The organism is Aeromonas sp. PrichA-15 (genome assembly GCF_017939245.1).
Taxonomy (GTDB): Bacteria; Pseudomonadota; Gammaproteobacteria; order Enterobacterales; family Aeromonadaceae; genus Aeromonas; species Aeromonas caviae.
Window position 1 is genome coordinate 1 of the sequence record NZ_JAGKRH010000031.1, and the last position, 55,342, is coordinate 55,342.

Here is a 55,342-nt window from a genome sequence, read left to right on the forward strand (position 1 = left end):
ACGGAGGTTGGCGGAGTTGCGGGGCTGCATAGGCGTCATGTTCATAGAAAAACGCCCCAGGCCATCGAGACCCAGGGCGGTGAAGATATCAAAGACCCGTTTTCCGGTAAATCGCAATGCGGCTCCGCTTAAGTGAACAGCATTGCAGCGAATGCTGGCCTCTTTATTTGGTCAAGATCTGTTATCAGGCCGCTTCTGCAGCCAGCTTGCCATTGCCACGCACCATGACACCGAGGCCACAGGCCAGCAGGGTCGGCAGCAACCAGGCCAGGCCCTTGTCAAACAGCGGCAGGAAGGCGAACGCATCCATCTTCATGCCGGCGGCGCCCAGGCCGTCCAGGCAGCCGAACAGGAAGGCGACCAGCAGCACGGAGCGGAACACCAGGCGGGGGCGACCGAAGTAACCCTTCAGGAAGGTGACCAGCACCAGCGCCACGGCAACCGGGTAGATGGCGACCAGCACCGGAATGGAGAGGCTGATGAGCTGGCTCAGGCCCACGTTGGCCACGACGCCGCAGATGACACCCAGCAGCACGACCAGCTTCTTGTAGCTCATGCCGGTCAGGTTGTGGAAGAAGTCGGAGCAGGCGGAGATGAGGCCGACGGCCGTGGTGAAGCAGGCCAAGGTGATGATGGCAGCCAGGATGAACTGACCCGGTTGGCCGAACAGGCTCAGCACGTAGGCGTTGACGATGGCACCGCCGTTGCTCACGTCGGTGGCGACGCCGGCAGCGGTGTTACCCAGCTGGAACAGGGAGACATAGACCACGGAGAGACCGATGGCGGAGATGATGCCCGCGATGGCCAGGTACTTGAACTGGCTCTGGTAGTCATGGATGCCTTTCTGGCGCAGCAGGTCGACGATCAGGGCGCCGAACATCAGGGACGCCAGGGTGTCCATGGTGTTGTAACCTTCCAGAATGCCCTTCACGAAGGGGGTGCTTTGGTAGTCACCGGATGCGGCAGGCATGCTTCCTTGCGGTGCGACGAAGACACCGATGGCCAGGGTCAGCAGCAGCAGCATCAGCAGCGGAGTCAGGTACTTGCCGATGGCATCCATCAGCTTGCCCTGGTTCAGGGAGACCAGGATGGCCACGCCGAAGAACAGTACTGTGTAGGCAGCCAGACCGGATGGTCCCATGTCGCCAAGGAAGGGCTTGAGGCCCATCTCGTAGGCCACTAGGCCGGTACGGGGGGCGGCGAAGGCCGGGCCGATGATGATGTAGATGGCGACGGCCAGTGCGGTGGCCACGCCGGTCGGCAGCAGCTTGGTCATGCCGGCCCAGCCGTTACCAGCCTTGGCGACGGCGATGATGGTGATGAGGGGCAGGCCCACGGCGGTGACCAGGAAGCCCAGCATGGCCAGGGAGAGGTGCTCACCCGCCATGAAGCCGGCCAGGGGCGGGAAGATGATGTTGCCTGCGCCCAGATAGAACGCAAAGGTCATGAAGCCCAATCCGAGTACATCGGACAATGTGAGTGATTTCGTCAAGTTCAACCTCGTCTGTCTTGTAAACTATTGCTTGTTATAGTTTTTTATTTGTCAGTGACCGGCACTTTCCGGGGGTAAAAAAAAGAGCCCCGCTGGTTTTTTCATCGCGACCAGTGGTTTGAACTGGTCTTGAGCGGGCGCTCATTTAGCAGTCAGCATAATGATGTGAAAAAATAGTTCAAGGCAAAATTTACATCTTCAAATAGAAGGGGTTGGTTAGTTGGATATATCTGTCGGAATAGCCTCCCGTGGCAGAATGGATCACAATTTCACCCCTCTCACACTTGTTTAATCCTCTGCCAAGCAGCAATAAAACACGATTTGCCTCTTTCCCCTCTCTGGTAGTAACAGCCAGATAACAACGCTCATACAGATCATAACTCGACGAAATGCATAAAATTTCATCCGCCATCGCCGTGGGCAGCACCAGGGCCAGTTGCCCGGTACGGCTCAGCAGGCGATCGCTGGCGGCCAGCAATCCCCTGGGGTCGAGCCCCCCGGTATGACGGGCCAGAGCCCTGGCCGGATCGCGGAGTGTCTGGCCTGCCGGGAAATAGGGCGGGTTGGAGACGATGAGATCGTAAGGGGGGGCGAGGTGATCCTGAATGGCGCTCTCTATGATGGTGACCCGCTCACGCCAGGGGGAGGCCGCCACATTCTCCTTGGCCTGCATGGCTGCATCCATATCCAGCTCTACCCCGTCTATGTGGCAGTCGTTCGTGCTGCGTTGGGCCAGCATCAGGGCGATGAGGCCGCTGCCGGTGCCGATGTCCAGCACCCGGCGGGCGCTGTCGACCGGCGCCCAGGCTCCTAGCAGAATGCCGTCCGTACCGACCTTCATGGCGCAGCGGTCGTGATCGATGTGAAATTGCTTGAACGTGAAACCGTTGTTGCGCCCCATTCGGCCCTCCTCCTGTGCCTGCCCGCGGAAAATGGCCGGCGATTATAGCGGCTAAGCCACAGTCACCATAGGAGCCGACGGCATAATCGCCTATAATCTGCCGCTTCCTTAATGACCGAGTATTGCCATGAGCCAGTCCTTTGATGATTTCGACCTGAATCCAGCCCTCAGTCGGGCCTTGGCCGAGATGGGATTCACCCGCCCCACCACCATCCAGCAGATGGTGCTGGAGCCAGCCCTGGACGGCCGCGATATTCTGGCTTCTGCGCCGACCGGAACCGGCAAGACCGCCGCCTTCCTGCTGCCCGCGATGCAGCACCTGCTGGACTTCCCGCGTCGCAAGCCGGGTCCGTGCCGCATGCTGATCCTGACTCCGACCCGCGAGCTCGCGCTGCAGGTGAGTGCTCACGCCAAGGCCCTGGCGGTGCACACCCATCTCAGCATCGAGACCATCATCGGTGGTGTCAGCCATGAAGAGCAGCTGCCTGCCCTGACCAAGACCACCGACATCGTGGTGGCCACCCCGGGCCGTCTGCTCGAGTACATCGAGAAAGAGGAGTTCGAGAGCCACGACATCGAGGTGCTGGTGCTGGATGAAGCGGACCGGATGCTGGACATGGGCTTCATCAAGGACGTGAACCGCATCGTGGAAGAGGCGCGCTACCGCAAGCACACCATGCTCTTCTCCGCCACCCTGGAAGGGGCCGGCCTCGAGAAGTTTGCGAGCGAGATCCTCAAAGACCCGGTTGAGCTGCACGCCGAGCCGCCCCGCAGCGAGCGCCGCCCCATCACCCAGTGGATCCACCTGGCCGATGATGCCGCCCACAAGCTGGCTCTGCTGGTGCACATCCTGAAAAACCCGGAAACCCAGAAGGCCATCATCTTCGTCAAGACCCGTGAGCGGCTGGCGGAGCTTTCCGGCCAGTTGCAGGCGGCAGGCGTGCCCTGCGCCTGGATCCGTGGCGAGATGGAGCAGGCCAAGCGCATCGAGTCTATCCGCAAGTTCCACGAAGGGGAGGTGCCCTTCCTCATCGCCACCGACGTGGCCGCCCGCGGCATCGACCTGCCGAACGTCAGCCATGTCATCAACTACGACATGCCCTACGGCGCGGATGTCTATGTGCACCGCATCGGTCGTACCGGTCGTGCCGGCAACCGTGGCTGCGCCATCAGCCTGGTGGAAGCTCACGACATGGCCATGGTCGCCAAGATCGAACGCTACACCGAGGAGCGCCTCAAGCGCCGGGTGATCGATGAGCTGCGCCCCAGACACAAGGAAGCGCGGGTGCCGGTGAAGAAGAAAAAGCCGAAGGATGCCAAGAAGTCGGCAAAGAAGAAAAAGAAGTAATGCCCCCGAGCACAGTTGAAACGGCCATCCCAGGATGGCCGTTTTGCTGTCTGCTGCCTGGGGAGTGGCCTGAGAGAGGCGCAGAAAAAAGCCGACGCAAGGACGTCGGCCAACAAAAAGTGCTTACAACAGAGGATTCACAGAGTCAGACCCGAGGATCTCCGACTTGGTTCCCTTGAATGTGTAATTAATTTTCAGCGCGCTTGAACATCAGGGTATTGGCGTCGGACTCTTCCGGTACAAAGTAGTAGCCGTCGGCATTGAAACCGGTCAGCTGTTCCACCCGGGTGAGCCGATGCTTGATGATATGGCGTGCCATCATGCCGCGGGCCTTCTTGGCGTAGAAGCTGATGATCTTGAACTGGCCGTTCTTCTCGTCCTTGAAGATCGGGGTGATGATGCGCCCCTGCAGGGCTTTCGGGCGCACCGACTTGAAATACTCGTCGGAGGCGAGGTTGATCAGTACGTCGTCCCCCTGGGCTGCCAGCGCCTTGTTCAGGTGCGCAGTGATGATGTCTCCCCAGAACTGGTAGAGGTCCTTGCCGCGCTGGTTGTCGAGGCGGATCCCCATCTCCAGGCGGTAGGGCATCATGAGGTCAAGCGGCCGCAGTACGCCATAAAGGCCGGAGAGCATGCGCAGGTGGGCCTGGGCGAAGTCGAGGTCGGCCTCGCTGAAATCTTCTACGGCCAGACCGGTGTAGACATCCCCCTTGAAGGCCAGCAGCGCCTGGCGGGCGTTGGCCGGCGTGAAGTCAGGCTGCCACTTGGCAAAGCGGGCGGCGTTGAGGCCAGCGAGCTTGTCGCTGATCTTCATCAGGCTGGCGATCTGGTCCGGGCTCAGTTGACGAGCCCGGGTGATCAGTGCTGCGGAGTGGTCCAGCAGTTCGGGTTGGGTGAAACGGGAGGTCACCAGGGGTGACTCGTAATCCAGCGTCTTGGCCGGGGAAACCACAATCAGCATAACTGTCCTTTACTAGCGGTGACGCACGCCCCTCATTCATCCAGGGTCACGTTGTCGAGAGTGCCTGCGCCCAGCTGCTCGCGACCCGACAGCTTGATGAGCAGTCGCAGGTCGTTGGCGGAGTCGGCATGGGCAAGGGCCTCACTGTAGCCAATTTGGCCGGCGCAGAACAGGGTGAACAGCGCCTGATCGAAGGTCTGCATGCCGAGCTCGCCGGATTTGGTCATCACCTCCTTGAGTCTGTGCATCTCTCCCTTGCGGATGATGTCGGTGACGAGCGGGGTGTTGAGCAGGATCTCGAAGGCGGCGACCCGGCGCTGCCCATGAGCGGAGGGGAGCAGCTGCTGGGCGACGATGGCGCGCAGGTTGAAGGAGAGATCGAACAGGAACTGGCGGTGCTTCTCCTGGGGGACCAGATGCAGGATGCGATCCAGCGCCTGGTTGGCATTGTTGGCGTGCAAGGTGGCGAGGCAGAGGTGCCCCGTCTCGGCGAACTGGATGGCGAACTCCATGGTCTCCTGGGAGCGGATTTCACCGATGAGGATGACATCCGGGGCCTGGCGCAGGGAATTTTTGAGGGCGACATCGAAGGATGCGGTGTCGATCCCCACCTCCCGCTGGGTCACCAGGCAGCGATCGTGCTGATGGACGAACTCCACCGGATCCTCCACCGTCAGGATGTGGCCGTCACCGTGCTGGTTGCGAAAGCCGATCATGGCCGCCTGGGTGGTGGACTTGCCGGCACCGGTGGCGCCGACGAAGAGCACCAGCCCGCGTTTGGCCATGGCGACCTCCTGCAGGATGGGAGGCAGCACCAGCTCGTCAAAGGTGGGGATGCGGGTCTCGATGCGGCGCAGCACCATGCCCGGCATATCCTGTTGCCAGAAGGCGCTGACCCGAAAGCGCCCCAGCGAGCCTCGCTGGATGGCGTAGTTGGCCTCGCGGGTGTGCAGGAAACGCTCGAAGTGGGTCTCGTCCAGGCTCTCCCTGATCAACGCCAGCGCCGTCGTATTGTCGAGGGGGGCTGGTCCGAGCGACACCAGACGCCCGTTGACCTTGAGGGTCGGGGGAGCATCGACCGTGATGAAGAGATCCGAGCCCTTTTGTTCAACCAGTGCGGCGAGCAGAACATCCATGTTCATGGCGACTCCTTGGGTGTGCGAGCTTAAATGGTATTGGGATCGACCGCCTTGGCCTTGGCATCGAGGGATGCGACGACCCCCCGGTTGACCAGCTGCTTGAGGCTCTGGTCCATGGTCTGCATGCCGTGGGTCATCCCGGTCTGGATGACGGAATAGAGCTGGGCCACCTTGTCTTCCCGGATGAGGTTTCGCACCGCCGGGATCCCCAGCATGATCTCGTGGGCAGCCACCCGGCCGCCACCGATACGCTTGAGCAGGGTCTGGGAGATGACCGCCCGCAGGGATTCGGAGAGCATGGATCGCACCATGTCCTTCTCCGAGCCGGGGAAGACGTCGATGATTCGGTCGATGGTCTTGGCAGCCGAGGAGGTGTGCAGGGTGCCAAACACCAGGTGACCGGTTTCGGCGGCGGTCATGGCGAGACGGATGGTTTCGAGGTCCCGCATTTCACCTACCAGGATGATATCCGGGTCTTCCCGCAGGGCCGAGCGCAGGGCGTTGCTAAAGCTCTTGGTGTCGCGGTGTACTTCCCGCTGGTTCACCAGGCAGCGTTTGTTCTCGTGCACGAATTCGATGGGGTCCTCGATGGTGAGGATGTGGTGGTGGAAGTTGTCATTGATGTAATCGACCATGGCGGCCAGGGTGGTGGATTTGCCCGAGCCGGTGGGCCCAGTCACCAGCACCAGGCCGCGAGGGTACTCCGCTATCTTGCGAAATATCTCTGGCGCCCCCAGATCGTCCAGGGTCAGAACGGTGCTCGGGATGGTACGAAACACCGCGCCCGAGCCGCGCGCCTGCTGGAAGGCGTTGACCCGAAAGCGTGCCATGCCGGGCACTTCGAAGGAGAAGTCCACTTCGAAGTTCTCCTCCAGCTCCTTGCGCTGGTGGTCATTCATGATGTCGTAAATGAGGGCATGGACTTCCCGGTGATCCAGGGCGGGCAAATTGATCTTGCGAACCTCCCCATCAACCCTGATCATCGGGGGGACCCCGGCCGAGAGGTGTAGATCCGAAGCCTTATGCTTTACACTGAATGCCAATAACTCTGTGATATCCATAGATTTGTTATTCTCCCATCACAAGATTACGAACGAAATATGAGCCAGATTGCCCAGCACCTGCTTCAGGTAAAGGAACGTATTGTAGAGGCTGCCCGGCGTGTTGGCCGCAGCCCAGATCACATCCAGTTGCTTGCTGTCAGTAAAACCAAGCCGCTGGGGGACATTCAGGCTGCCTATGCCGCCGGCCAGCGGCGCTTTGGCGAATCCTACGCCCAGGAGGCCGCGCTCAAGATTGATGCCTTGCGCGAGCAGAACGCCTGTACAGACATAGAGTGGCACTTTATCGGCCCGCTGCAATCGAACAAGTCCAAGCTGGTGGCGGAGCGGTTCGACTGGGTTCAAAGTGTCGATCGCGACAAGCTCATCGAACGCCTCAACAACCAGAGACCGGGAGGGCTCGCGCCGCTAAATATCTGTCTGCAAATCAATATTAGCGGAGAGAGCAGCAAATCCGGTACGTCGGAGCAAGAGATTTTCCGCCTGGCCTCCCTGGTGGCCCAAAGCGAGCGGCTGCGGTTGCGCGGCCTGATGGCCATCCCCGAGCATACCCGCGACGAGGGGGTGCTCGCGGCCCAGATGGCGCGCATGCAGGCTCTGTTCACCGAGCTTGCGCAACAATACCCGAGCGTCGACACCCTTTCGATGGGAATGACCGAGGATCTTGAGCCTGCCATTGCCCATGGCAGCACCATGGTGCGGGTCGGGACCGCCATCTTCGGGGCCCGTGACTATTCATGAGCAAGAGCCGGGGCGAGAAACACCCCGGTCGTGCTTTTTTTCAGGTAAACAGGCGCGTGTGATGCTGTCAGCCCGCACAGGCTGGGTCGGCATCCGCTGCGATGTCAGTAACAGGAGTGTTTGATGCAGCAGAGAACCCTCGCCTTCATCGGGGCAGGCAACATGAGCCGCAGTATCATTGCCGGCCTCATCCAGGCGGGTTACCCGGCAGAGCGTATCATCGCCGCCAATCCGAGCCGCCCCAAGCTGGACGAACTGGCCAGCCAGTTCGGCATCCGTATCACCCAGGACAACGCCGAGGCGGCCCGTGAGGCCGAGGTGATCGTGCTGGCGGTCAAGCCCCAGCTGATGGCGGGCATGCTGACGGCGCTGGTGGCCGAGCTTGGCTCGCTGGATGGCAAGTTGCTCATCTCCATCGCTGCCGGCATTCGCGTCGCGCGCTTGCAGGAGATGGCGGGTGGTCACGATCGCATCATTCGCACCATGCCCAACACCCCCTCCTTGCTGGGGCTGGGGATGACCGGGCTCTATGCACCGCCCGCCATCGGGCAGGCCGATCGGGCGGTGGCCGAACAGATGATGCAATCCGTGGGCAAGACCCTCTGGGTGGATCAGGAGGCCGGCATCAACGGCGTCATTGCGGCGGCGGGCAGTGCCCCGGCCTACTTCTTCCTGTTCATGCAGGCGATTGCCGAGGAGGCCGAGGCCATGGGCTTTACGCCGGAGCAGGCTCGCCTGCTGGTGCAGCAAACCGCTCTGGGGGCGGCCGCCATGGTGGAGCAGAATCCCGAGCTGTCGCTGCAGACCCTGCGCGAGCAGGTGACCAGCAAGGGCGGGACCACGGCCGAGGCCGTCAAGACATTCCAGGAGCAGGGGCTGATGCCGCTGACCGCAAGAGCCATGCAGGCGGCCGTTACCCGGGCCGGCGAAATGGAAACCCTTTTCTGAATCCCTTTTAGCAAGGAGCCCGGATGAACACGGCTTACTTTTTGATTAACACTGTCTTTGATCTCTACCTCATGGTGGTGCTGATGCGGGTCTGGCTGCAGTGGGCGCGGGCCGACTTCTACAACCCCATGAGCCAGATGGTGGTCAAGCTGACCAACCCGCTGGTGGTGCCCCTGCGCCGCGTCATCCCGGGTTTTGGCGGGCTGGACATGGCCTCTGTGCTGCTGGCGCTGCTGATCGCCTTTGGCAAATTGGTCCTGCTCAAGAGCATGAATGTGCTGCAGGCGGACTGGCTCACTCTCTGTCTGTTTGCGACGCTCACCGTGCTGAAGAAAGCGGGTTCCATGATCTTCTGGATCCTGCTTATCCGCGCCATCCTGAGCTGGGTCAGCCAGGGTCGCAACCCCATTGAATACGTGATGCACCAGCTCACTGAACCCTTCCTGGCCCCCATTCGCCGCATCCTGCCTGCACTGGGCGGGCTGGATCTCTCCGTGCTGGTCGCCTTCATCGCGCTGCAGGCCATCAACTACCTGATGGGGGATCTGTTCGGCCAGTTGTGGTGGATGATCTGATGCCCGCTGTCCTGCTGGAAGGGGACGAGCTGGTGTTGCATCTGATGATCCAGCCCAAGGCGAGCCGGGATCAGATCATCGGATTGCACGGTGACGAGTTGAAAGTGGCCATCACGGCACCGCCGGTGGATGGTCAGGCCAACAGTCACCTGATCAAGTACCTGGCCAAGCAGTGCAAGGTGGCCAAGGGGCAGGTTCGCATCCTGCGGGGGGAGCTGGGTCGGCACAAGACGGTCGCCATCGACGCGCCAAAACAGATCCCCGCCGAGATTGCCGCTCTGCTCGATAATCAGGGTTGATACGAGAGGGATGACATCATGAAAACAGCCTGGATGAGTTGCCTGCTGGCACTCCTGATGACGCTGCCGCTGCGGGCTGAGCAGATGCAGGAGCTGGGCCCCTGGAAAGTGCACTACAGCGCGTTCAACTCCAGCTTCCTCACCCCCGAGGTAGCCAGGACCTATGGCCTGGAGCGCAGCCGCTATAACGGCATCGTCAATATCGCGGTGCAGAACAAGCAGGGGGTGGCACAGGCGGTGGGGATCAGCGGCGAAGCCCGCAATCTGACCGGCACCCTTCGCCCCCTGAATTTTCAGGAGGTGAAAGAGGGGAATGCCATCTATTACCTGGCAGTGCTGCCCTATCGCAATGAGGACACCTACCAGTTCACCCTGAAGATCATGGGAGAGGGGCAGCAGCAGACGCTGACCTTCCAGCAGACCTTCTACGTCGACTAGATTGCAGGGTGAATGCAGATGCCCTGCCCCCACGGGGGCGGGGCATTTTTTTGCCCGGTGAACCGGTACTCGACGTCAGTGGCTGGCCAGGGGATAGGTAAACAGGGCCAGGTGGGCGAAGTTGAACAGGAAGTGGAGCAGGATGGCGACACTGAGGCGCCCGCTCAGCTGGAACGCCAGGCCATAGCAGGCCCCCGCCAGCGCGGCGAACAACACCAGCAACGGGCCACCGGCAAGATGGGCTGCGCCGAACAGCAGGCTGGCGACCAAAGACCTGCCCAGGGCGTGCTTCGGCTTGCCACCCCTTGCTGGATGCATCCCCGGAACAGCGCTTCTTCCGCCACGCAGGTGAACAGCAGGTTGTTGAACGCGAACAGCCACCACCAGTGGGGCAGTCCCGCTTCGGGTTTGAGGGCGCCCAGTTGCCAAGCGGTGATGAGCAGGGCCGCGAGCGGCAGGATGAGCAGGGCCAGCGGCCGCCAGCGCATCGTTCCACCCGGGCCGAGCAGGCCGGGGATGGCCAGCAGCAGGGCGAAGAAAATGAGCGGCTTGTCCAGATTGAGGTAGAGGGTGAAGGGCACGCTGGCCGGGCCCGCCTGTACCTTGTCGAGCACCCTGAGATTGTCAAAGCCGGGCACCAGATGCAGCGTCAGGGCGAGGGACCACAGCAGTACCAGCGTCAGTGCGACGCCGCGCCAGGGTGGGGGCAGGGTGGGGGTACGCCAGGCCAGCAGCAGACCGGCGAGGCTGACAAGAGCGGCGAGGGGCGCGAGTCGCTCAAGCCAGAGGGCGGTAAGCAGGGCAAGTCCCAGCAGGAGCATGCCGGGCCTGGTCCGGCGGGCGAGGCAGCAGAGTACGGCCAGCCCCAGGACGAGCCAGATGAGGATATCGGGGAGTGGTAACATCGAGTCTCCTTGTATGAATGAAGGGCGCACCTTAACGATCCCCATGGTCTGGTTCAAGGAAAAGGGGGTGGCCGAGACTGGCCGGCAGAAGACGCGCAATGAAAAGCCGGAGCTGGGCTCCGGCTTGGACGGCGGCAAGATGCCACCGAGAGAGGCGATGGCCTTCCCGTATCAGCGACCGGACTCGGCGATGACCCGGGTGATGATGTCGGCGCGTTTGCTGGCTTCCAGCTCGCCCAGGGCGATGAGACCGGCCTTGAAGATGACGTTCTTCGGCAGACTGACGTCATCCAGGGTGGTGATGGCCTCGACGTGCATGCCGTTCAGGCGGCTGGCATCGCGCGGGCTCAGGTTGACCTGGGTGTTCAGCACCTGCTTGCCCTTCTTCTTGGGCTGGGCGGGTTTCTTCGGTTGATCCAGCTCGTCTTCCGGCAGTTCGTCATCAAAATCGTAAATGGACATAGTCAATCCTGTTGGGTTGCAAGGGGCATGCTCGCCCGAATGGGGGTAATCAGCCCATATCCTCGTTGCGGATAAAGGCGCGCCAGGAGCCGAGTACCTGGGCAAAATCTTCCAGCCCGCACATGGCCAGCTGTTCATCATCGTAGTAGGCGAGATCGTCGAGATCCTCGTCCTGCTCGATATTGAGGACATTGGCCTTCACCTCGGCTTCCTCGTGGGTCAGCAGCAGGGAGTAGTCGCCCCCCAGCAGCCGGTATTCGGTGCGGGCCCGGCTGGAGAGCTGGTCGATGATGGCGAACAGCTCGTCGAGCTTCTCCTCATCCTTGCCCACCTCGTCGATCAACCACTGGCCGATGGCTTCATGGCCCATGGAGAACCGGGCGCGATAGCCACCGAACGGGTCGCGGCGAAATTCATAATCCATAGCGGAGTCCATATCGGAGGGTGAAACCACCACGGCGCAAAGCGGCATGATGCCGGATCATTGATCCATGGTGGGGCACTGATAGCGTAAAGTGGCCTATTCTAGCGATCCCCCCCGCGCTTGTCTTGATGATGTGGGATCTTTAACGGGTGATCCCGGTGATGGCGCACGCCGGGGACCCTGTCAACGAATGGTATGGAGAGGCAATGCAGCTCAACGACGCGCTCGCGCATCAGATAGTCAGCCGGGCGATGAAGATCCTGTCGTTCTCGGTCAATGTCATGGATGAGCGGGGACTCATCATTGCGTCCGGCAATCCGGAGCGGCTGCACCAGCGCCACGAGGGGGCCGTGCTGGCCCTGACCGAGAACCGGGTGGTAGAGATAAGCGAGGCCACCGCCCGGGAGCTCAAGGGGGTGAGGCCCGGCATCAACCTGCCCATCGCCTATCAGGGGGAGCTGCTCGGCGTCATCGGCATCTCGGGGGATCCGGACATCGTGCGTGCTTACGCCGAGCTGGTGCGCATGACCGCCGAGCTCATCCTGGAACAGGCGGCACTCACCGAGCAGTTGCAGTGGGACAAGCGCCACAAGGAGGAGCTGGTGTTGCAGCTCATTCGCGGCGAAGGGCGGGCCGATCAACTGCAACAGGTGGCCCGCTTCCTCGAGCTGGATCTCGCCCAGCCCCGGGTGGTGGCCGTGCTGGCGCTGGAGGAGGCCGAGCCCGCCCAGGTGAGGGAGCTGGTTCACCTGCTGGAAAACCCGGAGCGGGACAACCTGGTGGCCATCAACGGCCTGGACGAGATAGTGGTGCTCAAACCCGCCCAGCTCAGCGACGGCGTCTGGCAGTCGGCGCAGGAGCGCAACCGGATCCGGCAGCTGCTCTCCCGTATTCCCCATTTCAAGGTTCGCATTGGGGTGGGTGATTACTTCGCCGGCATCCCCGGGCTGGCGCTCTCCTACCAGACGGCGCGAGACACCTTGCGCCGTGGCATGCGCCAGTCGCCCCGCAAGCAGGTCTATTTCTTCGAGGATTACCGGCTCTCAGTGCTGCTCGGCACCCTGGCGGACTCTTGGCAGGCGGATCAGCTGCGGGCTCCGCTGCAAAAGCTGGCGCAGGAGGACACAAAGGGAACGCTGCAAAAGACGCTGCGCCAATATTTCTTGCAGGATTGTGATCTGCATCCCTGTGCCGAAGCCCTGTTCATTCACCCCAACACCCTGCGTTATCGACTGACCCGGATAGAGCAGATAACCGGTTTGAATTTCAACAAGTTAGATGACAAGTTTCTGCTCTATCTCGGGCTCAGTCTCGATAGCTGATCTGTCTTTTCCAACAAAAATGCAAGGCTGGTAAATGCTTTTTTTGGTTTTATGGCCAAAGCATTCCAGGCGGGGATCCCCATAATGGCGCCACTCATTACAACAACAAGGTGCCCGTCATGATCCCAGTCTCCGCGCTCGGCGCGCTCGCCGCGCTTTCCATCGCCATCTTCCTCATCCTGAAGAAGGTGCCGCCTGCTTACGGCATGATTGTCGGTGCCCTGGCCGGTGGCCTGATCGGTGGCGCCGACCTGACCCAGACCGTCGCCCTGATGATCGGCGGCGCCCAGGGGATCACCACGGCAGTGATGCGGATCCTGGCGGCGGGTGTGCTGGCCGGGGTGCTCATCGAATCGGGCGCCGCCACCACCATCGCCGAGACCATCGTCAAGAAACTCGGCGAAACCCGCGCCCTGCTGGCCCTGGCGCTGGCCACCCTGATCCTGACCGCGGTCGGCGTCTTCGTGGACGTGGCCGTCATCACGGTCGCCCCCATTGCGCTGGCCATCGCCCGCCGCGCCGATCTCTCCAAGGCGGCCATCCTGCTGGCGATGATAGGCGGTGGCAAGGCGGGCAACGTCATGTCTCCCAACCCCAACGCCATCGCGGCAGCCGACGCCTTCCACCTGCCTCTCACCTCGGTGATGGCGGCGGGCATCATTCCCGGCCTGTTCGGTCTGGTGATGGCCTACTGGCTCGCCAAGCGCCTCAACAACCGGGGCAGCAAGGTGGCAGCCGACGAGGTAGTGAGCTTTGACGGTGCCAAGTTGCCCGGCTTTGCCGCCGCCATCAGTGCGCCCCTGGTCGCCATCCTGCTGCTGGCCCTGCGTCCCATCGCCGGCATCGTGGTGGACCCGCTCATTGCGCTGCCCCTCGGCGGCCTGGTGGGGGCCCTGATGATGGGCAAGTTCACCAAGGTGAACCAGTTTGCCGTCTCGGGCCTGGCCCGTATGGCGCCGGTGGCCATCATGCTGCTGGGGACGGGGACCCTGGCGGGTATCATCGCCAACTCCGGCCTGAAAGATGTGCTCATCAGCGGCCTGACCGCTTCCGGTCTGCCCTCCTATCTGCTGGCCCCCATCTCCGGTGCCCTGATGTCGCTGGCGACCGCCTCGACCACGGCCGGGACCGTGGTGGCCTCCAACGTGTTCAGCGCCACTCTGATTGAACTGGGGATCAGCAGCCTGGCAGGGGCCGCCATGATCCACTCCGGCGCCACCGTGTTTGACCACATGCCCCACGGCTCCTTCTTCCATGCCACCGGCGGCAGCGTCCACATGGGCGTCGGCGAGCGACTCAAGCTCATCCCCTACGAAACCGCGGTCGGTCTGACCGTCGCCGTTGTCTCCACCCTGATGTTTGGCGTGTTTGGCCTCGCCTAAGGAACTGATATGAAAATTGTGATCGCCCCCGATTCATTCAAGGAGAGCCTGAGCGCCATGGCGGTGGCCGATGCCATCGAGGCCGGTTTCAAGCAGGTGCTGCCGGATGCCACCTACGTCAAGCTGCCCATGGCCGATGGCGGCGAGGGGACGGTGCAGTCTCTGGTGGATGCCACCGGTGGTCGCATCCTGCCGGTCGAGGTGACCGCCCCCCTCGGCAACAGGGTACAGGGCTTCGTGGGCCTGCTGGGGGATGGCAAGCGCGCCGTCATCGAGATGGCGGCGGCCTCCGGCCTCCATCTGGTGGCGCCCGAGCTGCGCAATCCGCGGCTCACCTCCAGTGTCGGCACCGGGGAGCTGATCCTGGCCGCGCTGGAGATGGGGGTGAACCACCTCATCCTCGGCATCGGCGGCAGCGCCACGAATGATGGCGGTGCCGGCATGATCCAGGCACTCGGCGGCAAGCTCCTGAAAGCAGATGGTACCCCCATTGCGCCGGGCGGTGCCGGTCTGGCCGAGCTGGCCACCATCGACCTGAGCGGGCTGGATCCACGTCTGACCGGACTCACCATCGAGGTGGCCTGCGACGTGGACAATCCGCTGTGCGGCCCGAAAGGGGCGTCCGCCGTGTTCGGTCCGCAGAAGGGGGCAACTCCCGAGATGGTGGCCGAGCTGGATGCCAATCTGGCCCGTTACGCGGACTGTATCGAGCAGGCGCTCGGCAAGCAGGTGAAGGAGATCCCGGGAACGGGGGCCGCAGGCGGCATGGGGGCAGCCCTGGTGGGGCTGCTCGGCGCCGAGCTCAAACCCGGCATCCGGATCGTCATCGAGGCGCTGAATCTGGCTAAGGCGGTGGCCGATGCGGATCTGGTCATCACCGGCGAGGGCCGCATCGACAGCCAGACCATCCACGGCAAGACGCCCATCGGGGTGGCTCGCTGTGCCAAGCAGTTCGGTAAGCCGGTGATCGGCATCGCCGGATGCCTCACCGATGACTGCGGCGTGGTGCACGAGCACGGGCTGGATGCGGTGTTCGCCGTGGTCAATCGGGCCATGTCCCTGCCGGAGGCGCTGGCCACCGCCACCACCAACCTGCAGCTCACGGCCCGCAACGTGGCGGCTCTCTACCTGCTGCGCAAATGACCCTCTCTCCTGGCCGATGCGGTGCATCGGCCTGACCCTGCCCCGTGCAGCAGAGTGAGCGGCCCGGCGTGGCACCTCTGACGCACTTGCCGATCCTTGGGTCGGCTTTTTTTATTATCCTGCTGTCTTTCATATGGTTTTTGTATTCTGACAAGGGGCTTTGCGGCATAGTGATCTCCCGACAGTGAGGGAGCCACGAGAAACAAGGCCCGCCTGAGGGAGGGCTTCCCATTCCGGGGGGCAATGTGCGAGGTGCGAGCCATGATCCTGCTGACCCTGGGGGTGGTGTTGTTCACCCTGACTCATCTTTACCCCTGTTTTGCGGCACAGCACCGCGCCCGTCTGCGGGCTCGGCTGGGGGAGAACCGCTACAAGGGGCTCTTCTCGCTGCTGGTGTTCGTCGCCATCGGCTGCATCCTCGCAGGCTGGCGCAGTGCCAGCCCCATGCCTCTCTATTTTCTGCCTGTCTGGGGGCCCACCCTGGTGATGGGGATCATGCCGATCGCCCTTGTCCTGCTGTGCGCGGGGCAGGGGGCCAACCATTTCCGCCGTTGGCTGGTGCATCCCCAGCTGCTCGGGGTGCTGCTCTGGTCGGGGGCCCATCTGGCGGTGAACAGCGAGGCGCGCTCCCTGGTGCTGTTTGGCGGGCTCGGTCTCTGGACACTCATCAGCATCGTCTGGATTTCGATGCGGGAGTGGGGTCGTCACCCCCGTGCCGCCGCCACCTGGCAGGGGACGGGGATCAGTCTGGGGGCGGGGCTGGCCCTCACGGCTCTGCTTATCTTCTGGGGACACGGCTGGCTGACCGGGATCCCCCTGCACTGATCCCTGAACCAGATTCCAGGGTCTTGCGGATGATGGACAAAACAATGGGAGTCACGTCGATGAAATGGTTCACCCTGCTGCTGATGCTCGGCTCGGGCGCGGTCTCTGCCGCCTGCCCCGATTACTTCAACGTGGAGATGCGGGAGCTCAACAGCACCCAGCGCCACAACCTCTGCCAGTTGACCGAGGGCAAGGTGGTGCTGGTGGTCAACACCGCCTCCTACTGCGGTTACAGCGGTCAGTTCCGGGATCTGGAAGCCCTCTATCAGGGCTACAAGGAGAAGGGACTGATGGTGTTGGGCTTCCCCTCCAACGATTTCTGGCAGGAGGCGGGCAACGAGAACAAAACCGCCGAGGTGTGCCGCCGGGACTACGGGGTGACCTTCCCCATGTTCAACCGGGTGGCGGTGCGGGGTTCGGATGCGGTGCCGCTGTTCAAGGGGCTGGCCGCGGCTGCCGACGGTGATGCGCCCAACTGGAACTTCCACAAGTACCTGGTCGGGCGGGACGGCAAGCTGATTGCGAGCTATGGCGCCAACCAGAATCCGTCGGATGATCCTCTCAAACAGCAGATCATCGATGCCCTGGGGCACTGACCCTACCCCATGGCGGGCCGCTCTGGAATAATGCGGCCCCGCCATCCACTCCGGTGACTCCGTGCTGCAACGTCTTCCCCAAATGGTGATCTTCGATGCCCTGGTTCGTGAACAGGGTATCTCGGCGGCTGCGCGCCGCCTCGGGGTCTCCAAATCCCACATCAGCAAGCAGCTCGCCCTGCTGGAAACCGCGCTCGGCGCCCAGCTGGTACAGCGCACTACCCGCCGTTTCGGGCTCACCGAACTGGGTCAGGAGTATGCCCGCCACTGCCGCGCTCTGGTAGCGGTGGCACTGGAGGCGGAGTCCATGGTGGCGGAGCGCCGTGGCAAGGTGAGCGGCGTGCTCCATCTGGGGGTTGGTCAATCCTTCGGGCGGTTGCACGTGATCCCGCGCCTCAAGGCGTTTCAGGCACGTTATCCGGATCTGGAGCTGGAGGTGTCCCTGTTCGATCACCGCACCAATCTGGTGGATGAGGGGCTGGATCTCTGGATCACCACCTACGAGGACAAACCCGAGTCCCTGGTAGGGCAGCGACTGGCAGACATCGGTTTCGTACTGGTGGCCTCGCCGGATTATCTGCTGAGTCACGGCACGCCACTGCACCCCAGAGATCTGGCCCATCACAATTGCATCACCTACCAGAGCCGGGAGCGGCGCTACCACGAGTGGTCATTTCGCCAGGGCAAGGAGCGCCAGACGGTGCAGGTGGCGGGCAACTATCGGGTGGATCTGGCGGAAGCGGTGCGTGACGCCGCCCTGGCCGGGCTCGGCATCGCCTATGTGGCCAACTACCTGCTGGACAAGGAGCTGCAATCTGGTCAGCTCATCCCTCTGCTGCCCCAGTGGCAACCGAACCAGAAGATGGCGGTGCACGCCGTCTATGCCAGGCGAGAGCATCTGGATCCCAAAATCCGGTTGTTCATCGACTTCCTCAAGGAGAGCTTCGGACCCGGGCCCTACTGGGCGCAGCGACTCGCACCCTGGCTCGGGGGGAAATTGTCCGGCACCGAGGAATAATCGTTTCCATAAAAGAACACTGGCGTGAGTGCGGTTTCAAAGTTGTGTCAAATCAGTCAGTTGGCGCAACCGATATCGTGCAAACGTTTTTGCTAACAGGGTTGTAACCCGGCAGGGTTGCGGCGGTGAGGGGAGGGGAGCAGAATCCGCGCCCATCTTCAGCCTCACTGGATGGAATCCCCATGATTGCCCTGCTTGGTATCCTGAGCATCCTGGCCCTGGCCGCACTCTGCTCTGATAATCGTCGTCGTATCCCGTTGCGAACAGTGGGCTTTGCCCTCTGCCTGCAAGTGCTCTTCGCCGCCCTGGTGCTCTGGCTGCCCGCCGGTCAGCAGGTATTGAACGGTGTCAGCGAGAGCGTCAGCAGCGTCATCGGCTACGGCCAGGAGGGGATTGCCTTCCTGTTCGGGGATCTGGCCAAGTTCAAGCTGGGCTTCATCTTCGCCTTCAACGTGCTGCCGGTGATCATCTTCTTCTCCGCGCTGATCGCCATCCTCTATCACATCGGCCTGATGCCCAAAGTGATCGCCCTGCTCGGCGGCGGCCTGCAGAAATTGCTGGGCACCGGCCGCGCCGAGAGCCTCTCTGCCACCGCCAACATCTTCGTCGGCATGGTGGAAGCGCCGCTGGTGGTCAAACCCTATCTCTCCAGGATGTCCGATTCCCAGTTCTTTGCGGTGATGAGCTGCGGGCTGGCCTCGGTAGCCGGCGGCACCCTGGTGGGCTACGCCAGCATCGGGGTCGAGCTGAAATACCTGATTGCGGCGGCCTTCATGTCCGCCCCTGCCGGGCTTGCCATGGCCAAGATCCTGGTGCCGCCCGCCGCGCAAGAGGAAGATCACCACGAAGACGTGGAGATCCCCCGCGCCACCAACGTCATTGAAGCGGCCGCCGATGGCGCCATGGCGGGTCTCAACATCGCCGTCGCCGTGGGGGCGACCCTGCTGGCCTTCGTCGGCGTGATCGCCCTGCTCAACGGCCTGCTGGGCTGGGCCGGCGACCTGGTGGGGCTGGAGCTGAGCTTCCAGATCATCCTGGGCTGGCTGTTTGCCCCCGTCTCCTGGCTCATCGGCGTCCCCTGGGATCAGGCCCAGGCGGCCGGTGCCCTGATCGGCACCAAGATCGTCATCAACGAGTTCGTCGCCTTCATCGCCCTGGTGCAGGATCAGACCCTGAACGAGTCGAGCAAGGCCATCGTCACCTTCGCCCTGTGCGGTTTCGCCAACATCTCTTCCATGGCGATCCTCATCGGCGGCCTGGGGGCCATGGTGCCGGAGCGCAAGTCTTTCATCGCCCGTTACGGCATGCGCGCCATCCTGGCGGGGGTGCTGGCAAACCTGATGAGTGCCTCCCTGGCAGGCTTGTTCCTCGCCCTCTGATAGACCCTGGAAGTCAGCACCTTCCGGTCATTGCCCGCTTCGGCGGGCTTTTTTGCACCCGCTTGCAGGCAAAAAAAGCGCCTCTGGGGAGGCGCGGGGAAAAGACAGATTGGAAGCGTCACATGGGTGCCACCTGAATGAGGGATGAGCCGTCCCATTCAAGTGTGAAGCCATGATGCCTGATGCTCTCTGAAGCGCTTCTGAGGCGATTCTTCATACTGTGTTCATTTTCAAAGTGCTGCGATAATGTGATTTTTAAATGTTTGATGCTGAAATAGAATAAATAATCAGTGATTTATTTTGTTGTGCGACTCAAAGGAAAGATGAATCGGGACGGTGGGCACGCTCCTGCCATGGGGCGGATCTGGCGGCAGATTATCCCGGTGCCGGCTCAGCGCATCACGTAACCATGCTGCCAGATGGCAAACAACCAGCATGTGATGGGGGTGTTGCCCGTCATGGGCAGTGCAACGCCGCCTGCGGTCTGCTGTTGGGACCAGCAACTCACATGTGATGGAGATGCCGCTCGTCAGAGGATCCGCGCGAGTGGCCTGTGGTCTGTGGTGCCTGCACCCGCAACCCGCATTTGACAGGAGGCGCGCCCTTTCATGGGGTCAGCGCGAAGTGGTCTGCGGTCTCCTGCTCCAGTGCCAGCAACCAGCGCTTGATGGGGATGCCTCCCCCGTAGCCGGTCAGTTCACCGCTGCGCCCTATGACCCTGTGGCAGGGCACTATGATGCTGAGGGGATTGCGGCCGTTGGCGGCGCCCACCGCCCGCACGGCCCTGGGGTTGCCGATGGCCTCTGCAATCTGGAGGTAGCTGACGGTCTCGCCATAGGGAATGTCGCACAACGCCTGCCACACGGCCTGCTGGAATGGTGTGCCCGTGGCGGCCAGGGGGAGATCGAAGCGCCGCAGGCGGCCAGCAAAGTAGGCGGCAAACTGCTCGACGAAGGGGGCCAGGGCGGCATCATCCCGCTGCCACTCCGGTTGCGGCAGGACGGGGCGCTCCCCTTGCATGAATTCCACGTGGCGCAGCCCGGCCCCATCGATGGCGATGAGCAGGGGCCCCTTGGCACATTCACAAAAGCTGTACTGCATTCTCTTGTCCTCGGGCTTGTGGCAGGTCACTCCAGCACGGGCTTGCCGCGGGTGGATTTGATCTCTCCCTTGCGTTTCTTGGCATCGACCCGCTTGCGTTGGGAGCTGCGGGTCGGCTTGGTGGCGTGGCGGGCCTTGGGGCGCCACGCGGCTTTTTTCAGCAGCTCGGTCAGGCGGCTCATGGCCTCCTTGCGATTCATGTCCTGGCTGCGATGGGTCTCGACCCTGATCTGGATGAAGCCGTCGTGAACCCGGCTGTCGCTGAGCCGCTCCAGTCCCTCCTTGTAGAGCGGCGGCAGGCTGGGGGAGTCGCGATAATCGAAGCGCAGCCAGACGGCGGAGTCGGTCTTGTTGACGTGCTGGCCGCCATTGCCCTGGGCCCGCATGGTCTGGAATTGCAGTTCATGCCAGGGGATGATCACGCTGTTGGAGATGACTAACATGGGGTGATGCTCTCATTTGGTGCATCAAGGGAGTCTGGTGCAGCTTGGTGCCTCATTATGGGGCGAGATGCGCTTCCTTGGTGATCCTGAGCCTTTCTGGCTCAGAGTGTCATATCTATCTATATGAAAATAAACGATAAAAATACTTGGCACAAGAATTGATGACCCATTCGTGACATACCATGGATTGGGAGCAACCAGATGAAGCTGATTACTGCGATTATCAAACCTTTCAAGTTGGACGACGTGCGCGAGGCCATCGCCAACTTGGGGGTGGAAGGCCTGACCGTCTCCGAAGTGAAGGGTTTTGGTCGCCAGAAGGGGCACACCGAATTATACCGGGGGGCCGAGTACCAGGTCGACTTTCTGCCGAAGGTGAAGCTGGAGATCGCCACCGCAGACGAGAACGTCGAAGGGGTGATCGAGGCCATCTGCAAGGCGGCCTATACCGGCAAGATCGGTGACGGCAAGATTTTCGTCTATGACCTGCTGCAAGCGGTGCGTATTCGTACTGGTGAGAGCGACGACGAGGCGCTCTGAGTACGCTCCTTTGCCCGGCCGGGTCGGGCAAAGGTCCGGGCAGGTTCTGCCGACAGTGTGAATGGGTGGTCGTCGAAAGACCGGATGGGATTCCATCCGGTCTTTTTGTTTGGCCGCTGATTAAATAGATCGTTCCAACCCAGCAAACCGCCTTGATCCTCTCCTCCCGATTCATGCAGAATGCAAACGAAAATAGTTATCACTCTTTACGCAGACAAGGAACGGATGATGAAAATGAAGATGTTGGCACTGGCTTTCTCCACGCTTGTCGCCCAGTCGGCGTTCGCCGCCCAGGAGGTAAACGTCTATTCGAACCGTCAGGATGAGCTGATCAAGCCCATCATCCAGCAGTTCGAGAAGGAGACCGGGATCAAGGTCAATGTGGTGTTTGCCAAAGAGGGGCTGAACGAGCGTCTGGAACGGGAAGGCAAGCTCTCTCCGGCCGATCTGATGCTGACCGTGGACATCAGCCGTCTGACCGAGCTGGTGGACAAGGACCTGGTGCAGCCGGTGGACAGCAAGACGCTGCAGGAGAACATCCCCTCCATCTATCGCGATCCGGACAACCGCTGGTTCGCCCTGACCACCCGGGTGCGTGCCATCTACTCCAGCAAGGAGCGTCTTGGCAAGCTCGACACCATCCGCTACGAAGATCTGGTCAAGCCTGAATTCAAAGGAAAAATTTGTACCCGTAGCGGCAAGCACGAGTACAATGTGGCGCTGGTTTCGTCCATGATTGCCCATCACGGCATGGCGGATACCAAGACCTGGCTGGAAGGGGTCAAGGCCAACCTGGCGCGCAAGCCCCAGGGCAACGACCGTGATCAGGTCAAGGCGATCAAGGACGGCATCTGTGATGTCTCCCTGGGCAACAGCTATTACCTGGGTGCCATGTTGAAGGACCCGGCGCAGAAGTCCTGGGCCGACGCGGTGGAGATCAACTTCCCGAACCAGGGTGATCGCGGTGCCCACGTCAACGTGAGCGGCGTGGCCATGACCAAGTATGCCAAGAACAAGGACGCAGCACAGAAGCTGATGGAGTTCCTCTCCGGGGATACCGCCCAGCACATGTATGCGGATGTGAATGCCGAGTACCCGGTCAAGGCAGGGGTCGAGCCTTCTGCCATGGTCAAGTCCTGGGGCACGTTCAAGTCTGACCCCATGCCGGTCAGCGATTATGCCAAGCACCGCAAGGACGCCTTGCAACTGCTGGATGAAGTGAAATTCGACTTGTAATCAGATGGGGCCAACGGCCCCATCAACTTCTGTGGACTCATGAAACATTTTGGATGGATTGCCGGCAGCTGGGTCACCGCTCTGCTGCTGGGTTTGCCGGTACTCGCCCTGCTCTTCTCCGCCTTCTCGGCTGATGGGGAACTGTTTGCCCACCTCGCCGATACCGTACTGCCCGACTATCTGCGAAACACGTCCGGCCTGGTGCTGGGGGTGGTCTGCCTCAGCCTGCTGTTCGGAGTGCCCACCGCCTGGCTGGTGGCCATGTGCGAGGTGCCGGGGCGCCGCGCCCTGCAATGGGCGCTGATGCTGCCCATGGCGATGCCCTCCTATATCGTTGCCTACGTCTATACCGACCTGCTCGACTACTCGGGCCCGCTGCAGGCGGGGCTGCGTGCCCTGTTTGGCTGGCAGGGACCGACCGACTACTGGTTCCCGGCCATTCGCTCCCTCGGGGGCGCCGCCTGGGTGCTGGCGCTGGTGCTCTTCCCCTATGTCTATCTGCTGGCACGGGCCTCCTTCCTGGAGCAGTCGGTCAGCCTCATTCACTCCAGCCGTCTGCTCGGCTGCACCCCCTGGCAGAGCTTTCGCCGCCTGAGCCTCCCCCTGGCCCGCCCGGCCATCATGGTGGGGGCATCTCTGGTCGCGATGGAAACTCTGGCGGACTTTGCCACCGTCCACTTCTTTGCCATCAACACCCTGACCACCGCCATCTACGACACCTGGCTCGGCTACGGCAGCCTGGCGACCGCCGCCAAGCTCTCCTGTCTGATGCTGCTGGCGGTGGTGCTGCTCATCGCGCTGGAGCGCCGCTCCCGCCAGCGCCAGCAGGTGTTCCAGAAGTCCATGGGCTTCGAGCAGCCCCTGCGTTACCCCCTCGGGGGCCTGAGGGGCCTGAGGGGCGTGCTGGCCGGGCTCTGGTGCTGGGGCCTGGTGCTGGCGGGGTTTGCCCTGCCGTTCGTCATCCTGCTCGATTACGGGGTGCGTTACTTCGCGCTGTCGTGGACGCCCGAATTCGTGCGCTTTGCGGGCAACAGCCTCGCCATCTCGGCCCTGACCGCCCTGCTGGCCATGGCCATTGCCCTGCTGCTCGGCTTCTTCCGTCGCCTCGATGGGGGGACTCGCAGCCTGCTGCCCCTGCGCCTCGCCGCCATGGGCTATGCCATGCCGGGGACCGTGCTGGCCATCGGCGTGCTGGTGCCGCTCACGGCCCTTGATTTTGGCATCAACGATCTGGCCGAGTGGCTCGGGATGCCGGGCCCCGGTCTGCTCCTGACCGGCACCCTCACCGCCATCGTGTTCGGCTATCTGGTGCGCTTCGTCGCCATCGCCATCGGGTCGGTGGAGAGCAGCATGAGCAAGATCTCCCCCAGCCTCGACATGGCGGCCCGCTCTCTGGGGCAGGGGGCGGGCGGCATGCTGCGTCGCATTCACCTGCCGCTGGTACGCCGCGGCCTCTTTGCCGGCGCCATGCTGGTGTTCATCGAATCCATGAAGGAGCTGCCCGCCGCCCTGCTGCTGCGGCCGTTCAACTTCGAAACCCTGGCGACCCACGTCTATCAGTTCGTCTCGGACGAGATGCTGGAGCGGGGGGCGCTCGGTGCCATCGTCATCGTGCTGGTGGGGCTGATTCCCCTGCTGTGGATAAACCGTACCCTGGATGGTCCAGGCCATTGAGCGGCCCCGTCCGGCATCACTACGCGAGAGGAAAAGAACCTTGTCCTGCCTGAATGTCGAGAAGGTCAGCTGTCACTACAATGGCCGCCCCGTGCTGGAGCAGCTCTCCCTGCAGGTGGCCGACAACGAGATCGTCTGTCTGCTGGGGGCCAGCGGCTGTGGCAAGACCACGCTGCTCAAGGCGGTGGCCGGTCTGCTGCCCCTGGCCCAGGGGGAGATCCGGCTGGGAGAGACCCTGCTCGATGCCCCCGGCGTGAGTGTGCCGCCGGAGGCCCGCCATATCGGCATGATCTTCCAGGATTACGCTCTCTTTCCTCACCTGACGGTGGCCGAGAACGTCGGCTTCGGCCTGACCGGGCAGGATCGCGGCAGCCGCCTGCAGCAGGTGGAAGAGGCGCTGGCGCTGGTCAACCTGCAGGGATTGGGGGAGCGCTATCCCCATCAGCTCTCCGGCGGCCAGCAGCAGCGGGTGGCCATCGCCCGCGCCCTGGTGTGCAAGCCGCGCCTGATGCTGCTGGACGAGCCCTTCTCCAACATCGACACCCAGGTGCGGATGAAGCTGATCCTCGAGATCCGCACCCTGCTCAAACAGCAGGGCATTGGCGCCATCTTCGTCAGCCACAGCAAGGAAGAGGCCTTCGCCTTCGCCGATCGGCTGGCCCTGTTTCGCGCCGGTCGCATCGAGCAGGTGGGGGAGCCGGAGCAGCTCTATCGCCGCCCCGGGAACCGCTTCGTGGCGGAGTTTCTCGGCGGGGTCAACTATCTGGCGGCCGAGGTGGTGGACAGCCACTGCGTGCAGACCCTCCTTGGAACCATCTGCGGTCAGGAGCCCCATGGCCGCGCGGTGGGGGAGCGGCTGCAGCTCATGCTCAGACCCCAGCAGTTGGCGCTGACGGCGGCGGATGACGGTGAGCTCCGGGTGCGTGAGCAACAGTTCCTGGGCCATCACTGCCGGGTACTGGTGGAGTGTGGCGGCCAGCAACTGGAAGCCAGCATCGGTGAGCCTCTGGAAGGGGAGCGCGCGCGGGTGACCGTGGCGCCTCATGCCCTGGTGTTGTTTGACCCCTTGCCCTGAGTGCGTGGTATTGTCGTGAAATCAATGAACTGGAAGCGCGCTGGTTTATAATCGCGCCACGCCCATAGCCAACGCACTTGGAGAGAGACATGAAAGCCCAAGCCGGGATCTGCGCAGAGCCGAATCTGCACGCCCTCTATCTGATGTTCAATCGCACCGGTGACGCCGCTGCCCTGACCTCCCGCCTGGCCAGCCTGCCAGCACTCTGGGAGGCGGTGAGCGCCGACTTCCCCGATGCTGCCTTCAGCGGTCTGGTCGCCGTCGGGGCCGACGCCTGGGATGATCTCTATCCTGCCGCCCGGCCGCCCCAGTTCCGCGGTTTCATGGCGCAATCCGCCAACGGTCAGGAGGCCCCCAATACCCCGTTCGATCTGTTCGTGCAGTTGCGTGCTGATCGGGTGGACGTGCTGCATCATGCCGGTCATCGCGTCATGGCCCTTCTGGCCGGGCTTGTTGAATTGGCCGAGGAAGTCCGCGGTTTTCGCAACCAGGATTGCCGGGATCTGACCGGTTTCGTCGACGGCACCGAGAACCCGCAGGATGAGCACCGCGCCGTGGTGGCGTTGCTGGACGGCGGCGAGTTCGCCGGTGGCTCCTACATCCACGTGCAGCGCTGGGTCCACGCCATGAGCGACTGGGAGAAGCTGGCCCTGAAGGAGCAGGAAGACATCATAGGCCGCACCAAAGTCGACAACATCGAATACGAGTCCGCCGACAAGCCGCTCACTTCCCACATCAAGCGGGTCAACCTCAAGACCCCGAAGGGGGAGTCCATGGAGATCCTGCGCCAGAGCATGCCCTGGGGCACCATGAGCGAGCAGGGGCTCTACTTCATCTCCTGCTGCCGCACGCCGCTGCACTTCAACGCCATGCTGGCCAGCATGTACAAAGGGGAAGGCAGCCACTTCGATCACCTGCTGCGCTTCACCCGGGCGGTGACCGGCGCGGCCTTCTTCGCCCCTTCCGTCGATTTTCTGGTGGCCGAGGGCAAATAAGCCCGGCCTGCCGACCGCTCAAAACAAAAAATCCCGGCCAAGGCCGGGATTTTTGTGCGGATCGCCCAAGGCGACCGGATCAGGGCGTCTGCTCGAACAGCTCGAGGGCGGAGAGGTAGAGCTCCTCGATGTCGGTATCGCTGGTCGGGGTGATGAAGATGGTGTCATCACCGGCGATGGTGCCGAGGATCCCTTCGGCCTTGCCGAGGGAGTCAAGCAGGCGGGCGATCAGCTGGGCTGCGCCGGGGCTGGTGTGGATCACCACCAGAGCGCCGTTGTGGTCGACATCCAGCACCAGGTTCTTGAGGGGGCTGGAGGTGGTGGGCACGCCCAGCTCCACCGGCAGACAGTAGACCATCTCCATCTTGGCATTGCGGGTGCGAACGGCGCCGAAGCGGCTCAGCATGCGCGAGACCTTGGATTGGTTGATGTTCTCGAAGCCCATCTCTTGCAGGGCAGTCACTATCTCTGCCTGGGAGCCGAAACGCTCCTCTTTCAGCAAGGCTTTAAAGGCCTTGGCCAGTTTTTCTTGCTTGTCGTTATGTTTCATCTTGGACTCACGAATGAGGGGAGTGACCGCCTGTCACGCTCAGGCGGCAGATACGAACAGCGCTGCTATTTTGCATTCATATGCCTGTTTTGGCAAGGAAGCGGCGCTTGTTCTGCATATTGATTCAAATATAGCTTGCATCAACTTATGCTGGCGCTAGAATCAGGACGAAATTTTGAAAACTTATTCAATTGGGCTGTATGGGTATCGAATTAATCGGCATCGAAAAATCCTGGCACAAGGTGCCGGTACTGCAGCAGGTGAGCTTTCGGACTGCTCCCGGCGAGACCTTGGTATTGCTGGGCCCGAGCGGGGCAGGCAAGAGCTCTCTGCTGCGCATGATGAACTTGCTGGACACGCCGGATGCCGGTGTGTTGCGCATCGCAGACTGTGAATTTTCTTTCCCGTCCAGCCTCTCTACTGCCGAATTCAACCGTCAGGCACAGGCGCTGCGCCGCAAGGTGGGCATGGTGTTCCAGCAGTACAATCTGTGGCCGCACCTCACCGTGATGGAGAATCTGATTGAAGCGCCCGTCAAGGTGCTCGGCATGAGCCGCGACGCGGCCATCGAGAAAGGGGCCTATTTGCTGGCCCAGCTGCAACTGGCCGACAAACGGGACGCCTGGCCCGCACGGCTTTCCGGTGGCCAGCAGCAGCGGGTCGCCATTGCCCGGACCCTGATGATGGATCCCCAGGTGCTGCTGTTTGACGAACCGACGGCTGCCCTGGATCCCGAAATTACCAAAGAGGTGGCGGAGATCATCCGCACTCTGAGCCAGACCGGCATCACCCAGGTGGTGGTGACCCACGAGGTGGAGTTCGCCCGCAAGGTGGCCAGTCAGGTGATCTATCTGGAGAAGGGGCGGATCATCGAATCCGGCACCGCCGCCATCTTCCAGTCCCCGCAAACCAGCCGGTTTGCCGAATTCTTGATGCATTGATATTGAGTCGATAAGGAAGCTGTCATGAAAAAGAGTCTGTTGCTGATCGCCGCCATGGGTCTGCTGAGCACTTCTGTGCTGGCCAAAGAGATCAAGTTCGCCACCGAGGCAACCTATGCGCCGTTCGAATACCTGGATGACAAGAACGAGTTCCAGGGCTTTGACATCGATCTGGCCCGCGCTGTCTGCGAGCAGGCCAAGCTGGAGTGCAGCTTCCACAACCAGGCCTTCGACAGCCTGATCCCCAGCCTCAAGTTCCGTCGCTATGATGCCGTCATCGCCGCCATGGACGTGACGCCGGAGCGGGCCGCCCAGGTCGACTTCTCCGACATCTATTACGAGAACTCCGCGGTGTTCGTCGCCAAGAAAGAGACCTTCAAGGGGCCGGACGATCTGGTGGACAAGACAGTCGGCGTGCAGAACGGTACTTCTCACCAGTCCTATCTGGTGGACAACTGGGTGAGCAAGGGTCTGCTGACCGTGCCCTACGCCAGCTACCAGAGCGCCTTCCTGGACATGATGAATGGCCGTACTGACGGCGTGTTTGCCGATACGGCGGTGGCCGCCGACTGGCTCAAGCAGCACAAGGAATACGCCGTGGTCGGTACCCCGGTGACCGACGCCAAGTACTTCGGTACCGGTTTTGGCATCGCGGTGGCCAAGGGCAACCAGGAACTGCTGACCCAGCTGAACAAGGGGCTGGCCGAGATCAAGGCCAACGGCACCTATCAGAAGATCTATGACAAGTACTTCGCGCAGTAAGCCATGTTGAGCCTGTTGTTGGATGCAGCCTGGATGACCCTCGGGCTGGCCCTGGCATCCCTGGTCGGTGGCATGGTGCTGGCACTGGCATTCAGTGCGGCTGAGTTGAGCAAGCAGCGTTGGCTGGTGTGGCCCGTGGCCACCCTGACCACCTTGATTCGTGGTCTGCCCGAGTTGCTGGTGGTGCTCTTCATCTACTTCGGCTCGACCCAGGTGCTGTTCCTCATCACCGGGGAGTATGTGGAGTTCAGCCCGTTCGCCTGCGGTGTGCTGGCGCTCTCCCTGCTGTTTGCGAGCTACGCCACCCAGACCCTGCGTGCCGCCCTCAATGCGGTGCCCCCTGGGCAGCGGCTGGCGGCGCAGGCGCTCGGCCTGGGCAAGGGGCACACCTTCTTTCGCATCGTGCTGCCCCAGGCCTGGCGTCACGCCCTGCCCGGGCTCGGCAACCAGTGGCTGGTGCTGCTGAAAGACACCGCTCTGGTCTCCCTCATCGGGGTGAACGAGATGATGCGTCAGGCACAGATGGCTTCGGCCAGCACCTATCAACCCTTCACCTGGTACGCCGCTGCCGCCCTCATCTATCTGGCTATTAGTCTGGTGAGTGAATTCGGTTTGAAGCAGGCGTCCCGCTATACCCGCCGTTACGGAGGCTGACCATGCAGGATTACCTGATGACCCTGCTGGGAGGGCTGGCGATCACCCTGCAGCTCACCGCGTTCAGCTTGTTGCTGGGCGTGCTGATGGCGGCCGGCATGACCTGGGTGCTGGAGCGTCGCATTCCGGTGGCGACCCAGCTGGTGCAGCTCTGGGTACTGGTCTTTACCGGTACGCCGCTGCTTATCCAGATCTTCCTCATCTACTACGGGCCTGGCCAGTTTGAATGGCTCAAGGCGGGGCCGCTCTGGCCGCTGCTCAAGCAACCCTGGTTCTGCGCCGTGCTGGCGCTCGGTTTCAATACCGCAGCCTACTCCATCCGGCTGTTCAAAGGGGCGCTCGACGCCATCCCCGCCGGTGAAGTGGAGGCCTGCCGTGCGCTCGGCTTCTCGGCCGGACAGACCCTGTGGATGAAGACCCGCCATGCCGCCCGTCGGCTGGTCCCCGCCTATTCCAACGAGGTGATCCTGGTGCTCAAGGGGAGTTCGCTCGCCAGTACCATCACCATCATGGACATCATGGGGCTGGCCCAGCGTCTCAACGCCCAGACCTATGACACCCTGGCGGTGTTCACCGTGGCCGGAGCGCTCTATATGACCATGAATGGATTGTTAACAATTGGTTTCCGCTGGTGTGAGCGTCGGGCACTGGCTTTCCAGTCCTGAAGCAGTCACATTTACCTCTTAATGATGAGGGAAGCACAGGAAATCTGTGTCTTTCCTCCCATTTATCGCATATTCCTCTCCGCTTTCATCGCCGCTTGTTCCCTGGCTCACAGAACCCGTGATTACAACTGTTATCAGATTGTTTTTTAGGAGGGGATCCTTTAAGGTGAGGCGCACAATAAGAATCAGCGTTAACCCAACTAGAAACAACCTTAAACCTACGCTTAGACATGGAGTTGATCATGAAAGTTGCCGTTCTGGGTGCCGCCGGTGGCATCGGCCAAGCCCTCGCTCTGCTGTTGAAAAACCGCCTGCCTGCCGGTTCCGAACTGAGCCTGTATGACATTGCCCCGGTCACTCCGGGCGTGGCGGCGGACCTGAGCCACATCCCGACTGACGTGAAAGTAAAAGGTTTCTGCGGTGAAGATCCGAGCCCGGCTCTGGTCGGCGCCGATGTCGTGCTGATCTCTGCCGGCGTGGCGCGCAAGCCCGGCATGGACCGTTCCGACCTGTTCAACATCAACGCCGGTATCGTCAAGAACCTGGTGGAAAAGTGTGCTGCTTCCTGCCCGAAAGCACTGATCGGCATCATCACCAACCCGGTCAACACCACGGTCGCCATCGCCGCCGAAGTGCTGAAGAAAGCCGGTGTCTATGACAAGCGTCGCCTGTTCGGCGTGACCACCCTGGATGTGATCCGTGGCGAGACCTTCGTGGCCGAAGCCAAGGGCCTGAACGTTGACAAGGTACGTGTCAACGTCATCGGCGGTCACAGTGGCGTGACCATTCTGCCGCTGCTCTCCCAGGTTGAAGGCGCCAGCTTCACCGCTGAGGAAGTGGCTGCCATGACCAAGCGCATTCAGAATGCCGGTACCGAAGTGGTGGAAGCCAAGGCCGGTGGCGGTTCCGCCACTCTCTCCATGGGTCAGGCAGCCTGCCGTTTCGGTCTGTCGCTCATCAAGGGTCTGCAAGGGGAAGCCAATGTCATCGAGTGTGCCTATGTGGAAGGCAACGGTGAGCACGCCACCTTCTTCGCGCAGCCGGTGCTGCTCGGCAAGAACGGTGTCGAAACCGTGCTGGACTACGGCAAGCTGAGCGCCTTCGAGCAGGAAGCGATGGACAGCATGCTGGCCACCCTGAAGGCTGACATCCAGCTGGGCGTCGACTTCGTCAAGTAAGTCTATACGTCGACCGCAAGGGGAGCCCAGGCTCCCCTTTGTCATTTTCGGGGTTGGGTGTAGCGGGCTAAGGAGATGGCCCTGGCTGCCGATAACAGAAGGCAGCAGGAGATCCCTATGATAAAACCAAGAACCCTCATCGCCATTATCGGTGTGTGCAGCTTCCCTTTGCAGGGTGCGGAGCCCACCTCGGCCGCTGCGCAACCCCAGTCGGCGGCGGTCACGGCCGCTCCCGTCCCGACGCCCTCGGCGGCCTTGCCATCGACCGCCCCGGTCCCAACACCGGTTGCGGAGCCCTCGGCCAGTCCGGCCACAGCACCGACGCCCTCGGCGGCCTTGCCATCGACCGCCCCGGTCCCAGCACCGGTTGCGGAGTCCTCGGCCAGTGTGGCCACAGCTCCCATGCCGTCAACCGCGATGCCGGCCGCTGCCGCCCCCGTGGCATCTGCCCCGGCCCCGGCGCCGCTGCCCAGGGCGACGACGCAGGCATCCGCTGCTGCGGGAGAGTTGCAGGCCGTGCCGCTCTATCGCCAGGACGAACTGCTCAACTTGATAGAGCAGGGGCGCCATCTGGCCCGGGTGAAGCAGGACAGGTGCCAGCTCACCCAGGATATCGAGGCGAGGGCCTCGGTGATGAAGATCCCTGCCTATCAGTTCCTCTGGGGAGACATGCTGGCCTGGGGAGTTTGCACCAAGCCGGATGCCCAGATCGGGGTGCAGTACATGTGGGAGGCCGCCAACCAGGGGCTGGCGCCGGCGCTGGAACAGCTTGGCCGCTATTACTGGAAGGGGATCCTGGTCCAGAAGGATCTGGTGCGGGCCGAGACCCTGATGCGGGAAGCCGCGAGCCTCGGCTTCTTGCGGGCACAGATGGAGTGGGTGGAGATGTTGCTGCAGGGCATGGGGAGTCCCCTGGATTATGAGGAGGCGTATCACTGGCTGCACGGCGCCGTCATCGGCGACAAGGCCATGCACCAGAAGGCGGCGAGCCTGCTCAGCCGGCTCGGCAACCGGATGCCCGCCAATGCCATCGCCCGTGCCAAGGCGATGCACTGAGTTCTGGTAGCCCGCTTTGATATTACAAGGCCCACGAAGCTGTGCTTGTGGGCCTTGTGCATTTTCCCGGTCAGGGGAGGGATCAGAGGCCCTGATGGGGGCCGAAGACCTCGTAGTGCATCCGCTCGGCAGGCACGCCCACATTCTCCAACTGAGCTTTGACTGCCTTCATGAACGGGACAGGGCCGCAGAAATAGTAGTGGGCGTCGGCCGGAATGAGGTCGGTGACCTGCTCCAGTGCCAGAGTGCCGCTGAAGTCGTAATCCTCTCCTTTGACATCCTGCTCCCCCGGCTCCCGATACCAGATCCGGCTCTCCAGTTTCCCGTGTTGCCTGCTCTTTGCCCGGATCTCGTCCCTGAACGCGTGGTGGGCGCCGTGTTCGCAGGCGTGAAGCCAGCGAATATCCACATCCGGGCCCTCGGCCAGCAAGTGGTTGAGCATGCTCAGCATGGGGGTGAGGCCGACCCCGGCGGAGATCAGCACCACGGGCGTGTCTGTCTCCTCTTGCAGGAAGAAGTCGCCGGCCGGCGGCATGATGTCGACCGTGTCACCGATGTGAAGATGATCATGCAACAGGTTGGAGGCCTGACCCCTGGGTTCGCGCTTGACGCTGATGCGGTAGTCGCGGCCATTGGGGGCGTCCGAGAGGGAATACTGGCGGATCTCCTGATGCTCGAGGGCGGGATGAACCAGCTTGATACTGAGATATTGCCCCGGTTTGAAACGCAACACGGGGTTGCCATCGAGGGGGGCCAGGACGAAAGAGGTGATGAGTTCACTCTCCTGACGCTTCTCCTTGATGATGAAAGGACGGGTTCCCTGCCAACCACCGTCCTGGCTTGCCTTCTCCCGATAGAGCTCGCTCTCCCGGCCGATAAAGATGTCGGCCAGCACACCGTACGCCTTGCCCCAGGCGGTAAGTACCTCCTCCGTGACAGCGTTGCCACCCATTTCTTTGAGCGTGGCCAAGAGATGACTACCCACAATGTGATATTGTTCCGGCTGGATCAGGAAACCCGTGTGTTTGTGGGCGATGCGTTCAACGGCTCCGGCCAGGGCTCCCAGATTGTCGATGTTTCTGGCATAGGCCGCCACCGCACTGAACAGTGCCAAGGGCTGTCCCCCGCTACGCTGGTGAGCCAGGTTGAAGAGATCCTTCAACTCGGGATTGTGGCTGAACATGCGCTGATAAAAGTGCCGTGTGAGGTCAGGGCCCGCCGATTCGAGCAAAGGAATGGTGCTCTTGATGACGGCGATGGTGGCTTGGTCTAACATAGGAGGTCCTTTCTAATTGAACATCTGGAATGTCACTTATTAAGTTGCATCCTAAATGTTTAATTGATCTGGATCAATCATCAATTCTTCGCGCTAGGCGCTACAGGCACTATGAGACTAACGAGCTATACCGATTTTGGATTGAGAGCCCTGCTCTATCTGGCCACCCTGCCGGAGGGGGAACTGTCGAGCGTGGCCAAGGTATCCGCCTTGTACGACGTATCCCGCAACCACATGGTGAAGGTGGTGAACCAGTTGGTAAAACTGGGCTATCTGCAGTCCCAGCGTGGCAAGAATGGTGGCATCCGCATGGCGCGCTCCCCCGACGAGATCAATATCGGGCAAGTGATCCGGGCATTGGAAGGCAATCTGGACGGGATCGACTGCAGCTCCCCGGTCTGCCATATCGTCTCCGTCTGTCTGCTCAAGAGTGCCTTGAAGGAGGCGATGAACGCCTTCCTCGCGGTGATGGATGGCTATACGCTGCAGGATTTGCTGGCAAACCGTGACGAGTTGCAGCAGGTGTTCGGTGAGCTCATCCCCACTCTGGTGCTGGAGCCGGATGACGAGAGCGAGTGAAACAAAAAGGCTGCCATCGGCAGCCTTTTTTCAATCCTCGTACCCTGAATCGTCCCGGTACAGGTGCGGCATGATCCTCGCCATCTTCACCATGTTGTTCTCCACTTCGAGAATCTCGATAGGGTAGCCCGCCAGCCTGACACTGATGTTGGGTTGGGGGATCTCCTCAAGGTACTCCAGGATGGCGCCATTGAGGGTCCGTGGGCCGTCCATGGGCAGGTGCCAGTCCATCTCCTTGTTCAGCTCGCGGATGCTGGCGGAGCCTTCGACCAGGAAGGAGCCGTCCGGCTGGGGATGGATCTCGTCACTCGGGGTCGGTGTCATGGAGGTGGTGAAGTCACCGACAATCTCTTCCAGGATGTCGTCCAGGGTGATCAGCCCCTGAATATCGCCATATTCGTCGACGATAAGGCCAATTCGCTCCTTGTTGCGCTGGAACTTGGCCAACTGCACGTTGAGGGGGGTCCCCTGGGGGATGAAATAGATGGGGTCGACTTCCCGAAGCAGGCTGGACTTGCTGAACTGATCCCGGGCGACCAGTCTCAGGGCGTCCCGTGAGTGCAGGAAGCCGACGACGTCATCGATGTTGTCGCGATAGAGCAGGATCTTGGTGTGGGCGCAGTGGGCCAGCTGGCGCAGTATGATCTTCCAGTCGTCATTGATGTCGATGGCGGAGATCTCGCTGCGCGGGACCATGATGTTCTCCACCGTCATCTTGTCCAGATCCAGAATGCTTATCAGCATCTCCTGGTGGTGCTTGGGAAGGAGATTGCCCGCCTCATTGACGATGGTGCGCAGCTCTTCGGAATTGAGGGAGTCATCCTTGTTGTGCTCGAGACGCAAGAGTTTCAGCAGCAGGTTCGTGATGCTGTTGATGAGCCAGACAAGGGGGGCGAACGGCACCATCAGCCCCTTGAGGATCCAGGAGGCAGGGTAGGCTATCCGCTCGGGGAACATGGCCGCCAGTGTCTTGGGGGTGACTTCCCCGAATACCAGTACCACCAGGGTCAGCCCGAAGGTGGCAATGGCGACGCCGAGATCCCCGAACAGCCGGATGCAGACGATGGTGGCGATGGCGGAGGCCAGGATGTTGACCAGATTGTTGCCGATGAGAATGAGGCCAAGCAGGCGGTCCGGCCTGGCCAGCAGCTTCTCGACCCGGCGGGCAGCCTTGTGCTTGGTCTGGGCCAGATGCCGCAGCTTGTAGCGGTTGAGCGACATCAGACCGGTTTCGGAACTGGAGAAGAAGGCTGACAAAAGGATCAAGATAACGAGAACAATCAGCAATGTACTCGTTGAGATACTGTCCAAGAAGGGCTCCTGTAAGGATGGTTGGGGAATGTTCGTGTGTCAGCTAAGCAGCACTTCCTTGACGAAACGGCTGCCAAAATAGGCCAGTGTCAGGATGAAGCTGCCGATGAGGCTCAGCATGATGACCTTGCGGCCGCGCCAGCCACGGGTATGGTGGCCCCAGAGCAGCAGAGCGTAGACGCACCAGGCCAGGATAGAGAGGATGGCCTTGTGGGACTTGCCCTGGGCAAACATGTCTTCCAGGAAGAACAGGCCGGATGCGATGGAGAGGGTCAGCAGCAGCAGACCTGTGGAAATGAGCTGAAATAGGCGTTTCTCCACCGTCATCAGGGGTGGCATGGCTGGCAGGTGGCTGATCTTTCTTGATTTCAGTTGCCTGTCCAGGCAGGCAAGCTGGAGGGCAAACAAGCAGGCGATCATCAGTACCGAATAGGCCATCAGCGCGAGGCCTATGTGCAGCAGTAACTGGGGGTGCGCTTCCAGATGGGTGATGTAGCGCCCGGGAATGAGCGCGCTGGCTGCCAGCAGCAGGGCTGAAAAACTGTAGACGACGGGCAGCAGGATCCAGCCGTTGAAGCGTCGGGTGACGCAGGTCATGAAGCAACTGATGATAAGGCTGACCAGGGACGCCACGTTCAACATGCTGAGATTCTGGCCGGAATGGGTGGCCAGCACTTCGCTGCCCACCGCCATGCCATGGGCGGTCAGGGCCAGGCCGACACAGGCGAACAGCGATACTTGCCCGACGGGCTTGGCGCTGAGCAGCAGGTGCAGTGAAGCGATGATGGCCAGCAGGTAAAACGCCAGGGCCAGAACAGAGATCACGATCATAACCAGGTCGTTGTCAAACAAGCTTTATGGATAAGAGGGGCAGTATACCTTGCACAAGATATGCTCGCCAGTTGTGCCAGAGGCTAACTGCCCACATATAAGTAGGCGTTGATGGTCACCCTGCGGCGAATAATCGTCCTCCGGCGTTGACTGGGGTATACTGCCCTTCATTTGTTGACCTGCCCGTTCGATGGCAGGCCGCCGCGGCAAGCGGCGAGTAATCGTCCCTAGAGTGCTGACCGGGGTATAATGCCCCCAGTGTCACGCCAAGAACCGGAAAGCGTCATGTTTGAGAATTTGACTGAACGACTCTCGCGCACCCTGCGCAATGTCAGCGGCCGCGGCCGCCTGACCGAAGAGAACATCAAGGATACCCTGCGCGAAGTCCGCATGGCGTTGCTCGAGGCGGACGTCGCCCTGCCGGTGGTGCGCGATTTCGTGGCGCGCGTTAAGGAACGTGCCGTGGGCCAGGAAGTGGCCAAATCCCTGAGCCCGGGCCAGGCCTTCATCAAGATCGTCCATGGCGAACTGGTCACCGTGATGGGGGAGGCCAACGAACAGCTCAACCTGGCTGCCCAGCCGCCGGCCATTATCCTGATGGCAGGTCTTCAGGGGGCCGGTAAGACCACTACGGTCGGCAAACTGGCCAAACTGCTCAAGGAGCGCAGCAAGAAAAAGGTGCTGGTGGTCAGTGCGGACGTCTACCGTCCGGCGGCGATCAAGCAGCTTGAGACCCTTGCGGGCGACATCGGTGTCGACTTCTTCCCGAGTGATGCCAGCCAGAAACCGATCGCCATTGCCACTGCCGCCATCGATCAGGCGCGCAAGAAGTTCTATGACGTGGTGATCGTCGATACTGCCGGTCGTCTGCACGTCGATGGCGAAATGATGGCGGAGATCCAGGATCTGCACGCCACCATCAAGCCGGTCGAAACCCTGTTCGTGGTGGATGCCATGACAGGCCAGGATGCTGCCAATACCGCCAAGGCCTTCAACGAAGCGCTGCCGCTCACCGGTGTGATCCTTACCAAGGCAGACGGTGATGCCCGCGGTGGTGCCGCCCTGTCGGTTCGCCATATCACCGGCAAGCCGGTCAAGTTCATCGGTATGGGTGAGAAGACTGACGCGCTGGAGCCGTTCCATCCGGATCGTCTCGCCTCCCGCATCCTCGGCATGGGGGATGTGCTCTCTCTCATCGAAGAGGTGGAGCGCAACGTCGATAAAGAGAAGGCGGCCAAGCTGGCCAGCAAGGTCAAGAGCGGCAAGGGCTTCGACCTGGAAGACTTCCGTGAGCAGCTGGCCCAGATGCGCAACATGGGTGGCATGATGGGGATGCTCGACAAGCTGCCCGGCATGTCCGGCCTGCCGGACAACATCAAGGATCAGATGGATGACAAGCTCACCGTGCGGATGGAGGCCATCATCAGCTCCATGACGCCGAAAGAGCGTGCCCATCCCGATCTCATCAAGGGCTCCCGCAAGCGCCGTATCGCGGCGGGCTCCGGCATGCAGGTCCAGGATGTGAACAAGCTGCTCAAGCAGTTCACCGAGATGCAGCGCATGATGAAGAAGATGTCCGGCAAGGGCGGCATGCGCAAGATGATGGGCCAGATGAAGAACATGCTGCCCCCCGGATTCGGTGGTGGCGGTCGCGGTCCGTTCTGATTTTCCTGCTGGTCAGGCAGAAAGGCTCACCCTGGTGAGCCTTTTTCATGCCAATCCCTGCACAAAAAATAGCTGGCTTGGTTGCAATTATTACGAATCCAAGTAGAATTACGCGGCTTATTTTAAGCTAGGGTCTGCGTATTTGCAGGCCTTGTTCATTAGATGTTTATGAGGACGATATGGTAACCATTCGTTTACAACGTGGTGGCGCGAAAAAGCGTCCGTTCTACCAGGTAGTAGTTGCTGACAGCCGTAACGCCCGTGACGGTCGTTTCATCGAGCGCGTCGGTTTCTTCAACCCGGTTGCTGCTGGTAACGCTGAAAAGCTGAACCTGGACCTGGCTCGTATCGAGCATTGGGTTGCTACTGGTGCCGCTGTTTCTGACCGCGTTGCCAAGCTGATCAAAGACGCTGCCAAAGCTGCTTAATCAGCCAAACGGTAGGGAGTTAAGGTGGAAAAACCTGTAGTTCTGGGCACCCTGGGGACCGTTTACGGGATCAAGGGCTGGCTTAAAGTGAACTCCTTCACCGATGTTGCCGAAGCGATTTTCGATTACAACCCCTGGCTGATCAATCAGAACGGGGCGTGGCGTGAAATCCGGGTGTCATCCTGGAAGCGTCACAACAAGGGTCTGATCTGCAAACTCGATGGTATCGATGTGCGTGAGGATGCCCTGGCATTGACCAACGTCGAGATTGGCGTCCCCGCCGATCTGTTGCCTGCGTTGCCCGAAGGGGAGTTCTACTGGCGTGACCTCATTGGTTGCACCGTGGTAACCACCAAGGGATACGACCTGGGCAAGGTGACCGAATTGATGGAAACCGGCTCCAACGATGTGTTGGTGGTTGAGGCCAATGTAAAAGATGCCTTTGGTGCAAAGGAGCGGTTGATACCGTTCCTGGAAGAGCAGGTGATCAAGAATATTGATCTGACTGCTCGAACAATCGAAGTTGATTGGGATCCTGGTTTCTAGTTTCCCGCGCTAACACGGGTGCCGGAGGTTTCTTATGTGGATTGGGGTCATTAGCCTCTTCCCGGAAATGTTCCGAGCCATTACCGAGCACGGGGTAACGGGTCGGGCCGTCAAGAGTGGCCTGCTGCAGATTGAGTGCTGGAACCCTCGGGACTTCACCCACGACAAACACCGTACGGTCGATGATCGTCCTTATGGTGGTGGGCCCGGCATGTTGATGATGGTTCAGCCGCTGCGTGATGCCATTCATGCAGCCAAGCAAGCGGCGGGAGACGGGGCGAAAGTCATCTATCTCTCTCCTCAGGGACGCAAGCTGACTCAAGCGGGCGTGACCGAGTTGGCGACGAATCAGAAACTGATTCTGGTCGCCGGTCGATACGAAGGTATCGATGAGCGCGTGATACAAACCGAAGTCGACGAAGAGTGGTCTATCGGGGATTACGTGTTAAGTGGTGGCGAGTTGCCTGCCATGACCCTGATCGATGCGGTTTCGCGTCTGGTCCCGGGGGTCTTGGGTGATCAGGCCAGTGCCGAGCAGGACTCCTTCACGGATGGGCTGCTGGATCATCCCCACTATACTCGGCCGGAGGTGTTGGATGGGCTGACGGTGCCCGAGGCGCTGACAAGCGGCAATCACGAAGTGATTCGGCGCTGGCGACTCAAGCAATCGCTCGGACGAACCTGGCAGAGAAGGCCGGAACTTATTAACAACCTAGCTCTGACTGACGAGCAAGAATCACTTCTTGCCGAGTATGTCCGCGAAGTGCGTGACAGCGTTAAGTAGAGTTTTCAGTTTATCCTAGGTAAGGAAAGACAATGAGCAAGATTATTCAGCAGCTTGAACAAGAGCAACTGCGTACCGACATCCCGGCTTTTGCCCAGGGCGACACCGTACGTGTTCAAGTTCGTGTTAAAGAAGGTGGTAAAGAGCGTCTGCAGGCTTTCGAAGGCATCGTGATTGCCAAGCGTAACCGCGGTCTGCACTCTGCTTTCACCGTTCGCAAGATCTCCAACGGCGAAGGTGTTGAGCGTGTATTCCAGACTCACTCTCCGCTGATCCACAGTGTAGAACTGAAGCGGCGTGGTGATGTTCGCCGCGCCAAACTGTACTACCTGCGCAACCTGTCCGGCAAAGCTGCTCGTATCAAAGAGAAGCTCAACTAATTCGATTCGAATTGGTGTCGGTATGTCGGCGAAAAGCTCGACAGGTAGTGAAAAGGCTCGCCAATGGCGAGCCTTTTTTGTATCCGTGTGCGGGGTATTGGCTCAACCGGGCTGGCTGACCCGCACCACCGAGTTGTCACGCCCGAAGGGGCCAGGCACATAGTCGTCCGCCTCCCAGTCGTTGTCATAAAGGGTTTCACCATCGGGTTGCACTAGCTGATAGCAATACTCGAAATGGCTGGGGCCATCGGTCGGCAGGTTGAGTGTCGCCTTGAACTCCCCGTTTTTCATCCTCTTCAGTTCAATGGGCTGCCACTGGCTGAATTCACCCAGCAGCAAGACCTGCTCGGCATCACCGGCGGCCTCCTTTTCGACGGCAAAGGTCACCTTGACCTCGGGACGGGATTTGAGGAATTGCTTGTTGATCGGCATATGGACTCCTTGTCACTGGCTGCGAAGAAAGTAGCGCTGGTTATTTTTATATCACTTTATGACAAGGATGTTGATAAACAGGATCAAAGGGGGAGGGCAAAATGGCGCTGCAGGAGTTGATGGGTGAACTCGATCTTGAGGTAGAAGCCCCGTGGTAGCGTCATGATGGGTTGGCCATTGCGGCCGATGGCGCGGGTCAGCGCCTTGCTGTTGGCCGCCTTGGGGCGTAGCTGCAATACCTGGCCGTGGCGGGCGCTGATCTGCTCCACTTCCCCCAGCACTATCATGTCCATCAGCTCTTCCCAGTCCTGGCGCAGCAGTCTTTCTTCCTCTTCATTCGGGCTCCACAGCAGCGGCATGCCGACGCGACGGTCGCCGACAGGGATGTCGCGGCTGCCTTCCACCGGGATCCAGAGCACCCGCGACAGCTTGTTGCGCACGTTCGACTCCTCCCAGCGCTGGCCGCTGACCCCGATGAGGGGGGCCACGCAGACAAAGGTGGTTTCCAGCGGGCGCCCTTGAGGATCGACGGGGATCGTCTTGAGCTCGATACCGAGATCCGGAAAATCCTGCTCGGGACGGCTACCTGCACTGGCCCCCAGCTGCCACTCGATCAACTGCCCTGTCCAGCCCTTGTCACGTCTGAGATCCCGCGGTACAGGGATGCCCGCCGTTGCGGCAAGCTGGGCCAGAGTGAAGCCAGCCATGGCGTAGGCTCGACTGAGCAGCTCTTGTTCTGACTGGGGATTGGCAGGCATGAGGGCTCCTCTGGAGATAATAGACATCGCAATACGGATCCTTGCATGGTATCGCTGATTTTATAACCGATCCTTGCCCGACTATACACAGGGAGACATGGATGGCCAAATTCAACATATCCAAATGATTTTAAAGGGATTTACTTTCTTTATCCAGTATATCGGCACGCCGGATCCCCGCATAAACGAGTTGTCCAAGGGTTTGTGCGAGCTGTTGCACACAGTTATCCACAGAAATCTTGGATAACTGGCGTAAAGTGGTGAAAGGAAGCGTGGCACCAGAAATAAATGTGAGAGTACGCCGATTTTCAGCGCCATTTCGGTGCAGATAATGCGCCATATCTGTGGATAAATCCGTCTTGGTGGATCTTTGAGCAGTCGAACTTGTTCACAATTGACAGGCTGGATCCTCTTAGGCAAAAGACATGGATCTTGATCCAGCAATCAAACGATAACCTTATGTATTTAAATGTATATTTTGTTTTTAAGTGAATCGGGTATGATATGCTTCCGTGCAATGCCACAGTATAAAACTACTGTATATACCTGCTTGATCACAGGTTTATGCACAGTCTGGGTGGGCAACTTGCCTAGCATGAACCTTCAATTTGTTTATAACTTTGCTTGAAATGCCAAGTTATTCATGAATGGAAGATGACAGTCCCTGTTTGCCGCCACGGGGTGAATGTGGAACAATCTCGTTATAGATTCAGCCTTTATAAGGTGATCACGTGATAGATGGTGACGGATTTCGTCCCAATGTCGGCATCGTGATCTGTAACCGTGACGGACAAGTATTGTGGGCTAAGCGCTATGGGCAGCACTCCTGGCAGTTTCCGCAGGGGGGGGTTGATGATGGTGAATCGCCGGAACAGGCCATGTATCGTGAGCTGTATGAGGAGATAGGCCTCAAGCAGGACGATGTGACCATACTGGCGACCAGTCGCAACTGGCTGAAGTATCGCTTACCCAAACGACTCGTCCGCTGGGACAGTTCACCGGTCTGTATTGGCCAGAAGCAGAAATGGTTTTTGTTGCAGCTCGATCCTGGCAAAGAGTCCAGGATCCAGTTTGGCTGTCATGGTCACCCGGAATTTGATGATTGGCGTTGGGTCAGCTTCTGGTACCCGGTTCGTCAGGTCGTCTCCTTCAAGCGGGAGGTTTACCGCCGGGTGATGAAGGAGTTTGCCCCGCTGGCCATGCCAGTCCCCGTGGTGCAGGCTAACCGAAAAGATGGGCGGCGCAACCGCTCGCGTTAAGGAGCACAATTAGTTGCTGACGGAACTCAGACGCATCGTGGAAAGCATGGCCGAGGCCAACACCCTCGAACAGGCCTTGCAAGCATTGGTGAGCCAGACCCGGCTCGCCATGACGGTGGACTGCTGCTCCGTCTATGTGGCCGAGCCCGACATGCGCCGCTATCGACTGGCTGCGACCGATGGTCTGGCCGAATCGGCCGTGGGCAAGGCCACCCTGCCGTTCGAGCAGGGTATTGTCGGCCTGGTGGGTCAGCGTGAAGAGCTGATCAACCTGGCCGATGCCCCCTCTCACCCCAGTTTCAAGTTCCTGCCCGATGTGGCGGAAGAGGCGTTTCGCTCCTTCCTCGGCGCTCCCATCATGCATCAGCGTCAGGTGGTGGGGATTCTGGTCGTGCAGCAGAAGGAGAGCCGCCTCTTCGATGAGGGGGAGGAGTCCTTCATGGTCACCCTGGCGGCTCAGCTGGCTGCCCGCATCGCCCAGGCCCAGGCCAAGGGGTGGCTGCAGAAGACCGACTGGAGCAAGCCGCTGCGCGGTATTGCCGGGGCGAGTGGCATCGCCATCGCCAAGGCCTGGGTGTGGCGTCCGCGCAAGGCGCTCAATACCATCACGCCGCGCAAGGACGAGGATCATGCCAAGCAGCTTGCCCGTCTCGAGCTGGCGGTGGAGGAAGTGCGCCACGATCTGGAGAGCCTGGCACTGCGCTTTCGCGAGAGCTACAGCCAGGACTCGGTCGCCATCTTCGACATCTATCTGCACCTGCTTAACGATCCTGGCTACATCAAGCCCATCCGCAACAAGGTCAGCAAGGAACACTGGACGGCGATCTCGGCGGTCAAACTCATCAGCGATCGGCTGATAGAGCAGTTCAAGGGGATGAAGGATCCCTATCTGCGGGAACGCTCCACCGATGTGAAAGACATCGCCCAGCGGCTCATCAGTCGGCTGGTGCAGGACGAACCCGAGCAGCTCACCATCGGCGAACCCGTGGTGCTGGTCGCCGATGAAGTGACGGCTACCATCCTTGCGGAGATCCCGAGGGAATTTCTGAGCGGTGTGGTGTCGCTCAAGGGCGGGACCAACTCCCATGCCGCCATCCTGGCCCGTGCCATGGGGGTGGCGGCCATCATGGGGGTGGATCTGCCCCTCGGTGATATCGGCGGTCGCACTCTGGTCATCGATGGCTACAGCGGCGATCTCTTCATCGAACCCAACCAGGTGATCCTGACCGAGTATCGGCAACTGCTGAGTGAGGAGCGGGCACTCGACACCCTGGTGCGCAGCGTCGACAACCAGCCCTCCGAGACTGCCGACGGCACCAAGGTCTCTCTGCTGCTCAACGCAGGGCTGAGTGCGGATACCGAGATCTCCCTCAATCATCTGGCGGATGGGGTCGGGCTCTATCGCACCGAGATCCCCTTCATGCTGCAGGACAGCTTCCCTTCGGAGTGGGAGCAGACTGCCCGCTATCGCGGGATCCTGGAAACCTATCGGGATCGCCCGGTTTGCATGCGGACTCTGGACGTGGGGGGGGACAAGCAACTGCCCTATTTCCCCATCGTGGAGGAAAATCCCTTCCTTGGTTGGCGGGGGATCCGGCTCACCCTAGATCACCCCGAACTCTTCCTGGTGCAGCTCAAGGCCATGTTGCGGGCCAGCGAAGGGCTGGACAATCTGGCCATCATGCTGCCGATGATCAGCAGCGTCAGTGAAATCAAGGCCTCCCGTCGTCTGCTGGATCAGGCGTGGCGCGAGGTGTCGGAAGAAGCGGCCAGCCGCGATGCGGTGATCCGTTACCCCAGTCTCGGGGTGATGATCGAAGTCCCCTCCGCGCTGTACATCCTGCCGGAGATGGCGCCGCTCATCGACTTCTGGTCGGTGGGCAGCAACGACCTGACTCAGTACCTGCTGGCGGTGGATCGCAACAATGCCCGTGTCGCCAGCATCTACGATGCCTTCCATCCCGCGGTGATCCGCGCTTTGCAACTGTTGGTCGATTCCTCTCAGCGCTATCACAAACCGGTCTCTGTTTGTGGCGAGCTGGCTGGCGATCCGGTCGGGGTGCTGCTGCTCTTGGCCATGGGCTATCGTCGTTTCAGCATGAATACCCACAACATCTCCCGTATCAAATACGTGCTGCGGCAATCCGACCTTGGTGAGTTGAAGACGCTGATGGCGGATGGTCTCAAGCATGACAATCCTCACGTGCTGCGCGGCCTGTTTGCCCGCTATCTGGAAGAGCACGGTCTGGGAGGCTTGCTGCGGGCTGGGCACAAGGTTAGGCTGCCCGATTGATATTCCGTCTTGTTACTGCGTAAGAATGATCGGAGAATGCGGCTTTTCTTATGATTGGGGCCGCCTATGCAGCACGACGGATATTGGGTTTTCTCGCAGATTGATCCCGTAGCATTCAGTTTGGGACCATTATCGGTACGCTGGTATGGTCTCATGTACCTGTTCGGTTTTGCCTTCGCCATGTGGCTGGCAGGTCGCCGTGCCGATGCACCCAACAGCGGCTGGACCCGCAACGAGGTATCCGACCTGCTGTTTTATGGCTTCCTTGGGGTGATCCTGGGTGGCCGTATCGGCTATGTGCTGTTCTACAACTTCGATCTCTTCCTTGCCGACCCGACCTATCTGTTCAAGATATGGACCGGTGGCATGTCGTTCCACGGCGGCCTCATCGGGGTGATCACCGCCATGATCTGGTTTGCCCACAAAACCCAGCGCCACTTCTTCACCGTGGCGGATTTCGTGGCGCCGCTCATTCCGTTCGGCCTCGGTGTTGGCCGCATCGGCAACTTCATGAACGGCGAGTTGTGGGGTCGGGTCACCGATGTCCCCTGGGCCATCATCTTCCCCGAGGCTGGGCCCGAGCCGCGTCACCCGTCCCAGCTTTACCAGTTCGCGCTGGAAGGGGTGGTGCTCTTCATCATCCTGAACCTGTTCTGGCGCAAGCACCCACCCCGTGGCGCCATTTCCGGGATGTTCCTGCTGTTCTACGGCCTGTTCCGCTTCCTGGTGGAGTTTGTTCGTCAACCAGACAGCCAGCTGGGTCTCTACTTCAATGAGATCAGCATGGGTCAGATCCTTTCTACCCCGATGATAGTGGCGGGGGGGCTCATGGTCTGGGCCGCCTACAAGCAGCCCCGTCTGTTCGGCAATGCACCGAAGGAGGCGAAGTAATGCGTGCCTATCTCGACCTGATGCAGAAAATTCTGGATGAAGGGACCGTCAAATCCGATCGCACCGGCACCGGGACAGTCTCCTTGTTCGGTCATCAGATGCGCTTCAATCTGGCGGAAGGATTCCCGCTGGTGACCACCAAGAAGTGCCACCTGCGCTCCATCATTCATGAGCTGCTCTGGTTCCTCAATGGCGATACCAACACCGCCTATCTGAAAGAGCACGGTGTCAGCATCTGGGATGAGTGGGCCGACGAGCACGGTGATCTGGGGCCTGTCTATGGTGCCCAGTGGCGCTCCTGGCCAGCGGCCGATGGATCTGTCATCGACCAGATCCAGAAAGCGGTGGATGACATCCAGCACAACCCGGATTCCCGCCGCATCATCGTCTCCGCCTGGAACGTGGGCGAGCTGGACAAAATGGCGTTGGCACCCTGCCACGCCTTCTTCCAGTTCTATGTGGCGGATGGCAAGCTCTCCTGCCAGCTCTACCAGCGCAGTTGTGACGTTTTCCTTGGCCTGCCGTTCAACATTGCCAGCTATGCGCTGCTGACCCACATGATGGCGCAGCAGTGCGATCTGGAAGTGGGGGACTTTGTCTGGACCGGTGGTGATGTGCACCTCTATTCCAACCACATGGAGCAGACCGCACTGCAACTCACCCGCGAACCGCGCCCTTTGCCGCAACTGGTGATCAAGCGCAAACCTGACTCCATCTTCGATTACAGATTCGAGGATTTCGAGATCCAGGGCTATGATCCCCATCCTGGGATCAAGGCGCCTGTCGCTATTTGAGTAAGTAATGAGCCTGGGGCGAGTCCCGCCTCTCAGGTGACGATGAATTGACACTCAGCTGTTAGAGGCGCCTGCGGGCGCCTTTTGCATTTTATGTGAATTTATATGCGATGTTCCTGGTGGAGAGAAGGCTCTTGAAAGAGGGTAGTAACCGGCTTATAGCAGGCATTATCTGTTTTGCTTTCGGTTTTTTCGTTGTTATCGGCCATTAGAAACGATTTTTCATTGAGCTACTCGGGCCCTAGACTGAAAAAATGGAATCTTATGGGTAGTTAGATATGAGCGATGTATTCAAGCGTTTTCTCAAACTGGAGTCTGCTTCCGGGATCATTCTGATCCTGGCCGCCCTGCTTGCCATCGGCCTGGCCAATTCGGCGCTGGCGCAACACTATCAGAGCTTCCTCAATACCGAGGTGCAGGTTCGCATCGCGGCGCTCGACATCAACAAGCCGCTGCTGCTCTGGATCAACGATGGCTTCATGGCGATCTTCTTCCTGCTGGTGGGTCTCGAGGTGAAGCGCGAGATGCTGGAGGGGGCGCTTTCCTCCCGGGTGCAGGCAACCTTCCCGGCCATTGCCGCCGTGGGTGGGATGTTGGCACCGGCCCTCATCTATAGCTTCTTCAACTACGGAGACGAGGCTACCCGTGCTGGCTGGGCGATTCCGGCCGCAACCGACATCGCCTTCGCTCTCGGGGTCATGGCGCTGCTGGGCAAGCGGGTACCGACCAGCCTCAAGGTCTTCTTGCTGGCGCTGGCCATCATGGACGATCTGGGGGTCATCATCATCATTGCCCTCTTCTACACCCAGCAACTGTCGCTGACTGCGCTGGCGATAGGTGTGGTGGCCACCCTGACCTTGCTCTGGATGAATCGCCGTGGTGAGGACAGGATTGGACTCTATATGCTAGTCGGCCTGGTGCTCTGGGTTGCCGTGCTCAAGTCCGGTGTCCATGCGACCCTGGCGGGGGTCATCGTGGGCTTCATGATCCCCCTCAACGGCAAGCGTTACGCATCGCCACTCAAGCATCTGGAGCATGTGCTGCACCCCTGGAGCGCCTTCCTGATCCTGCCGCTGTTCGCTTTCGCCAACGCCGGGGTATCGCTGGAGGGGGTCTACTTCTCGGCTCTGCTCAATCCGCTCCCCATGGGGATCATCCTGGGGCTCTTCGTCGGCAAGCCGCTCGGGATTTTCACCATCAGCTGGCTGGCAGTGAAATCAGGCATTGCCCAATTGCCGCAAGGAGTGAACTTCAGACAGATCTTTGCCGTCAGCATCCTGTGTGGCATCGGCTTCACCATGTCGATGTTTATCGCATCGCTGGCATTCGAGCATGGCGGACTGGACTACGGCAGCTACTCGCGCCTCGGGATCCTGGCAGGTTCCACACTCGCGGCCGTGATCGGTTACATCGCTCTGCGGATATCGCTGCCCAATCGGGAGGCGAATCAAAGTACGGAGGGGTTATGAGAAAACTAGGATGGTTAGTCATGCTGGCAAGCCCTGCACTCTGGGCAGATAGTCTGGCCGATTGTCAGCAGGATGCCACCTCGGCAAGTTGTTCTGCCTATCTCAACGGGGTGGTCGACAGCGCACTCATGCTGGGGGACTCACAGGTAAAAGCCCGGTTCGGAGAGACCTTCGCCGAACGGGCACTGAGCAGTCGTGCCGGCGAGCGAGTCAAGCTGTCCAACAAGCGCTACTGCACCGAGCGAATGCCGGATGCCGGTCGTCTCAAGGCCCATCTGCAGGCACAGTTCGACGCGAACAAGGTTGACTCGATCAGCGACATGTATGACATTCTGGCGGTTGAACTCAGCTGCTACCGGAGCCCGCCTGGCGCGGGAACCCCATCGGATGTCACACCTTAACTACAACCATCTCTACTATTTTTGGATGACTCAGAAGAAGGGCTCCGTCACGCAGGCGGCGGAAGCCCTCTTTTTGACTCCGCAGACCGTGACCGGTCAGATCAAGCTGCTCGAACAGCGTCTTGGCGGCAAGTTGCTGATCAGAAAGGGGCGCTCCCTTGAGGCCACCGAGCTTGGCCAACTGGTGTTTCGCTATGCGGACAAGATGTTCAGCCTCTCCTACGAGATGCTGGATATCGTCAACTACCGCAAGGAGAGCCAGATCCTGTTCGACGTCGGCATCGCCGATGCACTCTCCAAGCGTCTTGCCAGCCGGGTACTGCTCTCCGTGATCCCCAATGATGGTTCCATTCACCTGCGCTGCTTCGAGTCGACCCATGAACTGCTCCTGGAGCAGTTGAGCGAGCACAAGCTCGACATGATCCTCTCTGATTGCCCGGTGGACTCCAGCCAGCATGCCGGGTTGCTGTCCAAGCGTCTGGGGGGATGCGGCGTCAGTTTCTTCTGCAAGGCGCCTCTGCCCTCCCAGCCTTTCCCTGCCTGCCTGGAAGAGCGCAAGCTGCTCATCCCGGGCCGTCGCACCGCCATGGGTCGTCAACTGACCCAGTGGTTCGAGCAGCAGGGAATTTCCCCCAGCATTCTGGGAGAATTCGACGATGCGGCGCTGATGAAGGCGTTCGGCTTCTTCAACCAGGGCATCTTCATGGCACCGACCATTTATCGGGAGGAGATCCTGGAGGGGGAGGAGGTGATGCTGCTGGGTGAAACCCAGGATCTGATGGAGGAGTATTACGTCATCTTTGCCGAGCGGATGATCCAGCATCCTGCGGTCAAGCGGGTATGCGAGAGTGATTTCTCCTTCCTCTTTGCGGGGCAGGAGGATTTCACGGCCATTCAGCCGGCAAGCCTCTCGTTTTAAATCGAGGGTGACGGCGCTATGATGCCAGTCTTGGAAGAGGAGGGTGAGATGCGATTGGAAGAGATGGAAGCGAATGCCGGGCGTGCCGTCACCCTGCTCAAGGCATTGGCCAATGAGCGACGGCTGTTTATCTTGTGCCAGTTACTGGATAGGGAGCTGTCGGTCGGCGAGCTGAACGAAGTCTTGGGATTGAGCCAGTCAGCCATGTCGCAGCATCTGGCGGTGTTGCGCCGGGATGAGCTGGTGGCGACGAGGAAGGAAGCCCAGACGGTCTATTACTCCCTGCGCAGCCATGAGGTGCGCGAGATGATCGGATTGTTGCACAGACTGTACTGTAGCGACCCCAAATAAAAAACCGGCACTAGGCCGGTTTTTTCAGCTTTCATCAGCGGATGCTGATTAAGCCATGGCTTTGATCTGAGCAGACAGGCGGCTCTTGTGACGAGCAGCTTTGTTCTTGTGGATCAGGCCTTTGGTCGCCATACGATCCATGATCGGCTGAGCAACAGCGAAAGCGGCAGTGGCAGCAGCCTTGTCACCAGAGGCGATGGCAGCGATCACTTTCTTCAGGTAGGTACGGGTCATGGAACGACGGCTGGCGTTGTGCTGACGACGTTTCTCTGACTGAAGAGCACGCTTCTTAGCAGATTTGATGTTAGCCAAGGTAAAACTCCTAAAACTGTCTTAGCGAGTGTATTGAAAAGGCCCGGAAATATGCCTTCCCAACCACATATTGTCAAATGATTTGTGCAAATAAACACCGCCCCCCGGTGGTGTGTCAGATGGGAGACGGTTAAACTGTCGGCCGATTCTAACAGCATTCTTTTCTTTCCGACAGTTCCAGAGGCCTCGTCTTGAGTAAGAAATTGATCAAATCCGGCATGATAGTGTCCGGAATGACGCTAGCATCCCGTGTGATGGGCTTGGTGCGCGATGTGGTCATCGCCAATTTGCTCGGTGCCGGGGTGGCCGCAGACGTCTTCTTCTTCGCCAATCGCATTCCCAACTTCTTGCGCCGGCTCTTTGCCGAAGGGGCATTCAACCAGGCCTTCGTGCCCGTGATGACGGAGTACAAGAAAAATGGTGACGAGCAGGCGGTTCGGGAGCTGCTGGCGGCGGTGGCGGGCACCCTGGGTGGCATCGTCACCGTGGTCACCCTGCTCGGGGTGCTGGGTTCCGGTGTCCTGACGGCTCTCTTTGGCTGGGGCTGGTTCTGGGATTGGCTGCATGGCGGACCGGCGGCGGAGAAGTTCGAGCTGGCCAGTCTGATGCTCAAGATCACCTTCCCCTACCTCTGGTTCATCACCTTCACCGCCATGGCGGGGGCCATTCTCAATACCTTTGGCCGTTTTGCCGTGTCCTCCTTCACGCCGGTATTCCTCAACATCACCATGATTGCGGCGGCCTGGTGGATCGCGCCCTTGATGGAGCGCCCCGAAATCTCCCTGGCGATCGGTGTCTTTCTCGGCGGTCTGGTCCAGTTTTTGTTCCAGTATCCTTTTCTGCGCCAGCTCAACATGCTGGTCTGGCCCAAGTGGGGTTGGCACCATCCCGGGGTGGTGAAGATCCGTACCCTGATGATCCCGGCCCTGTTCGGCGTGTCGGTCAGCCAGATCAACCTGCTGATCAACACCATGCTGGCGTCGTTCCTGGCTACCGGTGCCATCAGCTATCTCTATTACTCGGACAGGTTGCTGGAGTTTCCCCTCGGTCTCTTTGCGGTGGCCATCAGCACGGTGATCCTGCCTGCCCTGGCCAGAAAACACGTGGATGCGGATCCGGCGGATTTCTCTCGCACCATGGATTGGGGGGTGCGCATGGTGATGCTGCTCGGCTTGCCAGCCATGGTCGGTATCGCCGTGCTGCGCGAGCCCATACTGCGGGTGCTTTTCATGCGCGGTGAGTTCGGTCTGCACGAGGTGAGCATGTCCAGTGCCAGCCTGCTGGCCTCCACCACGGGGCTGCTCTCCTTGATGCTCATCAAGGTGCTGGCCCCCGGTTATTACGCCCGCCAGGACACCAGGACGCCGGTGCGTATCGGCATCATGGCCATGGTAGCCAACATGGTGTGCAACCTTATTTTCATCTATCCGCTCGGCTACGTCGGGCTGGCGCTGGCGACCGCCTGCTCCGGCACGCTGAACGCCGTACTGCTGTTCAAGGGGCTCTATCAGCAGGATGTCTATCGCCCTTCCCGCAACACCGGGCTGTTCTGCCTCAAGCTCTTGGCGGCAACGGTCTTGATGGGGGGGCTTCTGGCCTATCTGTCACCGGATCTCGCCCAATGGGGTGCCTGGAGCATGGGCAAGGCCAGCCTGGAGTTGACCCTGCTGCTCTGCCTGGGCGGAGCGTTGTATGGCATTGTCCTCTTGGCATTGGGGATCCGGCCACGGCACCTGAGAGCCGGTCAGCAATAAGGAGCCAGCTGCAAGGGAGGGGGACAGTACAGGGGAGATGGGGGAGCGGTCTCAGGGGCTGTCGAGTTGGCCCGCCAACGAGGTGCGATGCTCCTGGCCGAGTCCGAGAAGCGAGCGGGATGGCTAAATCGGGTCAACGGCAGGGCTGACCCTGCCTGCTGCCTGATATATAATCCGCCGATTTCCATGGCAGCAACGCACAAGGCACTGATGGAGCTTATTCGCGGCATTCACAATATCAAGCCCCGTCACCGGGGCTGTGTATTGACCATAGGCAACTTCGATGGGGTTCATCAGGGGCATCACGCGGTGTTGGCCCGTTTGCAGGAGAAGGCCGCCCAACTTGGCCTGCCGGCCTGCGTCATGTTGTTCGAACCCCAGCCGCTGGAGCTGTTTGCGGGCAGTGCCGCGCCCGCCCGCCTCAGCCGCTGGCGGGAGAAGTACGAAGCCCTCAAGGGAATGCAGATCGATCGCATGCTCTGCGTGCGTTTCACCCATCGTTTTGCCGAGCAGGCGGCCAGCACCTTCATCGAGCAACTGCTGGTGGAGAAACTCGGCGTGCACTATCTGGTGGTCGGCGACGATTTTCGCTTCGGCAAGGGGCGGGAAGGGGACTTCCACCTGCTGGAGGAGGCCGGTCGGCGCTTCGGGTTCGAGGTGATCAGCACCCAGAGTTTCCAGCTTTCCCGCCAGCGGGTCAGCAGCACCCTGGTGCGCGAGGCCCTGAAAGCGGGTCGCATGGCGGAGGTGGAGCTGATGCTCGGTCGCCCCTATGCCATCAGCGGCCGGGTGGCCCATGGTGACAAGCTGGGGCGCACCATAGGTTTTCCCACCGCGAATCTGGCCCTCAAACGCCAGGTTGTCCCGGTCGGTGGCGTGTTTGCGGTGGAAGTGATATGTTCCGGCAAGACTTTCCCCGGTGTCGCCAATGTGGGTGTACGTCCGACCTTGAGCGGTACACAAGCCAGATTGGAAGTACATCTATTTGATTTTTCTGGTGATCTATATGGTCAGCAGGTCAAGGTGCTGCTTCGCCACAAGCTGCGCGAAGAGCAGAAATTTGACTCTTTCACCGCCTTGAAAGAGCAGATCGAACGAGATGCCCTGGCGGCCCGAGCCTGGTTCGGGCTGCCACAATTTCATTTACCCAGCACTCTTTTAGAAAAGAAGGGAACCCAGGACTGATGAGCGACTATAAACACACCCTGAATCTGCCGGAAACCGAGTTTCCGATGCGTGGCGATCTGGCCAAACGCGAACCCAACATGTTGAAACGTTGGTACGATCAGGATCTTTACGGCGCCATTCGCCGCGCCAAAGCGGGCAAGCCTTCTTTCATTCTGCACGATGGCCCCCCCTATGCGAACGGCAGCATTCACATCGGTCACTCGGTCAACAAGATCCTCAAAGACATCATCATCAAGTCCAAAGGCCTCTCTGGCTTCGATTCCCCCTATGTACCGGGCTGGGATTGCCACGGTCTGCCCATCGAGCTGAAAGTGGAAGGCATGGTCGGCAAGCCGGGCGAGAAGGTTTCCGCCGCCGAGTTCCGCGCCGAGTGCCGCAAATACGCCAAGACCCAGATCGAAGCGCAGAAGACCGACTTCATCCGTCTGGGCGTGCTGGGTGACTGGGAACACCCCTACCTGACCATGGATTTTGGGACCGAAGCCAACATCATCCGTTCCATGGCCAAGATCGTTGAAAACGGCCACCTGCACAAAGGCTCCAAGCCGGTGCACTGGTGTACCGATTGCGGCTCCGCGCTGGCTGAAGCGGAAGTGGAGTACTACGACAAGAACTCCCCCTCCATCGACGTGCGCTTCAAGGCCGTCGACGAGGCTGCCGTTGTCGCCAAGTTTGATTGCGCCGAAGGCCACACCGGCAAGGGCGCGCTCTCTGCCGTGATCTGGACCACTACCCCGTGGACCCTGCCGGCCAACCGCGCCATCGCCATGCATGCCGATCTCGACTACGCGCTGGTGCAGGTTGAGGGCGACAATCCCGAGCGTCTGATCCTGGCCGCTGAGCTGGTGAAGGATGTGATGGATCGCGCAGGCATCGAGCACTTCCACAACCTGGGTTACGCCAAGGGTGCCGCACTCGAGCTGCTGCGCTTCAACCACCCCTTCTACAGCTTCGACGTACCTGTGGTGCTGGGTGACCACGTCACTCTGGATGCCGGTACCGGCGCGGTGCACACCGCCCCTGGTCACGGTCAGGAAGACTTCGTGGTCGGTCAGAAGTACGGTCTGGAAGTGGCCAACCCGGTTGGCAGCAACGGCGTCTATCTGCCGGATACCGAACTGTTTGCCGGCCAGCACGTGTTTAAGGCCAATGCGGCCGTGGTCGAGGTGCTGACCGAGCGCGGTGCACTGCTGCATCACAAGGTATTCAACCACTCCTACCCGCATTGCTGGCGTCACAAGACCCCGATCATCTTCCGTGCCACCCCCCAGTGGTTCATCAGCATGGAGCAGAAGGGTCTTCGGCAGCGCGCCCTGGAAGAGATCGAGCGTATCGAGACTCAGGGCATTGCCGAACACGGCCAGAGCGGCTGGGTCCCGGCCTGGGGCAAGAATCGCATCCAGGCGATGGTCGAGAACCGTCCCGACTGGTGTATTTCCCGTCAGCGTACCTGGGGCGTGCCCATCTCCCTGTTCGTTCACAAGGATACCCAGGCGCTGCACCCGGATTCCGTGCGCCTGATGGAAGAGGTGGCCAAGCGGGTCGAGCAGTCCGGCATCCAGGCCTGGTGGGATCTGGACAAGGCCGAGCTGCTGGGCGCTGATGCCGACAACTATGAGAAGGTGCCCGACACCCTGGACGTCTGGTTTGACTCCGGTTCTACCCACGCCTCCGTGGTCGACGCCCGTCCCGAGTTCAACGGCAAGCCGGCCGACATGTATCTGGAAGGCTCTGACCAGCACCGTGGCTGGTTCATGTCCTCCCTGATGATCGGCGTCGCCATGAAGGACAAGGCACCCTACAACCAGGTGCTGACTCACGGCTTCACCGTGGATGGTCAGGGCCGCAAGATGTCCAAGTCCATCGGCAACGTGGTAAGCCCTCAGGACGTGATGAACAAGCTGGGTGCCGACATCCTGCGTCTGTGGGTAGCGAGCACTGACTACACCGGTGAGATGACCGTCTCCGACGAGATCCTCAAGCGCTCCGCCGACGCCTATCGTCGTATCCGCAACACTGCCCGTTTCCTGCTGGCCAACCTGAACGGTTTCAATCCGGCGACCGACATGGTGGCGCCTGCCGACATGGTGGTGGTGGATCGCTGGGCCGTGGGCCGTGCCAAAGCGGTACAGGCCGAGATCGTTGCCGCGTTCGATGAGTACAACTTCCACGGCGTGACCCAGAAGCTGATGCAGTTCTGCTCCATCGAGATGGGTTCCTTCTACCTGGACGTCATCAAGGATCGTCAGTACACCGCCAAGGCTGACAGCCTGGCCCGTCGCTCCTGCCAGACCGCCCTCTATCACATCGCCGAGGCCATGGTGCGCTGGATGGCGCCGATCATGAGCTTCACCGCCGACGAGATCTGGGCCCTGCTGCCGGGCGAGCGCGGCGAGTTCGTGTTCACCGAGGAGTGGTACGACGGCCTGTTCGGGCTGGAAGCGGGCGAAGTGCTGAACGACGAGTTCTGGGCCGAGATCCTCACCGTGCGC

At 60.5% G+C, this 55,342-nt stretch carries 58 protein-coding genes and 1 pseudogene (1 of these 59 cut by a window edge); 41 read left to right on the top strand and 18 right to left on the bottom strand.

What is annotated here, in order from left to right:
* Nucleotides 1-184 precede the first annotated feature (184 nt).
* Together brnQ and J9889_RS05940 are read right to left on the bottom strand one after the other, a co-directional pair.
* Nucleotides 185-1,492 carry a branched-chain amino acid transport system II carrier protein gene (gene brnQ, locus J9889_RS05935; RefSeq protein ID WP_039040015.1) on the bottom strand — a complete coding sequence of 436 codons (1,308 nt, stop codon included), beginning with the start codon at nt 1,490-1,492 and terminating at the stop codon, nt 185-187.
* 190 nt (nt 1,493-1,682) lie between these two features.
* On the bottom strand, nt 1,683-2,393 hold the full coding sequence (locus tag J9889_RS05940; RefSeq protein ID WP_210556126.1) for a methyltransferase: 711 nt from the start codon (nt 2,391-2,393) through the stop codon (nt 1,683-1,685).
* A 127-nt stretch (nt 2,394-2,520) separates the two neighbouring features.
* Here J9889_RS05940 and srmB point away from each other — a divergent pair, with 127 nt between their 5' ends.
* Nucleotides 2,521-3,741, top strand: coding sequence for an ATP-dependent RNA helicase SrmB (gene srmB, locus J9889_RS05945; RefSeq protein WP_041210934.1), 1,221 nt, complete (start codon nt 2,521-2,523; stop codon nt 3,739-3,741).
* Nucleotides 3,742-3,928: 187 nt separating this feature from the next.
* On the opposite strand, the gene yaaA is transcribed toward srmB, so the two are convergent.
* Genes yaaA through tapT form a run of 3 tightly spaced genes read right to left on the bottom strand, consistent with a single transcriptional unit; the run spans nt 3,929 to nt 6,902 of the window.
* Nucleotides 3,929-4,702, bottom strand: a complete 774-nt coding sequence (gene yaaA / locus J9889_RS05950) for a peroxide stress protein YaaA (protein ID WP_201972384.1) — start codon at nt 4,700-4,702, stop codon at nt 3,929-3,931.
* Nucleotides 4,703-4,734: 32 nt separating this feature from the next.
* Nucleotides 4,735-5,844, bottom strand: a complete 1,110-nt coding sequence (locus J9889_RS05955; protein ID WP_109112046.1) for a PilT/PilU family type 4a pilus ATPase — start codon at nt 5,842-5,844, stop codon at nt 4,735-4,737.
* Between the two features lie 23 nt (nt 5,845-5,867).
* Entirely contained in the window at nt 5,868-6,902 is a 1,035-nt protein-coding gene (tapT, locus tag J9889_RS05960; protein WP_010673050.1) for a type IVa pilus ATPase TapT, read from the bottom strand.
* Nucleotides 6,903-6,941: 39 nt separating this feature from the next.
* Between tapT and J9889_RS05965 the strand changes: the two genes are divergently transcribed.
* The 5 genes from J9889_RS05965 (at nt 6,942) to J9889_RS05985 (ending at nt 9,903) form a co-directional block, all read left to right on the top strand.
* Nucleotides 6,942-7,643 (top strand): YggS family pyridoxal phosphate-dependent enzyme, encoded by a 702-nt coding sequence (locus tag J9889_RS05965; RefSeq protein ID WP_049636471.1) that lies wholly within the window; start codon nt 6,942-6,944, stop codon nt 7,641-7,643.
* A 123-nt stretch (nt 7,644-7,766) separates the two neighbouring features.
* The gene (gene proC, locus J9889_RS05970; protein ID WP_069784313.1) at nt 7,767-8,591 is read left to right on the top strand and encodes a pyrroline-5-carboxylate reductase; all 825 of its coding nucleotides are present in this window, start codon (nt 7,767-7,769) and stop codon (nt 8,589-8,591) included.
* 23 nt (nt 8,592-8,614) lie between these two features.
* The gene (locus tag J9889_RS05975; RefSeq protein ID WP_182955357.1) at nt 8,615-9,166 is read left to right on the top strand and encodes a YggT family protein; all 552 of its coding nucleotides are present in this window, start codon (nt 8,615-8,617) and stop codon (nt 9,164-9,166) included.
* Entirely contained in the window at nt 9,166-9,465 is a 300-nt protein-coding gene (gene yggU / locus J9889_RS05980; protein ID WP_010673054.1) for a DUF167 family protein YggU, read from the top strand. The genes J9889_RS05975 and yggU overlap by 1 nt, the downstream gene beginning before the upstream one ends.
* 18 nt (nt 9,466-9,483) lie before the next feature.
* The gene (locus J9889_RS05985) at nt 9,484-9,903 is read left to right on the top strand and encodes a DUF4426 domain-containing protein (protein ID WP_049636470.1); all 420 of its coding nucleotides are present in this window, start codon (nt 9,484-9,486) and stop codon (nt 9,901-9,903) included.
* Between the two features lie 75 nt (nt 9,904-9,978).
* On the opposite strand, the pseudogene J9889_RS05990 reads toward J9889_RS05985, so the two are convergent.
* The 3 genes and pseudogenes from J9889_RS05990 to J9889_RS06000 form a co-directional block, all read right to left on the bottom strand.
* Nucleotides 9,979-10,808, bottom strand: a pseudogene (locus J9889_RS05990) (CPBP family intramembrane glutamic endopeptidase).
* A gap of 171 nt (nt 10,809-10,979) precedes the next feature.
* Nucleotides 10,980-11,270: a hypothetical protein gene (locus tag J9889_RS05995; protein ID WP_201972385.1), complete on the bottom strand. Its 291-nt coding sequence runs from the start codon at nt 11,268-11,270 to the stop codon at nt 10,980-10,982.
* A 49-nt stretch (nt 11,271-11,319) separates the two neighbouring features.
* Entirely contained in the window at nt 11,320-11,694 is a 375-nt protein-coding gene (locus tag J9889_RS06000) for a YacL family protein (RefSeq protein WP_039039964.1), read from the bottom strand.
* Between the two features lie 206 nt (nt 11,695-11,900).
* On the opposite strand from J9889_RS06000, the gene J9889_RS06005 reads away from it, so the two are divergent.
* From J9889_RS06005 to J9889_RS06035, 7 genes are all read left to right on the top strand, one after another.
* Nucleotides 11,901-13,016: a sugar diacid recognition domain-containing protein gene (locus J9889_RS06005; protein WP_182955353.1), complete on the top strand. Its 1,116-nt coding sequence runs from the start codon at nt 11,901-11,903 to the stop codon at nt 13,014-13,016.
* Between the two features lie 119 nt (nt 13,017-13,135).
* Nucleotides 13,136-14,398 carry a GntP family permease gene (locus tag J9889_RS06010; RefSeq protein ID WP_182721758.1) on the top strand — a complete coding sequence of 421 codons (1,263 nt, stop codon included), beginning with the start codon at nt 13,136-13,138 and terminating at the stop codon, nt 14,396-14,398.
* Between the two features lie 9 nt (nt 14,399-14,407).
* On the top strand, nt 14,408-15,541 hold the full coding sequence (locus J9889_RS06015; protein WP_182955349.1) for a glycerate kinase: 1,134 nt from the start codon (nt 14,408-14,410) through the stop codon (nt 15,539-15,541).
* A 261-nt stretch (nt 15,542-15,802) separates the two neighbouring features.
* Entirely contained in the window at nt 15,803-16,366 is a 564-nt protein-coding gene (locus tag J9889_RS06020; RefSeq protein ID WP_182955344.1) for an NnrU family protein, read from the top strand.
* A 59-nt stretch (nt 16,367-16,425) separates the two neighbouring features.
* Nucleotides 16,426-16,962, top strand: a complete 537-nt coding sequence (locus J9889_RS06025; RefSeq protein WP_010673063.1) for a glutathione peroxidase — start codon at nt 16,426-16,428, stop codon at nt 16,960-16,962.
* Between the two features lie 82 nt (nt 16,963-17,044).
* Complete coding sequence (locus tag J9889_RS06030; protein WP_010673064.1) at nt 17,045-17,980, top strand: LysR family transcriptional regulator; 936 nt, start codon at nt 17,045-17,047, stop codon at nt 17,978-17,980.
* A gap of 182 nt (nt 17,981-18,162) precedes the next feature.
* A complete protein-coding gene (locus J9889_RS06035) occupies nt 18,163-19,359 on the top strand; it encodes a NupC/NupG family nucleoside CNT transporter (RefSeq protein WP_041214468.1) in 1,197 nt (398 codons plus the stop codon).
* 606 nt (nt 19,360-19,965) lie between these two features.
* Here J9889_RS06035 and J9889_RS06040 read toward each other — a convergent pair.
* Together J9889_RS06040 and arfB are read right to left on the bottom strand one after the other, a co-directional pair.
* Nucleotides 19,966-20,460, bottom strand: a complete 495-nt coding sequence (locus tag J9889_RS06040) for a methylated-DNA--[protein]-cysteine S-methyltransferase (RefSeq protein ID WP_041215824.1) — start codon at nt 20,458-20,460, stop codon at nt 19,966-19,968.
* Between the two features lie 26 nt (nt 20,461-20,486).
* Nucleotides 20,487-20,903, bottom strand: a complete 417-nt coding sequence (arfB, locus tag J9889_RS06045) for an alternative ribosome rescue aminoacyl-tRNA hydrolase ArfB (protein ID WP_010673067.1) — start codon at nt 20,901-20,903, stop codon at nt 20,487-20,489.
* Nucleotides 20,904-21,104: 201 nt separating this feature from the next.
* Here arfB and glnK point away from each other — a divergent pair, with 201 nt between their 5' ends.
* The 5 genes from glnK (at nt 21,105) to J9889_RS06070 (ending at nt 26,423) form a co-directional block, all read left to right on the top strand.
* A complete protein-coding gene (gene glnK / locus J9889_RS06050) occupies nt 21,105-21,443 on the top strand; it encodes a P-II family nitrogen regulator (protein ID WP_005332325.1) in 339 nt (112 codons plus the stop codon).
* Between the two features lie 228 nt (nt 21,444-21,671).
* Complete coding sequence (locus J9889_RS06055) at nt 21,672-22,679, top strand: Fe(3+) ABC transporter substrate-binding protein (protein WP_039039971.1); 1,008 nt, start codon at nt 21,672-21,674, stop codon at nt 22,677-22,679.
* Between the two features lie 39 nt (nt 22,680-22,718).
* Nucleotides 22,719-24,353: an iron ABC transporter permease gene (locus tag J9889_RS06060; protein WP_210556127.1), complete on the top strand. Its 1,635-nt coding sequence runs from the start codon at nt 22,719-22,721 to the stop codon at nt 24,351-24,353.
* Nucleotides 24,354-24,393: 40 nt separating this feature from the next.
* Nucleotides 24,394-25,428: an ABC transporter ATP-binding protein gene (locus J9889_RS06065; protein ID WP_210556128.1), complete on the top strand. Its 1,035-nt coding sequence runs from the start codon at nt 24,394-24,396 to the stop codon at nt 25,426-25,428.
* Nucleotides 25,429-25,517: 89 nt separating this feature from the next.
* Nucleotides 25,518-26,423: a Dyp-type peroxidase gene (locus J9889_RS06070; RefSeq protein WP_039039974.1), complete on the top strand. Its 906-nt coding sequence runs from the start codon at nt 25,518-25,520 to the stop codon at nt 26,421-26,423.
* A 79-nt stretch (nt 26,424-26,502) separates the two neighbouring features.
* Here the strand turns inward: J9889_RS06070 and argR are convergent, their stop codons facing one another.
* Entirely contained in the window at nt 26,503-26,973 is a 471-nt protein-coding gene (gene argR, locus J9889_RS06075) for a transcriptional regulator ArgR (protein WP_005308670.1), read from the bottom strand.
* A gap of 200 nt (nt 26,974-27,173) precedes the next feature.
* Between argR and J9889_RS06080 the strand changes: the two genes are divergently transcribed.
* From J9889_RS06080 to J9889_RS06105, 6 genes are all read left to right on the top strand, one after another.
* Nucleotides 27,174-27,914, top strand: coding sequence for an ATP-binding cassette domain-containing protein (locus J9889_RS06080; RefSeq protein WP_041210949.1), 741 nt, complete (start codon nt 27,174-27,176; stop codon nt 27,912-27,914).
* 24 nt (nt 27,915-27,938) lie between these two features.
* Nucleotides 27,939-28,676: an arginine ABC transporter substrate-binding protein gene (locus tag J9889_RS06085; RefSeq protein WP_010673073.1), complete on the top strand. Its 738-nt coding sequence runs from the start codon at nt 27,939-27,941 to the stop codon at nt 28,674-28,676.
* A gap of 3 nt (nt 28,677-28,679) precedes the next feature.
* Nucleotides 28,680-29,330, top strand: a complete 651-nt coding sequence (gene artQ / locus J9889_RS06090) for an arginine ABC transporter permease ArtQ (protein WP_010673074.1) — start codon at nt 28,680-28,682, stop codon at nt 29,328-29,330.
* Between the two features lie 2 nt (nt 29,331-29,332).
* Nucleotides 29,333-29,995, top strand: a complete 663-nt coding sequence (gene artM / locus J9889_RS06095; protein WP_210556129.1) for an arginine ABC transporter permease ArtM — start codon at nt 29,333-29,335, stop codon at nt 29,993-29,995.
* 242 nt (nt 29,996-30,237) lie between these two features.
* Complete coding sequence (mdh, locus tag J9889_RS06100; protein ID WP_010673076.1) at nt 30,238-31,173, top strand: malate dehydrogenase; 936 nt, start codon at nt 30,238-30,240, stop codon at nt 31,171-31,173.
* A gap of 402 nt (nt 31,174-31,575) precedes the next feature.
* Nucleotides 31,576-32,229, top strand: a complete 654-nt coding sequence (locus tag J9889_RS06105; protein WP_246878048.1) for a flagellar protein MotX — start codon at nt 31,576-31,578, stop codon at nt 32,227-32,229.
* Between the two features lie 82 nt (nt 32,230-32,311).
* Here J9889_RS06105 and hmpA read toward each other — a convergent pair whose 3' ends face one another.
* Nucleotides 32,312-33,505, bottom strand: a complete 1,194-nt coding sequence (hmpA, locus tag J9889_RS06110) for an NO-inducible flavohemoprotein (protein ID WP_010673079.1) — start codon at nt 33,503-33,505, stop codon at nt 32,312-32,314.
* A 111-nt stretch (nt 33,506-33,616) separates the two neighbouring features.
* Between hmpA and J9889_RS06115 the strand changes: the two genes are divergently transcribed.
* On the top strand, nt 33,617-34,084 hold the full coding sequence (locus J9889_RS06115; RefSeq protein ID WP_039039978.1) for an Rrf2 family transcriptional regulator: 468 nt from the start codon (nt 33,617-33,619) through the stop codon (nt 34,082-34,084).
* Nucleotides 34,085-34,114: 30 nt separating this feature from the next.
* On the opposite strand, the gene J9889_RS06120 is transcribed toward J9889_RS06115, so the two are convergent.
* Together J9889_RS06120 and ccsA are read right to left on the bottom strand one after the other, a co-directional pair.
* The gene (locus J9889_RS06120) at nt 34,115-35,395 is read right to left on the bottom strand and encodes a CNNM domain-containing protein (RefSeq protein ID WP_134997688.1); all 1,281 of its coding nucleotides are present in this window, start codon (nt 35,393-35,395) and stop codon (nt 34,115-34,117) included.
* Between the two features lie 39 nt (nt 35,396-35,434).
* Complete coding sequence (ccsA, locus tag J9889_RS06125; RefSeq protein WP_210556130.1) at nt 35,435-36,226, bottom strand: cytochrome c biogenesis protein CcsA; 792 nt, start codon at nt 36,224-36,226, stop codon at nt 35,435-35,437.
* A 285-nt stretch (nt 36,227-36,511) separates the two neighbouring features.
* Here ccsA and ffh point away from each other — a divergent pair, with 285 nt between their 5' ends.
* The 5 genes from ffh to rplS all read left to right on the top strand — a co-directional run bounded on the left by ffh (nt 36,512) and on the right by rplS (nt 40,029).
* Nucleotides 36,512-37,891, top strand: coding sequence for a signal recognition particle protein (ffh, locus tag J9889_RS06130; RefSeq protein WP_010673083.1), 1,380 nt, complete (start codon nt 36,512-36,514; stop codon nt 37,889-37,891).
* A gap of 179 nt (nt 37,892-38,070) precedes the next feature.
* Nucleotides 38,071-38,319, top strand: coding sequence for a 30S ribosomal protein S16 (rpsP, locus tag J9889_RS06135; protein ID WP_010673084.1), 249 nt, complete (start codon nt 38,071-38,073; stop codon nt 38,317-38,319).
* Between the two features lie 24 nt (nt 38,320-38,343).
* Nucleotides 38,344-38,865 carry a ribosome maturation factor RimM gene (gene rimM / locus J9889_RS06140; protein WP_039039979.1) on the top strand — a complete coding sequence of 174 codons (522 nt, stop codon included), beginning with the start codon at nt 38,344-38,346 and terminating at the stop codon, nt 38,863-38,865.
* A gap of 34 nt (nt 38,866-38,899) precedes the next feature.
* Nucleotides 38,900-39,649 carry a tRNA (guanosine(37)-N1)-methyltransferase TrmD gene (gene trmD, locus J9889_RS06145; protein ID WP_010673086.1) on the top strand — a complete coding sequence of 250 codons (750 nt, stop codon included), beginning with the start codon at nt 38,900-38,902 and terminating at the stop codon, nt 39,647-39,649.
* A gap of 32 nt (nt 39,650-39,681) precedes the next feature.
* Nucleotides 39,682-40,029, top strand: coding sequence for a 50S ribosomal protein L19 (gene rplS / locus J9889_RS06150; RefSeq protein ID WP_005313505.1), 348 nt, complete (start codon nt 39,682-39,684; stop codon nt 40,027-40,029).
* A 102-nt stretch (nt 40,030-40,131) separates the two neighbouring features.
* Here the strand turns inward: rplS and J9889_RS06155 are convergent, their stop codons facing one another.
* The 3 genes from J9889_RS06155 to J9889_RS06165 all read right to left on the bottom strand — a co-directional run bounded on the left by J9889_RS06155 (nt 40,132) and on the right by J9889_RS06165 (nt 41,559).
* Complete coding sequence (locus tag J9889_RS06155) at nt 40,132-40,461, bottom strand: isoamylase early set domain-containing protein (protein ID WP_010673087.1); 330 nt, start codon at nt 40,459-40,461, stop codon at nt 40,132-40,134.
* Between the two features lie 83 nt (nt 40,462-40,544).
* Nucleotides 40,545-41,219, bottom strand: a complete 675-nt coding sequence (mutH, locus tag J9889_RS06160; RefSeq protein ID WP_102949163.1) for a DNA mismatch repair endonuclease MutH — start codon at nt 41,217-41,219, stop codon at nt 40,545-40,547.
* A 130-nt stretch (nt 41,220-41,349) separates the two neighbouring features.
* Complete coding sequence (locus J9889_RS06165) at nt 41,350-41,559, bottom strand: hypothetical protein (RefSeq protein ID WP_127904546.1); 210 nt, start codon at nt 41,557-41,559, stop codon at nt 41,350-41,352.
* Nucleotides 41,560-41,950: 391 nt separating this feature from the next.
* On the opposite strand from J9889_RS06165, the gene rppH reads away from it, so the two are divergent.
* The 8 genes from rppH to J9889_RS06205 all read left to right on the top strand — a co-directional run bounded on the left by rppH (nt 41,951) and on the right by J9889_RS06205 (nt 49,596).
* Nucleotides 41,951-42,478, top strand: a complete 528-nt coding sequence (rppH, locus tag J9889_RS06170; RefSeq protein WP_010673089.1) for an RNA pyrophosphohydrolase — start codon at nt 41,951-41,953, stop codon at nt 42,476-42,478.
* Between the two features lie 13 nt (nt 42,479-42,491).
* Entirely contained in the window at nt 42,492-44,771 is a 2,280-nt protein-coding gene (ptsP, locus tag J9889_RS06175; RefSeq protein WP_102949164.1) for a phosphoenolpyruvate--protein phosphotransferase, read from the top strand.
* A 66-nt stretch (nt 44,772-44,837) separates the two neighbouring features.
* Nucleotides 44,838-45,662 carry a prolipoprotein diacylglyceryl transferase gene (gene lgt, locus J9889_RS06180; protein WP_043153049.1) on the top strand — a complete coding sequence of 275 codons (825 nt, stop codon included), beginning with the start codon at nt 44,838-44,840 and terminating at the stop codon, nt 45,660-45,662.
* Entirely contained in the window at nt 45,662-46,456 is a 795-nt protein-coding gene (gene thyA, locus J9889_RS06185) for a thymidylate synthase (RefSeq protein ID WP_042014892.1), read from the top strand. The genes lgt and thyA overlap by 1 nt, the downstream gene beginning before the upstream one ends.
* Before the next feature lie 278 nt (nt 46,457-46,734).
* The gene (gene nhaA, locus J9889_RS06190) at nt 46,735-47,925 is read left to right on the top strand and encodes a Na+/H+ antiporter NhaA (RefSeq protein ID WP_049636461.1); all 1,191 of its coding nucleotides are present in this window, start codon (nt 46,735-46,737) and stop codon (nt 47,923-47,925) included.
* A 20-nt stretch (nt 47,926-47,945) separates the two neighbouring features.
* Entirely contained in the window at nt 47,946-48,326 is a 381-nt protein-coding gene (locus J9889_RS06195; RefSeq protein ID WP_174219042.1) for a hypothetical protein, read from the top strand.
* Nucleotides 48,313-49,245, top strand: coding sequence for a transcriptional activator NhaR (gene nhaR / locus J9889_RS06200; protein WP_010673095.1), 933 nt, complete (start codon nt 48,313-48,315; stop codon nt 49,243-49,245). The genes J9889_RS06195 and nhaR overlap by 14 nt, the downstream gene beginning before the upstream one ends.
* A 48-nt stretch (nt 49,246-49,293) precedes the next feature.
* Nucleotides 49,294-49,596 carry a metalloregulator ArsR/SmtB family transcription factor gene (locus tag J9889_RS06205; RefSeq protein ID WP_042878863.1) on the top strand — a complete coding sequence of 101 codons (303 nt, stop codon included), beginning with the start codon at nt 49,294-49,296 and terminating at the stop codon, nt 49,594-49,596.
* 48 nt (nt 49,597-49,644) lie between these two features.
* On the opposite strand, the gene rpsT is transcribed toward J9889_RS06205, so the two are convergent.
* On the bottom strand, nt 49,645-49,908 hold the full coding sequence (gene rpsT / locus J9889_RS06210; RefSeq protein ID WP_005308808.1) for a 30S ribosomal protein S20: 264 nt from the start codon (nt 49,906-49,908) through the stop codon (nt 49,645-49,647).
* Nucleotides 49,909-50,099: 191 nt separating this feature from the next.
* Between rpsT and murJ the strand changes: the two genes are divergently transcribed.
* The 3 genes from murJ to ileS form a co-directional block, all read left to right on the top strand.
* The gene (murJ, locus tag J9889_RS06215; RefSeq protein ID WP_029313784.1) at nt 50,100-51,662 is read left to right on the top strand and encodes a murein biosynthesis integral membrane protein MurJ; all 1,563 of its coding nucleotides are present in this window, start codon (nt 50,100-50,102) and stop codon (nt 51,660-51,662) included.
* A gap of 210 nt (nt 51,663-51,872) precedes the next feature.
* Nucleotides 51,873-52,847: a bifunctional riboflavin kinase/FAD synthetase gene (gene ribF / locus J9889_RS06220; RefSeq protein ID WP_010673098.1), complete on the top strand. Its 975-nt coding sequence runs from the start codon at nt 51,873-51,875 to the stop codon at nt 52,845-52,847.
* Nucleotides 52,847-55,342, top strand: the 5' portion of a protein-coding gene (gene ileS, locus J9889_RS06225) for an isoleucine--tRNA ligase (protein WP_201890519.1). 366 nt of this gene lie beyond the right edge of the window; 2,496 of the gene's 2,862 nt are visible here — the first part of the coding sequence; the start codon lies at nt 52,847-52,849; its stop codon lies beyond the right edge, outside the window. Before ribF ends, ileS begins: the two co-directional genes overlap by 1 nt.

Excerpts from the sequence above, each read along its gene's own strand:
- J9889_RS05955 (WP_109112046.1), bottom strand. The coding sequence starts at position 5,844 with ATGAACATGGATGTTCTGCTCGCCGCACTGGTTGAACAAAAGGGCTCG.
- J9889_RS05975 (WP_182955357.1), top strand. The coding sequence starts at position 8,615 with ATGAACACGGCTTACTTTTTGATTAACACTGTCTTTGATCTCTACCTC.
- rplS (WP_005313505.1), top strand. The coding sequence starts at position 39,682 with ATGAGCAAGATTATTCAGCAGCTTGAACAAGAGCAACTGCGTACCGAC.
- J9889_RS06000 (WP_039039964.1), bottom strand. The coding sequence starts at position 11,694 with ATGGATTATGAATTTCGCCGCGACCCGTTCGGTGGCTATCGCGCCCGG.
- J9889_RS06010 (WP_182721758.1), top strand. The coding sequence starts at position 13,136 with ATGATCCCAGTCTCCGCGCTCGGCGCGCTCGCCGCGCTTTCCATCGCC.
- J9889_RS05985 (WP_049636470.1), top strand. The coding sequence starts at position 9,484 with ATGAAAACAGCCTGGATGAGTTGCCTGCTGGCACTCCTGATGACGCTG.
- nhaR (WP_010673095.1), top strand. The coding sequence starts at position 48,313 with ATGTCACACCTTAACTACAACCATCTCTACTATTTTTGGATGACTCAG.
- J9889_RS06115 (WP_039039978.1), top strand. The coding sequence starts at position 33,617 with ATGAGACTAACGAGCTATACCGATTTTGGATTGAGAGCCCTGCTCTAT.
- J9889_RS06025 (WP_010673063.1), top strand. The coding sequence starts at position 16,426 with ATGAAATGGTTCACCCTGCTGCTGATGCTCGGCTCGGGCGCGGTCTCT.
- J9889_RS05965 (WP_049636471.1), top strand. The coding sequence starts at position 6,942 with ATGAGCCAGATTGCCCAGCACCTGCTTCAGGTAAAGGAACGTATTGTA.
- ffh (WP_010673083.1), top strand. The coding sequence starts at position 36,512 with ATGTTTGAGAATTTGACTGAACGACTCTCGCGCACCCTGCGCAATGTC.
- J9889_RS06105 (WP_246878048.1), top strand. The coding sequence starts at position 31,576 with ATGCCGTCAACCGCGATGCCGGCCGCTGCCGCCCCCGTGGCATCTGCC.
- ccsA (WP_210556130.1), bottom strand. The coding sequence starts at position 36,226 with ATGATCGTGATCTCTGTTCTGGCCCTGGCGTTTTACCTGCTGGCCATC.
- J9889_RS06080 (WP_041210949.1), top strand. The coding sequence starts at position 27,174 with ATGGGTATCGAATTAATCGGCATCGAAAAATCCTGGCACAAGGTGCCG.
- thyA (WP_042014892.1), top strand. The coding sequence starts at position 45,662 with ATGCGTGCCTATCTCGACCTGATGCAGAAAATTCTGGATGAAGGGACC.
- srmB (WP_041210934.1), top strand. The coding sequence starts at position 2,521 with ATGAGCCAGTCCTTTGATGATTTCGACCTGAATCCAGCCCTCAGTCGG.
- J9889_RS06005 (WP_182955353.1), top strand. The coding sequence starts at position 11,901 with ATGCAGCTCAACGACGCGCTCGCGCATCAGATAGTCAGCCGGGCGATG.
- J9889_RS06085 (WP_010673073.1), top strand. The coding sequence starts at position 27,939 with ATGAAAAAGAGTCTGTTGCTGATCGCCGCCATGGGTCTGCTGAGCACT.
- mutH (WP_102949163.1), bottom strand. The coding sequence starts at position 41,219 with ATGCCTGCCAATCCCCAGTCAGAACAAGAGCTGCTCAGTCGAGCCTAC.
- J9889_RS06035 (WP_041214468.1), top strand. The coding sequence starts at position 18,163 with ATGATTGCCCTGCTTGGTATCCTGAGCATCCTGGCCCTGGCCGCACTC.
- nhaA (WP_049636461.1), top strand. The coding sequence starts at position 46,735 with ATGAGCGATGTATTCAAGCGTTTTCTCAAACTGGAGTCTGCTTCCGGG.
- glnK (WP_005332325.1), top strand. The coding sequence starts at position 21,105 with ATGAAGCTGATTACTGCGATTATCAAACCTTTCAAGTTGGACGACGTG.
- lgt (WP_043153049.1), top strand. The coding sequence starts at position 44,838 with ATGCAGCACGACGGATATTGGGTTTTCTCGCAGATTGATCCCGTAGCA.
- J9889_RS05940 (WP_210556126.1), bottom strand. The coding sequence starts at position 2,393 with ATGGGGCGCAACAACGGTTTCACGTTCAAGCAATTTCACATCGATCAC.
- trmD (WP_010673086.1), top strand. The coding sequence starts at position 38,900 with ATGTGGATTGGGGTCATTAGCCTCTTCCCGGAAATGTTCCGAGCCATT.
- J9889_RS06040 (WP_041215824.1), bottom strand. The coding sequence starts at position 20,460 with ATGCAGTACAGCTTTTGTGAATGTGCCAAGGGGCCCCTGCTCATCGCC.
- J9889_RS06070 (WP_039039974.1), top strand. The coding sequence starts at position 25,518 with ATGAAAGCCCAAGCCGGGATCTGCGCAGAGCCGAATCTGCACGCCCTC.
- hmpA (WP_010673079.1), bottom strand. The coding sequence starts at position 33,505 with ATGTTAGACCAAGCCACCATCGCCGTCATCAAGAGCACCATTCCTTTG.
- J9889_RS05995 (WP_201972385.1), bottom strand. The coding sequence starts at position 11,270 with ATGTCCATTTACGATTTTGATGACGAACTGCCGGAAGACGAGCTGGAT.
- J9889_RS06020 (WP_182955344.1), top strand. The coding sequence starts at position 15,803 with ATGATCCTGCTGACCCTGGGGGTGGTGTTGTTCACCCTGACTCATCTT.
- tapT (WP_010673050.1), bottom strand. The coding sequence starts at position 6,902 with ATGGATATCACAGAGTTATTGGCATTCAGTGTAAAGCATAAGGCTTCG.
- J9889_RS06060 (WP_210556127.1), top strand. The coding sequence starts at position 22,719 with ATGAAACATTTTGGATGGATTGCCGGCAGCTGGGTCACCGCTCTGCTG.
- J9889_RS06205 (WP_042878863.1), top strand. The coding sequence starts at position 49,294 with ATGCGATTGGAAGAGATGGAAGCGAATGCCGGGCGTGCCGTCACCCTG.
- J9889_RS06030 (WP_010673064.1), top strand. The coding sequence starts at position 17,045 with ATGGTGATCTTCGATGCCCTGGTTCGTGAACAGGGTATCTCGGCGGCT.
- J9889_RS06165 (WP_127904546.1), bottom strand. The coding sequence starts at position 41,559 with ATGGCGCATTATCTGCACCGAAATGGCGCTGAAAATCGGCGTACTCTC.
- artM (WP_210556129.1), top strand. The coding sequence starts at position 29,333 with ATGCAGGATTACCTGATGACCCTGCTGGGAGGGCTGGCGATCACCCTG.
- mdh (WP_010673076.1), top strand. The coding sequence starts at position 30,238 with ATGAAAGTTGCCGTTCTGGGTGCCGCCGGTGGCATCGGCCAAGCCCTC.
- artQ (WP_010673074.1), top strand. The coding sequence starts at position 28,680 with ATGTTGAGCCTGTTGTTGGATGCAGCCTGGATGACCCTCGGGCTGGCC.
- proC (WP_069784313.1), top strand. The coding sequence starts at position 7,767 with ATGCAGCAGAGAACCCTCGCCTTCATCGGGGCAGGCAACATGAGCCGC.
- rpsP (WP_010673084.1), top strand. The coding sequence starts at position 38,071 with ATGGTAACCATTCGTTTACAACGTGGTGGCGCGAAAAAGCGTCCGTTC.
- J9889_RS06195 (WP_174219042.1), top strand. The coding sequence starts at position 47,946 with ATGCTGGCAAGCCCTGCACTCTGGGCAGATAGTCTGGCCGATTGTCAG.
- yggU (WP_010673054.1), top strand. The coding sequence starts at position 9,166 with ATGCCCGCTGTCCTGCTGGAAGGGGACGAGCTGGTGTTGCATCTGATG.
- J9889_RS06015 (WP_182955349.1), top strand. The coding sequence starts at position 14,408 with ATGAAAATTGTGATCGCCCCCGATTCATTCAAGGAGAGCCTGAGCGCC.
- yaaA (WP_201972384.1), bottom strand. The coding sequence starts at position 4,702 with ATGCTGATTGTGGTTTCCCCGGCCAAGACGCTGGATTACGAGTCACCC.
- J9889_RS06055 (WP_039039971.1), top strand. The coding sequence starts at position 21,672 with ATGAAAATGAAGATGTTGGCACTGGCTTTCTCCACGCTTGTCGCCCAG.
- ribF (WP_010673098.1), top strand. The coding sequence starts at position 51,873 with ATGGAGCTTATTCGCGGCATTCACAATATCAAGCCCCGTCACCGGGGC.
- J9889_RS06155 (WP_010673087.1), bottom strand. The coding sequence starts at position 40,461 with ATGCCGATCAACAAGCAATTCCTCAAATCCCGTCCCGAGGTCAAGGTG.
- arfB (WP_010673067.1), bottom strand. The coding sequence starts at position 20,903 with ATGTTAGTCATCTCCAACAGCGTGATCATCCCCTGGCATGAACTGCAA.
- argR (WP_005308670.1), bottom strand. The coding sequence starts at position 26,973 with ATGAAACATAACGACAAGCAAGAAAAACTGGCCAAGGCCTTTAAAGCC.